The 44,869-nt window shown below is 70.5% G+C and carries 12 protein-coding genes and 4 pseudogenes (1 of these 16 running past the window's edge); 10 read left to right on the top strand and 6 right to left on the bottom strand.

The window, feature by feature from the left end; genetic code table 11:
• The first annotated feature begins 496 nt into the window (after positions 1-496).
• The 7 genes from DR046_RS15815 to DR046_RS15785 all read left to right on the top strand — a co-directional run bounded on the left by DR046_RS15815 (position 497) and on the right by DR046_RS15785 (position 39,338).
• Positions 497-1,405, top strand: coding sequence for a hypothetical protein (locus DR046_RS15815; protein ID WP_135227314.1), 909 nt, complete (start codon positions 497-499; stop codon positions 1,403-1,405).
• 319 nt (positions 1,406-1,724) lie between these two features.
• On the top strand, positions 1,725-31,874 hold the full coding sequence (locus tag DR046_RS15810) for an LEPR-XLL domain-containing protein (protein WP_115383359.1): 30,150 nt from the start codon (positions 1,725-1,727) through the stop codon (positions 31,872-31,874).
• Complete coding sequence (locus tag DR046_RS15805) at positions 31,871-33,712, top strand: GAF domain-containing protein (RefSeq protein ID WP_135227313.1); 1,842 nt, start codon at positions 31,871-31,873, stop codon at positions 33,710-33,712. The genes DR046_RS15810 and DR046_RS15805 overlap by 4 nt, the downstream gene beginning before the upstream one ends.
• A complete protein-coding gene (locus DR046_RS15800; RefSeq protein ID WP_115383357.1) occupies positions 33,705-35,855 on the top strand; it encodes a peptidase M50 in 2,151 nt (716 codons plus the stop codon). Before DR046_RS15805 ends, DR046_RS15800 begins: the two co-directional genes overlap by 8 nt.
• Positions 35,852-37,789 carry a preprotein translocase subunit SecA gene (locus DR046_RS15795; protein ID WP_115383356.1) on the top strand — a complete coding sequence of 646 codons (1,938 nt, stop codon included), beginning with the start codon at positions 35,852-35,854 and terminating at the stop codon, positions 37,787-37,789. The genes DR046_RS15800 and DR046_RS15795 overlap by 4 nt, the downstream gene beginning before the upstream one ends.
• Positions 37,786-38,601, top strand: a complete 816-nt coding sequence (locus DR046_RS15790) for an efflux RND transporter periplasmic adaptor subunit (RefSeq protein WP_115383355.1) — start codon at positions 37,786-37,788, stop codon at positions 38,599-38,601. Before DR046_RS15795 ends, DR046_RS15790 begins: the two co-directional genes overlap by 4 nt.
• The gene (locus DR046_RS15785) at positions 38,598-39,338 is read left to right on the top strand and encodes a SapC family protein (protein WP_115383354.1); all 741 of its coding nucleotides are present in this window, start codon (positions 38,598-38,600) and stop codon (positions 39,336-39,338) included. Before DR046_RS15790 ends, DR046_RS15785 begins: the two co-directional genes overlap by 4 nt.
• A gap of 337 nt (positions 39,339-39,675) precedes the next feature.
• Here DR046_RS15785 and DR046_RS15780 read toward each other — a convergent pair.
• Positions 39,676-39,906 (bottom strand): annotated as a pseudogene (locus DR046_RS15780) (transposase domain-containing protein); the annotation flags it as partial.
• A complete protein-coding gene (locus tag DR046_RS15775) occupies positions 39,900-40,211 on the bottom strand; it encodes a hypothetical protein (RefSeq protein WP_115383353.1) in 312 nt (103 codons plus the stop codon). The gene DR046_RS15775 and the pseudogene DR046_RS15780, both read right to left, overlap by 7 nt.
• On the opposite strand from DR046_RS15775, the gene DR046_RS15770 reads away from it, so the two are divergent.
• Together DR046_RS15770 and DR046_RS15765 are read left to right on the top strand one after the other, a co-directional pair.
• On the top strand, positions 40,210-40,392 hold the full coding sequence (locus DR046_RS15770; RefSeq protein WP_115383352.1) for a hypothetical protein: 183 nt from the start codon (positions 40,210-40,212) through the stop codon (positions 40,390-40,392). The genes DR046_RS15775 and DR046_RS15770 overlap by 2 nt on opposite strands.
• Positions 40,379-42,451 carry a recombinase family protein gene (locus DR046_RS15765; protein ID WP_115383351.1) on the top strand — a complete coding sequence of 691 codons (2,073 nt, stop codon included), beginning with the start codon at positions 40,379-40,381 and terminating at the stop codon, positions 42,449-42,451. The genes DR046_RS15770 and DR046_RS15765 overlap by 14 nt, the downstream gene beginning before the upstream one ends.
• A 30-nt stretch (positions 42,452-42,481) precedes the next feature.
• On the opposite strand, the pseudogene DR046_RS24905 reads toward DR046_RS15765, so the two are convergent.
• From DR046_RS24905 to DR046_RS15750, 3 pseudogenes are all read right to left on the bottom strand, one after another.
• A pseudogene (locus DR046_RS24905) lies at positions 42,482-42,808 on the bottom strand (IS66 family transposase); the annotation flags it as partial.
• A 136-nt stretch (positions 42,809-42,944) separates the two neighbouring features.
• Positions 42,945-43,652, bottom strand: a pseudogene (locus tag DR046_RS15755) (IS3 family transposase); the annotation flags it as partial.
• A 17-nt stretch (positions 43,653-43,669) separates the two neighbouring features.
• A pseudogene (locus DR046_RS15750) lies at positions 43,670-43,879 on the bottom strand (transposase); the annotation flags it as partial.
• Here DR046_RS15750 and DR046_RS15745 point away from each other — a divergent pair.
• Positions 43,821-44,555 (top strand): tyrosine-type recombinase/integrase, encoded by a 735-nt coding sequence (locus DR046_RS15745; protein ID WP_115383350.1) that lies wholly within the window; start codon positions 43,821-43,823, stop codon positions 44,553-44,555. The pseudogene DR046_RS15750 and the gene DR046_RS15745 sit on opposite strands and share 59 nt — an antisense overlap.
• A gap of 261 nt (positions 44,556-44,816) precedes the next feature.
• Here DR046_RS15745 and DR046_RS24300 read toward each other — a convergent pair whose 3' ends face one another.
• A protein-coding gene (locus DR046_RS24300; protein ID WP_245190970.1) for a hypothetical protein crosses the window boundary here: on the bottom strand, positions 44,817-44,869 show its 3' portion. Its footprint extends 166 nt past the window's final position; 53 of the gene's 219 nt are visible here — the last part of the coding sequence; the start codon falls outside the window, past its right edge; it ends in the stop codon at positions 44,817-44,819.

Genomic DNA, 44,869 nt, shown 5'->3' with positions numbered 1-44,869 from the left:
TCGGCTTGGGCGGCTCTTCGGGCAGCAACGGCAACACCGCCGACCACATCTCGTCACTCACAAGTTCATGTCTCATGCCTCGTGAATCCGCGAGACGCAGATCGGTTTCGTTAGGCGCTCTAACATTCAAACCGGACCACCCAATGGGGGCCGGTCAGAACTCCCCGGGGGCGCCGCAATGGCCGAACCATTGACGGCCAGCTCGTTCCGCGAAGGAGCGAGGCGACGAAAGGCCCCCCGCGTGGGACTTAACCGAACCGGCCAGACGGAAGTTGGTTCAGTTCAGCCTATACCTCTGGCTTCGAAAGCCGCAGGAACGCGTTGCCGGTCTGCATGCGGATCCTGTCGCCGGGAACGTGTAACCACGCCGCGCCACGGAACTCCAAGGCTCAGCGGACGCGATGGTCCGGTGCAAATCCGAGATGCAGATCGACGCGGACGGTTGCACGCGGCGCGGCGCGGCCCTTAAGCTTCCGTTCATGACCGAGCAAGGAAAATGAGTCAGCCGGGGACCGCCGTCCGGATGGAGGCGGCGGCAGGCGAATGGACCGCGACCCTGTTGTCGGCGGTTCCCGAAGGCGCGGGTCTCTCGGTCGCGGCGCGGCCCGACGGACCGGCGATGCTGCACCTCGTGCATTCGGACGCCTTCGCCGAACTGCCCGAGCCGCCGGACGCGCTCTATAGCGCGCGGGTCACGGGACCGGTGCGCTTCGAGGTGGCCGCCCGCGCGGCGGGGGACCATGCCCTGGTGCTCGACAACCGGTTGGGGCGCGAGGTCCGGAGCATGACCGTCCAGATCACGGCCTCGGCCCTAGGCGGCTTGAGCCCGCAGGCCTACGAGGCGGGCGCCGATGCCATGCTGCGCGCCGTCTCGGAGGGGATGGCGCGAATGCTGCGCTTCGATCCCGGCCTGTCGGCGGGACGTTGCGGCCACGTCGCGCCCTTCGGCGAGGACGGCACGGTCTGCCTGGAGTTTCCGCTGACGGTGATGGCGCGGGTCGCGCCGCGGGCGGCGGCGTCGGGTGTGGTGCTGCTGGCGATCTTCGCCCGGGTCGCGGAAGGCATGGCCGAGACCGCCGGCCGGACGCTCGACCCGGAGGAGCGGGACGGGCTGGCCGTCGCCGCGATGACGGTCCTCGGCTATGGGTCGCCCGCCCGCGCCGCGCTGAAGCACCTGGCGGCGCCGGGCGCGGCGGCGGCGTTGCGGGCGGAATTGGACAGTGGCGCGGATTACCTGCCGGACGCGGATCGTGCGGCGGCCCTGCTTTCGGCTGGCGACGCGCTGGTCGAGGACTGGCACGACCTGCTCCTGCACGCGTTCTCGGACGAGGTGCTGGCTCGGATTGCCGAGGCGCCGCCCGCCTGGACGAACGCGGCGGCGGTCGCGGCCGCACGCGCCCGGTGATTCGTTCGCAACCGGGCGACGATCTCCGGATCGTGTTGCGCGCCATGCGGCTCCGGCAACAATCCGCGAGGCTGAAAGATTGGAGTTGCCCTGCGGCACAGGCACGCTGACGCCACGGGCCGTTTCTTCTTTCCCTAACGGTTTCATTGTGTATCGATACGCACATGCGGTCGATCCCAGCCTAAGATGCGACCACGACATGTCTGGCCGGTGAGGGTCGGAGCTGCGTCGTTCGTGATTTGCACAAGAAACCGGCAGGAGGATTTCTGCGCCGCGTGTTGAGGGCGGAGGTCCGCCGACGCCTCGGGAGGGGACTAAAATGACGCTATTCTTCCGGAATGGGGGCGATGTCCGCACCCACGATGCGACACCGAAGGATAGCGACGCCCCGCTCTTCGCCCTTTCCGATCCCTGGTCCGCAGCGAGCCGCCCCGTCGCACCGGGCCGTGCCGCCGCACCCCGCCATGCGCTGGAGGCGATGGAGCCCCGGATCCTGCTGGCGGCGGACCCGCTGACGCTGGCGGCCGGCAGCCACGTGCTGACCTACGACTCCGGGGCTACGCCGGCCGAGGTCCTCAAGCTCGAATCGACCGCCGCGAACGGCGACGTCTCTTCGGTGTTTTGGTCGCTCGACGATGCGCTGACGCTGATCGGCACCGCCGGGGACGAGACCTTGACCGTCGAGGGCGATTTGCCCGCCGACTTCACGCTGACGGTGCAGGGGGGCGGAGGCACCGACACCCTCGTCGGCCCGGACTCCGACACGCTCTGGGTCCTGACCGGCGAAGGGGCGGGCACGGCCGTCATCGGCGGGTCGGCGACCGATGCCATCGCGGAGGGCGCGGGGAGCGGCGGCACGCGGATCGTGTTCTCCGGCGTGGAGGCGCTGGAGGGCGGGGATGCCGACGACGTCTTCCTGGTGCAGTCCGACACGGCCGCCTTCTCGGGCGGCATCGATGGCGGGGCGGGCGCGAGCGACGCGCTGGTCGTGGGCGCCGAGGTGGGGGCCACGGCCGTGCTCTCGGGCGACGTCCTGTCCTACGGCGCCCCCGCCGTGACGCTGGAGACCGACAACCTGGAGTCGCTGCCGAGCTTCGCTGCCTTCGCTGGCGGCGCGCTGACCCTGGACGCGGCGGATGCGGGATCGGACGTGTCCCAGATCGTCGCGGAGGCCGGGAACGCCGGATCGGAGCTGACCGTCGACTTCGGCACGGCCTTCTCGCTGACGGGCGGCGTGCTCTATCTCGGTGGCACCGGGACCGACGGGCTGACGGTCTCGGGCGCGGTCACCGGGCTGGACGTCGGCTATCTCTCCGGCGCCGATGTCGACGCGGCGATCGGCCTCACGTCGGGGGCGGAGACCCTCGTCGTGCTGCAGGACGCGGCCGACGCCGTGACCGTCTCCGAGGCGCCGTCGGGCGACGTGTCGCTGGCGCTGCCGCCCGTGTACTCGCCCGGCAGCGCGAGCTTCACGGCGACGAACGCATCGACCCTGACGCTGACGGGCGCGGCCTTCGCCGACCTGACGCTCGGCGTGCCCGCGGGGGCCGTGACGCTCGCTTCGGGCGTGGCGGGCGAGGGCATCTCGGTCGATCTGTCGGCGGCGACGCTGGCGGGGCAGGTGACGCTGGAAGGGCTTTCCGGAACCGATTGGGACGTGACCCTGGGCGGGGCGGATTACGCCCTGACGGCGCCAGCCGGTGCCCAGGCCCTGACGGTCACCGGCGACGGCAGCGCCGATACCATGTTCCTGAGCCCCTCGAGCGTCTCTCAGGGCGGGCGGACGATCGCCTTCGACGGCGGAGAGCTCGCGAGCCTGACGCTGGAGCCCGGATCGGGCACCCTTGCGCTGGAGATCGACGCGGGGGACTACGACCTGTTGCTCGAGTCGGACGGGGCGAGCTTCGTCGACCCGACCACGGGGACCACGCTGTTCAAGGCGAGCTTCACTCCGGGGGACTTCGCCTCGGTTGAGACGACCGGCACGCCCGACCTCGTCAACCCGCTGACCCAGACCGAATTGGAGAAGCTGTTCGCCGGGCTCGTGGAGCTGGGACGGCGGATCGAGGCCGTAGGCGAGCTGTCCCAGATCTTGCCCGGCCTGTCGGACAAGTACCGTGCCGACGAGACCATTCCGCTTGGCGGGGACGTGACACTAGGCCGCGCCGCCGGAATCGCGGACGCGTTCCGCGACCTGGGCGTCTACGTCCTGAACCGACTGAGCGGCGACACGGTCACGCTGAAGGATTTTGCGACGTTCCTTTCCTCCGCGCCGGGAGGCGGCGCCCCGCTGGCCGAGTCGGGCGCGCCCAACTGGGCCGAGGACGTGCGGGTGGGTGACCTGCAGCTCTCGGTGCTCGAGAACGTGGCTATCGCTCTCAGCCAGAGTGCGACCTACGGCCCCGGCGGCCAGCCGCGGCTCAGCCTCTCGCTCGACATGGAGGGCGAGCGCCGCAATCGGTTCGACCTGGATTTCGGGCCCGACGGCGAAGCCAAGGGCCTGACCTTCGACGCCGAAGAGGCGGGCGACACGGTGGAGCTGGTGACCGGTCTGGAGATGGACCTGTCGCTCACGCTCGACCGGGACGGCGACGTGCTCACGCTCGCGCTGGACCGGGTCCGCGCCGAGGCCGCCGCGGCCGAGCGCGACATCGACATGAAGCTCGCCTTCGGCTTCCTCGGAGGCGAGATCGCGCCCGTCGGAAACTCGGACCCGGCGCAGTTCGCGCTCGACGTCGAGGCCGGGCTCGACTTCGGCACGGGCGGGTCGGAGCAGACCTTCTCGGGCGGCGCCTTCGCGCCGGACGCTCCGGCAGACGCGCTTTCGGCGGCCACCGTCACGGCTCTGGGCACGTTCGACGCGGACTTCTTGCTGACCTACGATCCAGGCATTTCCGGCCTCGGCGCGGACGCGGCCGATCGCAGCTTCGGCCTTTCGATCGCCGACCGGACCGCGCCCTTCGGCGCGGCGACCGCGGTGACGGCCAGCGACACGCTGCTGGACTTCACCGCCGTGCTGTCGGCGGACGTCATGTCGATGCTGGGCGAGCTGTCCGGCGTGCTCGACGACCTGGCGTCGTCGGAGCGCTTCGCGGTCGAGCTGCCCTTGGTCGGCCAGGCGGAGCCCGCGCGCTTCGACCCGTCGGCGGACGTCTCGGCGGGCGTCTTCACGCTGGGCCTGCACGGTCTCAAGACCGGACAGGCAGTGCGTTATTTCTCGGGCGGGTCGCCGCTGACGGACCTGGAGGAGGGCGCGACCTATTACGTCGTCGCCCTGGACGCGACCTCGGTCGGTCTCGCTGCCTCGCTGTCCGACGCGCTGTCGGGCACGACGATCTCCGTCGCGGCGGCGGGCACGGCCGGCACGCTGCACTCCTTCAACCCCGACGCGGCGCCGGTGGCGGTGCTGGGCGACTTGTTCGACTTCGGCGGCGCGTTCCGCACCGACGTGCTGCGCGGGCTGCAATCCGCCGTGGCCGACCTGGGGACGGACTCCGACACGGCGCAGGATTTCGGCGTCCTGCTGCAGGCGCTGACCGGGGCAGGCGCTTCGGTGGTGCCGGCCTACGACGCGATGGCGCGGACGCTGACCTTCGAAATCGCCTGGACCCACGCGCTCGACATCGGCGGCCTGCCGATGGATTTCGCCTACGATCTGAGCGGGCTCACGGACGTCGTCAGCGATGCGGGCCTGGAGACGGTCACGGACGAGAACGGCACCAGCGCGCTGGTCTTCAACCTCGCCTTCGGCATCGACCTTGCGGCGCGCGCGCCCGTCACGCTGGCGCCGCCGCAGCAGGGCTCCGGCTCGGGCGGGCTGGTCGTCGGCTGGGACGACACGACCGGCAAGACGACGCAGGACCTGCGCTTCGACATCTTCCTCGGCAATGACTACGACGACCCGCGCCCCGTCGACCTGCCGGCGGAAAGCACGATCGACGACATCCAGAACGCCATCGACCTCGCCGTGGCCTCCGGCGCGGCGGAGCGGCTGGGCCTGAACTACACGGCCCTCGATGCCAGCGGCACTGTCGTCGCGCCCTCGGACCTGCGCGATCCGGAGCTGGGCTTCGCCGACGCGGTCCAGTTCCGCCTCGACGTCGCCTCGCAGGAGGATCGCGCCCCGCGGGCCTTCGGCGTGACGATCCCGGCCGGATCGGCCACGGCGACGCTCGCCGAGCTCAAGCAGACCGTGAAGGATGCGATCGATGCCGCGCTCGGCGCCGAAGACGTGGTGTTCGAAGCCTCGGCCTTCGATCCGGCGACCGGGCTGCTGACGGTGGCGAACCACGGGCTCCAGACCGGGGACGCGCTGTTCTACGAGCCCATCGATACAGCCTATTCCGCGCCCGCCGTCGATGCCCAAGTCTACGCGATCCGGGTCGACGCGGACACGTTCCGTCTGGCGCGCAGCGAGGACCAGGCCTTTGCCGGCGCGGCCCTGCCGATCGGCCAGGGCGCCGCCGCGGGCCTGCAGGCGCTGCGGCGGGCGGACAGCCTGGTAGGCTCGGTCGTGGTCCAGTCCGACGGCGCGCTGGAGATGGTCGGCCGCACCCCCGTCAACGCCGGGGGTCGGACTGTCACGGCGCTGAGCCTCGCCTTCACACCGCCTACCGGCGTGCCGTCCTACAGCGACGGCGACGTGCTGGCCTCGGTCGCGGGCACGGGCGACGACGCGCAGCTGGTCCTCTCCGCGGGATCGGACCGCGTGTCCGGCCTCGCCGCCGCGTCCGAGCGCCCGCGCGCCTCGGGCGTGCCCGTGACGGGCGTGCTGCCGGGCGACCTCGCCTTCACACTGACGCTCACGGACGCGTCCGGCACGGCCACGGCGCACGACATCACCGTCGCGGTGGACGCGACCAATGCCTCGGCCCTGCCGACCCTGGACGGGGCCGCGCCGGAAAGCCCCGCGCCCGACGCGGACGTGTTCTTCCAGCTCGATCTGCAATCGGGTCGCGGCGATGTCGATCTGTCTGCGGCCACCATCTCGGGCGACACGATCACGGCGACGGATCATGGGCTCGTGGACGGCGACCGGGTGATCTACCGTACCAGCGGCGACGGCGACCTGGGCAATGTCGAGGCCGACCGCATCTACTTCGTCCACCGCCTGAGCGACGATGCGTTCCAGCTTGCGGTCAGCGTCGGAGATCTGGCGGACACGGTCGTCCCGCTCGGAGCGGGCAGCGCGGGCGCGGATGACGTCCTGGTCTCCCTGGGCCATGTCGAGACGGCCAACGTGCTCGTTTCCACCCTAGGCCTCGCGGACCTGGGCGCGGCGGCGGGCTCGGCCGCGGGCGGGGTGCTGACGGCGGCGAACGATCTGATCCTGACTGACGGCCAGCTCTCCGGCGACCTTACCTTCGGGCTGGAGCTGTCCGACGGCACCGACACGCGGGTCGTGCAGGTGATGCTGACGGTGGCGCAGACGGCGGAGAGCGCCTCGCTCGACGACTTCCTCGTCGACCTGAACCTGGCGATTGCCCTCGCCCTGTCCTCCGGTGACGGCACCGTGCCCGGCAGCGCCGAATCCGTGGTGGCCTCCCTCGTGAACGGCAAGCTGCGGCTGACGGCGCAGGATGGAACGGGCGCTGCGGCATCCGACGTGACGATCGGCGTGCTGGGCAGCGGCCGGATGACGGGCAACGCGACGCTTGACGATCTGGCGGCGGACGTGACCGACGCGCTGGAGCTCGGGCTCCGCACCGCGGGGATCGATCCGTCTGGCCTGCTGACAGTGAGCGCGCAGAACGGCGCGCTGCGGATCGCGGCCGATGCCGGGTCCGAGTTGGTCGGGCTGCGGCTGGCGCAGGGCCAGAACCTCGGGGCGCTCGGGCTGAAGGCCGGGCAGTCGGCCTCGCGCATCGACGCCCTGGCCGCCGACATCCAAACGGCGCTGGCCGCCGCGGGCGTGACCGGAGTCGACGTGACGGTGCTGGGCGACGCGACCGGGCCGACCGCGCAGATCGCCTTCGTCGCGCAAGAGGACGCGATGCTGGCCGGGCTGCGCCTGCAGGCTGCTCTGGACGATCCGACCGTGACCACGCTCGGATTCCGCGCGCTGCCCGCCAGCGGAGAGGTCGACCCGCTGGAAGCGCTGCGCGGCTCGGTGGACCTGATCAAATGGGGCCGCTCCGACAGCTGGTTCCTCGACAAGGCCGACGGCACCAAGAAGCTGATCTCGGCCGAATTGAACCTCGGCGACACCGGCGGTGGCGCCTTCGCCGCCGAAGGACGGCGGGGCTTCTTGGCGGTCGACATCGAGGGCGAGGCGACCGTCTCGGCCGAGTCGACGGTCGACTTGGACGGCCCGGTCTCCTCGACCGAGCTGCTCGAGGACGCGGAGACGGCCCTGACGCTCTCGGACGTGGCCTCGGCCGCGGACATGACGCTGACGCTGACCCCGCGCATGCTGACGGAACTGGGGCAGGGCACCATCACGCTCTCGGCCGACGACTGGGCCGCCTTCCCGCCGGCGAACGCCGCGCCCGCCAATCCCGACGGCAGCGCTGCCGTACCGCGCTACCAGACCGCATCGACCGCCTCGCTGGGCCTGCTGGAGAACGTCTCGAAGGCGAGCTTCGACGACGTCGCCTCCGCGATGGAGGATTTCGCGGCCGCGCTTGCCGATCTGGACGAGCCGCTGCTGACGACGGCCTTCCCGGTCATCAACGGCTCAATCTCCGACTTCCTCGACTACCAGGCGCTCTTCAACGAACGGCTGGAGGTGCTGCTCGCGTCGGCGCCTGCGACGGTCGACCTGCTTCCGGCCGCGATCGTCTCAGCCTTCGGCCTCGATGCGACAGAGGCGGCCAATGTCGAGGTCACGTATGACGACGACCCGGTCGACGGGACGGCGCTGCGGATCGCGTTCCCGTTCCTCGCCACCATCAGCCGGACCACGGGGCTGGAGATCGACTTCGAGGCCTTGGGCGGTCTGCCCGGCGGCGCCGCCGTCGACGAGGACGGCAACCCGCTCACCTCGGTCGACTCACTCTTCGGCATCGGCGACGGCGCCGATATCGGCATCGACGTGGCGGCGCGGTTCGATTTGGCCTTCGGCATCGATCTGCAGACGCCGATCGGCACGACACTGAGCGAGTTCGCCCTGGCCTTCGACGCCACCACCGGGGGCGCCTCGCTCAACGACCTGCTGGCCCGCGCCCAGGCGAGCCTCGACGCCACTGTGGCGGGCACGCCGGGCTATTCGACGGGGGACGTGATCGTGTCCTTCGCGGAGGCCGACACGTCGAACCCGCCGCGTCTGGTGCTGACGCGCTCGGCCGACGGGGGCACGGTGACGCTGGCCGGGGGCGCGCCGGCCGAGATCGCGCTCGACCCGACCGAGGTGCATCTCTTCACCGACCCCGCCGCCGCGGGTGGCTATCGAGCGGCCCATGTCGTCGCGGGGCTCGGCCTCGCCGACGGGCAGGAGGGGGCGACCGTCATCGGCGTCGTCCCGGTGGCCGATTTCGCGACCGTTCCGGCGGAGGTGAGCGTCCTGGTCGAGGTTCTGGACGACACCTCGGCGGTCGCCGCCACGCTCGACCTGCGGGTCCCGGGCGGGGACGCGGCGACCTTGGCCGCCGCGCTGGACGCCGCCCTGTCGGCCGAGCTGGCCGCGGTGGGCCTGGACCCGGCGCGGATCGGCGCCTCCGATCAGGGCGGGGCGATCGAGCTCGCCGCGACCGAGGGCGCGCTGCGCGTCGTCTCGAAGGGCGTCGACGTGGTCGAGGGCGAGGACAACGGCGCGGCCTGGACCGTGAGCCTGCCGGGCGCGGTGGGGGGCAGCTACAGGCTGGAGACGCTGCTGCTCGACGCCTCGGGCCAACTGCTCAGCGTCGAGACGCGCGACGCGACGGGCGGCGTGACCGAGGTGACGGATCCCGACGGCAACGTGCTGGCCGGATCGAAGCGGCAGGTGATCCGCGCGATCTCCCCCGCCGGGACCTTCACCCTGTCCTTCGACGGCGAGACGACGGAGCCGCTGGCCGTGGACGCCTCGGCGGCAGAGGTGCGGGCGGCCCTTGGGGCGCTCTCGACGCTCGATCTGTCGGACCTGGAGGTCACACGCACACCCGGCGTCACGGTGGAGGTGGTCCAGGACGGCGCGCCCGCGGACGACACGCAGGGCGAGCTGTCCGAGCAGCTGCGCATCGGCGTCGCCAACCTGTCGAGCGACCAGGACGTCGGCTTCCAGCTGGCGCTGACCGGGGTCGATACGGCATCGCAGGTGCTAGGCCTCGCGGACGGGGCGCAGGGGACGGGCGTGCTGACGGCCCGCGGCGTGGCGCAGGACGCCGCGGACTGGGGAATCGCCTTCGACCTGACGCTGACCAGTGACACCGACACCGTCACTCCGAAGCGCGTCGCGGTCACGGCCGAGGACTACAGCGCGGACCGCACGGCGGCGCTGAACGCCGCGTTGCTGGCCGCCTTCGGCGACGACGGCAACGGCACGGCGCTGGTCACCGCAGACTTCGACGCTGCGGGCGCGCTGTCGCTGACGGCGGCGGCGACGACGACCGAGATCGCCTTCGCCGACGCGGGCAACGTCACCGCCGAGATCGCGTTCGACACCACGCCCGGGCCGGGCAAGATCGCGCTGGACGCGGACGCGCTGGCGCAGGCCCTGGCAGAGCTTCCGGCCCTGTCGGGGATCGCACCGGAGGTCGCCTTCGCCGGGCTGGTCGACGGGGTGCAGCTGTTCGACGTGGACTTCACCGACATCTCCCAGATCGGTCGGGACATCCCCGCCCTGGCCTTGCTGGGCGGCATCTCGGAATACGAGATCGTGGGCCATGACCACATCTTCGCCACCGAGTCCCTAGGCTTCGCGGGCGGTCTGGTCACGACCGTCACCGACGAGATCGCCTCGGATGGGGGCGGGCAGGCGCTGGCGGACGCGCTCAACGCGGCGCAGACCCTCTATCGCGGCGGCGACACCTGGATCCTGACGCAGCAAGAGACGGGCGGCCCCTACGAGCTGAAGCTGTCGATCACCGAGCCGCGTACCGGCGACAACGCGGGCGCGCGCATGCTCTGGGTCGCCGAGGACGGCATCGCGCAGGGCGTGCGCGCCGATCTCGCGCTGACCGGCGCGACCGGCCCGGCGCTGACGCCCTTCATCTATGCCGATCCGCAGGACGGCGGCACGACGATGACCTTCACGCTGGCGGCGGGGACGCAGGCGGCGGGCTTCTCCGGCTATGCGGGTCCGAGTCCGATCTATGCCGACGGGCACAGCGTCGACATCGCGGTGCAGGTCGCCACCGCGCTCGAGGCCGATGGCGGGCGGATCACCGGCGCGGAGCTGCTGGCCGACGTGGCGCAGCCCGCCGAGGACCGGGAGGCGCTGTCCTCCGTGCTGCGGGGGCCCGCGAACGGCGACGCGCCCTTCGACGTGACGGTGCCGCTTCTCGACGAGGAAGGCGGGACCTCGCTGGGCCGCGACCTGGTGCTGCGTTTCGCCAACGCGTCGGACCTGGAGGCCTACCTGCTGTCGCTGCGCGACGTGGCCGACGGCGTGCTGCCGGAGGCCCCCGAGGTCGGGATCTTCGCCACTTTCGACACGCCGGACCTCGCGCTCTATGCCGCCGAGTTCGAGGGCGTGGTCGACTCGATCATGAAGAACCCCGAGATCTTCATCGAGGGGCTCGGATCGCTCTTCGGCTCGGTCGAGGAGCAACTCCTGGAGCAGGTCGCGCTGACCGACCTGCCGCTGGTCGGGCAGGGGCTGAGCGACATCTTCAAGCAGGGCTTCCTGTTCTTCGACGTCGAGGCGGTGCTGACCTTCCTCGACTTCGCGCTGCGCCGGGGCGACCCGGCCAGCACGCCCTGGCAGCTGATCCAGCAGGCGCTGTTCGACCTGTTCGGTCCGGGCGAGGACGATGTCCGCCGGTCGAACACGATCCAGACCATCGAGGTCCAGCGGACGCCCTATTTCTCGATCGCGGGCGAGAAGGTCTCGGTCGCGCAGGGGACGGCGGCGCCGGACGGCAAGACGCGTCAGGTCGTCACCGTCCAGGAGGACGCCAATCAGTACCGGCTGCAGCTGGGCGGCCAGGCGAGCGCGGCGATCGTCGTCGACAAGGACAAGTGGACCGAGGCGGAGCGCATCGCCAGCCTGACCGAGGCGTTGAACGGGCTCGTCGTCGTCGAGGAGGCGGGCGGGGTCGCGTCGGTCGAGGTCACGACCTCGGGGACGGACACGGTCTACACGGTCACCTTCGCGACCACCGAGGCGCTCGACACGCTGTTCGTGGGCACCGACCAGACCTACCTGCTGCGCCTTGAGGATGCCGGCACGGACATGCACACCGTGCAGCGCGCCAAGGGCATCTTCGTGGAGGTCGTGGAGGCGGGCGACGCCGCCACGGCGGCGGTGCAGACCGTCACGCTGGACGAGGCGACGGTGCCCTCGACCTACCGGCTGAGCTTCGAGGGCGAGCTCACCGACCTGATCCGCGTCGAGGACGGCGCGGCGGGGGTGGCCACGGCGCTGAACGCGCTGACTTCCGTCACCGATGCGGGCGGCGTCACCGCGACCGAGCTCGACACGCGCGAGATCCAGGTGACCTTCGTCGAGGACGGCGAGCGGGAAGCCCTCGGCAGCGACGCGCGCAACGAGATCCAGACGGTCACCCTGACGGCGATGGAGGGGCCCGGCGACGAGGGCGCGTTCCGCCTGGCGCTCGGCGGGCAGGAGACCTTCCCGATCCCCTACGTGAGCCCGATCGGCAGCCCGGCCCCTGGCGGCCCGCTCTTCGGCTACACCCGCGCCGATGGCGGCGACGCCCTGCGCGCGGCCATCTCGGCCTCGGCGCAGCGCTCGCTCGAGGACATCCTCGGCACCGGCAACGTCCGGGCGACCTATACCGAGACGCCCAACGGCTCCGGCAAGGAGCATGCGGAATACGACAAGGTCCTGACCATCGAGTTCATCGGAGAGCTGGCGGGCAAGGACGTGCAGCAGCTCGTCGGGGTGGCCGACGACCTGCCCGCGCCGCGCTTCGAGGTCGAGGTGGAGTCCGATTTCTCGACCGACGAGATGCGCGACGCGATCGGCAGCCTCGGCAACATCGGCGGCACCGACAACGTCAAGGTCTCGGCCTTCGGCAACAAGTACGTCGTGGAATTCGTCGGGCTTCTGTCCAATGTCGACGTGGCGCAGCTCACGGCCTTCTCGCCCACCGGCGGCACGGTCACGATCGACAAGACCTCGGTCGGCGGGATCGGCGACATCGCCGTGCCGTTCGAGGACGCCAACGGCAACAAGGTCGGCGCCTGGAACATCCTCAAGAAGCTCGACCCGACCGACGCCACGCCGGTGAACCGCAACGACATCGGCATCGGCTTCGTCACCTCCTTCTTCGACGACTTCCGCAGCGTCGACGGCACGACCTCCGACGATGCCGGGAACCGCGCCAAGAGCCCGTTCTCGCTCAAGAACATCGAGGCGTTCGAGTTCGCCATGAATCTCGGGCAGGCCGACCTGCTGGAGGCGCTGATCGAGAATGGCGGGCCGCAGTTCGACTTCAGCTTCGACATCGGCGGCGATGCGTTCGATCTAGACGTGGACGCGGTCCTCGATCTGGACATCGCCTGGGACTGGCGGCTGAACTTCGGGATCGGGCGGGACGGGGTCTACACCAAGACCGATGTCGAGTTCGACGGGCTCGGCAACGTGCCGGAGATCCAGGTCCGCATCCAGGGCGACCTCAAATCGCCCTCGAACGAAGTGCAGGTCATCGACATCTTCGGCGATGCGGGCGTCCTTGCCATCACCACCGAGGGCGGTGACCCGTCCGAGCTTGCGACGCTGCGGATCGACGGGCACGGCTATCGTGACGGCGACGTCGTCACCTTCTCGCGCACGGCCGGCAGCGAAGACCCGACCGGGCTTTCGGATGGCGACACCTACCGTGTCGTCACCGCCGGGGCGGACCGGCTCCGCCTGTCCGACGCGCTGCTGCCCTCGGATCTGCTGGGCATCGTCGACGGGCAGATCGGCAACCGGCTGGAGGGCGCGGCTGTCGACCTCGCCGCGCTCAAGGCCGCGGGGCCGCTCGCCTTCGCGCTCTGGATCGACGGTCAGCGCTCGACGGTGCGGGTCGACTTCACCGACGCCGCGGACGTGGAGGCGGGGCTGGACCTGCTCACCGCCGCGCTGCAGGTGGGCACGGGCGACGACATGGTCCGGGCGGAGGTCGTCTCGGGCGCGCTGCGCATCAGCCATACCGGCACGTCGGAGCTGCGCTTCTACGACGAGGCGGACGGGCTGAACCTCGGCCGGCTGCTGGACGGGATCCTGTCGCTCGGCGCGGCAGCGAGCGGGGCGGCCTTCGAGCTGATCGACGCGGCGAACGCGGCGCAGGCCGTGGCCGGCGTCAGCGCAGGGACGCTGGTGCGCGCCGGGGCCACGACGGCGCAGGGCATCCGCGACGCGCTGGTGGGCCAGACGCTGACCGGGACCAGCGACCTGGGTCAGACGACGACGATCACCCTGACGGCGGACAACGTCTCGCAGCACGTTTCGGTGGAGGAGGACTCCCCGGGCTCGAACGTCTGGAAGCTCGTCTTCACCGGCGATCTCGCGACGCTCGACGTCGGACAGTTGCAGGTCGACGGGCAGCATGTCGGCGATGTCGACGCCTTCGGGGCGGCGACGATCAAGAACGCCAAGGCGGAACAGCCCAAGAGCTCCCTCACCGGGCTCCCGAACCCGGCAGAGGCCGAGGGCACGCTGTTCTACGCGCTGGCGCTGGAGGCCAAGGACAAGGTCGCCGCCCCGGGCGAGACCGACCTGCGCAAGCTGGGCTCGGCGCTCTCGGCCACGTTCAGCGTGGACATCAAGGACCCCGACCGCGGCCTGCTGCCGATCCCGGTGCCGAAGGACGGCGTCCTGAAGAGCGACGTCAAAGTGAAGGTCAAGGTGCCGATCATCGACACCGCGGGCAACGCCAGTGAAAAGGAGCTGAAGTTCACGGTCGCCGCCAACGCCAAGGGCGCCATCGCGCGGCCGCTGGAGGAGCTGACCAAGCACGTCCAGAAGGCGCTGGACGCCGCCGTCGCCGCCCTGCCCAAGACGGAGGGCATCGCGGTCGGCGACCTCACGGTCGTGTTCGACCCCTTTAAGGGCGGCTTCGACATCGAGGTCGAGGGGCAGGGGGCCAAGGTCCGCGTGCTCTCGGATGCGGGCATGGCGCCCGTCGAGGTCAAGACCATCGCCGACGGGTCGGGCCTCGGCGACCAGAACGAGGAGCAGATCCTCATCTTCAGCCCGCTGGCCACCGCCTCGGCGGCGGAGCCGTTCCTCATCGACTGGAAGCAGGGCGGCAAGACCATGCCTTCGGGCAAGGGCCGCATCACCGCGCTCACGGCCGATGGCATCCTGCGGGCGCTCGAGGATCATCCGCTGCTCGACCGCACCAACGTCACGGTCGAGGAAGTCGATGCGGTCGCGGCGAACCAGACCACCGTCAAGGACCGCTTTGGCGAGTTCCTGCAAGGCAAGGCCAAGTTCAAGAGCGGCACCAAGTTCTTCAAGGTGACCTTCAAGGAGAGCAGCGCGGGGCTCGACCCGAAGCTGGACCTCGCGCGCAAGAACGTGGCCGAGCTAAAGGTGTCGATGGAGGGGCGCGACGTCACATCCAAGCCCAAATACGCAGAGCAGCTCCTGACCTTCTCTGACGACGCCTTCGACGCTAGCGGGACGAAATACGTGATCGGCTACGACGGCGCGACGACCAGCGTCTTCTTCGACAAGATGCCGACCAAGGCGGACGAGGTGCAGGAGAAGATCGTGCGCGTCCTCGAGACGGCGCTCGGCGAGGACGGCTCGCCCTTCCTGCTTCCGAAGGACACGATCGACGTCAAGAAGCGGAACGCGACGACCTTCGAGATCGCCTTCCGCAGCCCCGAGTTCGAGGGCAAGGACGTCTCCACCCTGGTCATCCAGAAATACACGGCGGAGAACACGAAGAACGGCAAGACCGTGCTGCGCAAGGGGATCGACGCGTCGCGCGCCGTGACCTTCGACGATGACGGCGACAAGCTGACCTTCGCGGAGCTGCGCTCCTCCAAGTACAAGATCAGCGACAAGATCGAGGCGAAGGCCAGCGTCGACGCGCGGGTGAACCTTGGCCTCAAGATGTTCATCAAGGACGGCGAGGACAAGCGGATCAAGACGCTGCCGCAGATCGGCGCCAACTTCCACTACGCCAAGAACCTGTTCCAGGCGACGACCGGCCCGGGCGCGGGCAGCAATTTCAGCCTACGGGGCAACAAGCCCTTCCCGGCCACCGCCGACGGCGTGCTCGACAAGGACGTGAAATTCGACCTGGTCCTGAAGGGCACCAAGGAGGAGACGGTCAGCGTCACCATCCGGGCGCTCGACACCGAGCGGTTCGACTCGCTCGACGACCTGATCGCGCATGTCCAGGGCAAGGTGGAGACGGCGCTGCGCCCGACCTCCTTCGCCTCCTCGGTCAAGGTGGAGTGGAACAACGACCTGCGGCGGGTCGACTTCGTCAAGGACGACGACGCGCGCGGCGGGCTGACGACCGTGACCTTCATCCTCAACGACAGCGCCACGGTCGGCTTCACCGACGTCAAGCTGTTCGCCGGCTCGTTCATCGGCGACTTCGCGGGCCCGTTCCTCGACTCGATCCTCGGCATCACAGAGCCGATGGACTTCCTGATCGGGCCCGACGGCCTGCTGACGGCGCGGATCCCGGTCATCTCGGACCTCGCCAACCAGGACATCTCGCTGCTGACCCTGGCCGAGACCTTCGGCACGGCCAACGTCTCGGGCTTCATCACCCAGATGCAGGAGGTGAACCGCCTCGCCCAGCAGGTGCGCGCCGCGACCGAGGACGCCAACACCCCTGGCGAGGAGCTGACCCTGGCCTTCGGCGACATCGAGTTCGGCGAGGTCGAGCGCAAGAAGGCGCTGGAGAAGCAGACCAAGAGCGCCGGCGACGACGATGACGGCAAGTCGAGCGCGGACACCTCCAAGGCGAAATCCGCCACCGACGACCTCTCACAGAAGCGCAGCCGCCCCTCGACCGACTTCCTGCGCAGCCTCAACGGCGCCAACGGCTCGGGTTCGATCGACTTCCCGATCCTGACCGACGTCAACGCGATCGCGAACCTACTGGAGGGCAATTTCGACCGGGCGACCTTCGTCACCTACAAGCTGCCGCCCTTCTCGTTCGGCTTCGAGTACGAGCAGAAGTTCATGATCTACGGCCCGCTCTTCGCGAAGCTGGGCGGTAAGATCAGCGCGGCGATCGACCTGGGCTTCGGCTACGACGGCGCGGGCATCGCGCAGTTCACGAACTCCAACAATTTTGGCCACCTGTTCAACGGCTTCTACGTTTCCGACCGGACCAATGCCGACGGCACGGGGCGCGACACGCCCGAGCTGACGCTGGCCGGCGAGATCAGCGCCGGCGCCGAGATCAACGCGGGCGTGGCCTCCTTCGGGGTGGAGGGCGGGCTGGCCCTGACGACATACTTCGATCTCGACGACCCCAACGACGACGGCCGGGTCCGCTTCGAGGAGCTGGCGACGAACGTGCGGATCAACGGCGGCAATCCGTTCGCCATCTTCGACATCACGGGCAAGCTCGAATATTTCGTCCGGGCCTATATCGAGGCGCTATGGGGACTCTACTACAAGGAGTTCAACATCGCCCGCGGGACGATCACGACCTTCGAGTCCAACTTCCAGCGCCAGCCGCAGCTGGCCACCGACCAGGGCAATGGCGACCTGCTGCTGAACATCGGCCCCAACGCCGCCTCGCGCCTGAAGGGCGACGTGAAGGACGGCGACGAGACCATGAAGGTCAAGCAGATCGGCGCGAACAAGGTCGAGGTCATCTTCAACGGCCAGACGGCCCTCGCGCAGACCTTCGAGGGCGTGTCGCGCATCGTCGCCTATGGCGGCAAAGGCGACGACAAGCTGGAGCTCGTCGGATCGGGCCGCAATTTCGACTTGCCCGTCGCCTTCTACGGCGACGCGGGCAATGACACGGTGACGACCTCGGCCGTGACCGGTGACATGACGCTCTGGGGCGGAGAGGGTGACGACAGCCTTGCCGGCGGCGACGGCGACGACCTGATCGTGGGCGAGCTGGGCAACGACGTCCTCGACGGCAAGGGCGGGCGCGACCTGCTGCGCGGCGAGGAGGATGCCGACGTGCTGATCGGCGGGTCGGGCGACGACTTCCTGGTCGGCGGCTCGGGCGACGACCTGATGGCGGGCGGCACGGGCGGCGACCGCTACGCCTTCCTCGACGAGTTCGGCATCGACGAGATCCGCGAGGTCTCGGGCGACGCGGCGCAGCTGCCGGTGATCGCCGCGGGCGGCACCGGCGCGGGCGCGACGGAAAACGTGCCCGACGATGAGGGCGATCTCGTCGAGGAGGTGCGCTACGAGGCGACCGGAAATAGTGACGTCCGACCCGACGTGCTCGACTTCAGCGCGGTCTGGAGCTCGCTCACCCACATGCTCGACGCGACGGGCCTGATCTCCAGCATCGACGGCTCCGACGGCGGCGTCGTGACGGTGAAGACCGACGACGGCAGCGCCGGCAGCCTCGACATCGAGACCATCTTGGGCGGACGCGGGCTCGACCGCTACGAGGTCCGCGCGACGCAGGCGCGCGGCGTCGAGCTGGGCGGCGGGCGCGGCAGCGACCGCTACGTGGTGGAACGGACCAACGACATCGCGGGCGCGATCTACGTCCAGGATTCCGGACCGGGCTACAATGTCGACCGCCTGGAGGTGCTGGGCTTCGACGGCCGGGCGGACACCGCGACGGTGACCGCGCGCGACGTGACGCTGCATGCGGACGGCACCGACGCGGAGGTGCGGGTTGCCTTCGTCTCGACCGACGCGGAGGGCAACGAGATCGAGGCAGGTCTGGAGGTGCTGGAGGTCCAGGGCCTCGCGGGCGACGACCTGATCGGGCTGGAGGCGACGCCCGCGGGCATCCGCACCTCGGTCAAGGCGGGCGAGGGCGATGACGAGGTCCGCGTCGGCGCGCGGGGCGACGACGCGGTGCCGTCGGGCACGTTGAATGACATCGACGGCAACACCGAGTTCGGCAACCCGCTGCGCCTCGACGGCGGCGAAGGCGACGATGCGCTCACCTTCTTCGATGACGAGGATGCCGACGCGAATTCCGGCAGCCTGTACGACCTCGGCGTCAGCGCCAAGCGGGTCGCGGGCTTCGGCATGGCGGTCGAGGCGGACTATCGCAACATGGAGGCGCTGACCCTGCTGCTCGGCACCGGCGCCGACGACGTCACGATAGACCACGACACCGGGTTCGACGCGACGCGGCTGGTGCTGCGCACCGGCGGCGGGGCGGACACCGTCGACCTGCGCGCGCTGCGCGACGGGCGGCAGGACGTGAACGCCCCGGTGGTGCGCTCGGCGCTGATCGACTTCGGCGCGGGCGACGACGCAATCCGGCTGGGCGACCTCGACGGCCTTCTCGACGACATCGAGCTGACGCTGGCGATCGAGGGCGGCACGGGCGACGACACCGCCCATGTGGACGCGACCGGCATGACCGATGGTGGCGACCGCCTGGGCATCCTCACAGGGCGGAGCATGACCGGCATGACCGACAAGGCGGTGTTCTACGACGCCTTCGAGGACCTGCACGTGGAGCTGGCCGAATGGGCCGGCGTCGGCGACGCGCGGGTGGCGAACGACGACGGCGTTCCGCTTCTGTTCGACGGCGCGGGCTATGACGCGGCCTATGACGCGGTCTTCGACGACCGCTTCGTGGTGCGCAACACCCATGCGGGCGTCACCCGCATCGACACCCATCATGGCGACGACCGCGTCGAGATCCGCGCCACGACGGGCGCGCTGGAGGTCGACGGGGGCTCGGGCGACGACCGCACCGACACCGGCAGCTGGTCCGATCCGCTGGTCCGCATCTTCGACCTCGTCTTCGACGGAGACCTGACATCCGAGGACGTGGCCCTGGCCGGGCTGACCGGCGGGGCCGCGCTGCGGGTGCAGCGCCGCTCCGACGGGGCGGGCGTGGGCGAGATCCAGCGCCTGACGCTGGACCGGCAGGTCGACGAGAAGGCCAACTTCTCGAACTCTCGCGGGACGCTGTCGCATGTCGTCGATCCGAAGGGGACGCTCGACGTGCTGGTCGACGGCCAGCGCCGGGACGACGGGCGCTACACCGTGGACGGCGCCACGCTGATCCTGCTGGACGAGACCGGCGCCGAGGAGGTCGTGACCGGCTCGGTCAAGGTGATCTACGACGCGGCCACGCCGCAGGCCGCGCTGACCGTCGGCGATCAGACCATCGACCTGCGCAGCGCGACGACGGCGCAGGAGCTTCAGGCCCTGCTGCAGGACGGCGCGGTCTACGGCGCGGGCAACCTCATGGTCCGCGACGTCACCGCGCTGGCGACGCTGGCCGGCGACGTGGATGTCGACGGCGGCACCGGCTCGGTCGTGCTGCGCACGGCGAGCGAGGGCGGCGACCCGGCGCCCGAGTCCGAGATCCAGAGCTTCGCGCTGACCGACCTGCCGCTGAACGCGACGGGCACCACCGAGGTGTCGCTGACGCTGGGCGGGAACACGCGGACGGCCGAGGTCAACCTGCTCGACACCACCGCCACCGAGGCCGCGCTGGAAGCCGCGCTGCTGGGCCTGACGGCGCAGATCACCATCGACACCGTGGTCACCGACGTGACCGTCACGGACGTCGCCGTCGAAGCCTCCGACACCGATCCGGCCCTGTTCGAGGTGACTTTCCGCGAAGTGCAGGAGTCGTCCCCCGCCGATCCGGCCAACCCGGTCAGCTATGGCGGCGTGGACATCCCGCCGCTGACGCTGTCCGTCGTCGAGCCCGAGGCCGGGCTCGCCACCGCAGAGGAGGTCGCAAAGGGCTTCGACCTCGTGCCCACGCAGGAGATCCAGGTCTTCTCCATCGATGGCTCGCTGGGCAGCTTCCGGATCGGGCTCGTCAAGGACGGGACGACCGAATGGTCGGAGGCGATCTCCATCGACGCGCCCGCCACGCAAGCCGACATCGCCGCGGAGCTGCAGGCGGAATTGCGCGCGCTCGCGCCCGTGCTCTATCCCGGGCTCGACGCCGCGGACATCCTGGTCGAGCCGAACACGACCTCCGGCAAGGCCTTCACCGTGCAGTTCGGCGGCACGTGGTTCGGCACCGACGTCGAGCCGCTGGCCTTCGACACGGCCCTGCTCGAGACGATCGACGTGCTCAACCTCTCCGACGCGGCCAGCGCGGCGGGCGGGACAATGACGCTGACCGGCGCGAGCTTCGTGACCGACGTGGCAGCGGGGCAGGTCGCCTACGCCAACCTGACGGAGCTGCATCTGGCGGGCTCCGAAGGGGCCGACGACCTGACGGTGGACGGGACGCACAAGGACCTGACCACGATCGCGCTGCATGGCGGCGACGACCTGCTGCAGGTCGATGCCACCCTCGGCGCGCTGGAAGCCGTGCTGGGCCACGGCGCGGACGAGGCGACGGTGGGCGACGGCCGCCTCGAAGGCATCAACGGACCGATCCTGATCGCGGGGGGCGACCTGGCGCTGTCGGTGGCGCATGTCTCGGCGGGCTCCAACGGCCTGTCGCTGGCGGACCTGACTTCCGGCAAGACGGTCACGCCCTCGGGCGCGGCGGACGCGGTGCAGCGCGTCACCGTCCTCGGCGAGCTGGAGAACGGAACCCTGCCGTCCGGCACCGGCTTCGTGGTGGAGTTCGAGGGAACGTCCACCGCCGCGGTCGAATACGGCGCGACGGCGGACGAGCTGCTGACGGCGCTGGAGGACGTGCTGGTCGGCAAGCTGATCCGCGGTGGCAAGATCGCCGCGGGCGACCTGGCCGTCTCGCGGGCCGAGGTTCGCTCGGAGGCGGGCGAGCTGCAGGGCTATGCCTATGACGTGACCTTCACCGGGGGGCTCGGCGCGCGGGCCGCGCCGCTGCTGGGGCTGCGCGCGGCTGCGACGATCATCGACCGGCTGACGGTCGACGACTCCGCCGAGACGGCGGACAGCGCCGCGACTCTGACCCCGGCGCGGGTCGAGGGGATGGGGCTGCCGGCGACCGGCATCGACTATGCCGGCATCGACCGGCTGACGGTCGAGATGGGGTCGGGTGACGACACCATGGTCGTCGACGGCACCCATGGCGCGACCACCACGCTCGACTTGGGCGCGGGCGCGGACACCGCCGAGATCGAGATCGTCTCGGGCGTGACCGAGGTGAAGGGCGGCGCCGGGACTGACGATATGACCGTCAACCCGCGCCTGGCGGAGCCGAGCCCTGCCAACCAGATCCTCGGCGCGCTGACCTTGTCCGGCGGGACCGAGGACGACGCCTATACCGTCAACCTGGCGGGCGAGGGCTCCTCGCGGATCGACGTGCGCGACAACCTGACCGAGCTCAACACGCTGACGGTCAACGGCACGCCCGGCGACGACACCTTCCTCATGCGCAAGGGGGCCGGCGCGCTCGGGCGCGGGATGGTCGCGCTGCTGGGCGAGAACGGCGACGATTTCGAGCGGGTCGACTACGACGCCTCCATCGGCGGCGGCCTGTCCGTCTCGGCGGGCTGGGGCGACGACGCCTTCGCCGTCGACGACAACGCGGCACGGACGACGCTGTCCGGCGGGGCGGGCAACGACCGCTTCCAGTTCGGCCAGATGTTCGAGAGCGAGCGGGTTGCGGGCGACGGCTTCACCGGGCTCGACCCGCTGGACACGCTGGAGACCACGCTGACCACGCGCGGCTACCTGTCCAACGGCATCAGTGAGGTGCTGACCGCCTATGGCGGCGCGGGGGAGGACGACTTCACCGTCTTCCGCAACCTCGCGGTCCTCTCGCTCAACGGCGGCGACGGCGACGACAGCTTCACGGTGCGCGCCTTTGCGCTGGAGGGCTCGCAGGACGACCTGCGCGAGCGGACTGACATCTCGGGCGACGGTGGCGCCGACCTTGTGCAATACGCGGTCAACGCGCCGGTGGCGATCAACGGGGGCGACGGGCTCGACACGGTCATCGTGATCGGCACCGAGTTCGGGGACGACTTCGTCATCACCGACGAGGGCGTGTTCGGCGGCGGCCTCAACGTCAGCTTCGTCGGCGTCGAGACGCTGGAGGTTGATGGCGGCGAAGGCGATGACCGCTTCTACGTCCAGTCCACCGATCCGGAGCTGTGGACCCGGATCTTGGGCGGTCTGGGCTCGGATTCCGTCTTCGTGTCGGGTGACACGCCGCCGGTCGTGTCCAACGACCTGCTGGGCCATTCCGGCCTGATCTCCCATGGGATCGAGACCGTGGACACGAACTACGCGCAGGCGATCCCCCCTGTGGGGATCTCTGCCAACGTGGCCGACGACGACGAGGCGGCGGTGCGGATCACCCAGACCGACGGGACCACTCAGGTCGACGAATCCCTCGCCGGGCTCGTTGCGGGGCTCGAAAGCTATGCCGTCGTTCTGACCCGGCGGCCGACACGCGACGTGACCATCGCGGTGACCGCCGATCTCGGCACGCCCGAGGACGCGGCGCGCGACCGCGCGACGATCCTCGTCGACGCCGATCCGACGGCGCTGCTGACCGGAACGGCGGGGGCGGGCACGACCCTGACCTTCACGCCGGACGACTGGGAGCGGGCGCAGACCGTCTGGCTGACAGCCGCCGGGGACGGCGGGGCCGAGGGGCTGCACGCCGCGAACGTCACCCATGCGGTGACCGCGGCCGAGACCTATGAGGAGGCCGTCTCGGCCTCCGCCACCGCGGGCGGCACGTCGCTGACCCTGACGCCCTCGGCCGAGCTGACGGCGGCGCTCGACGCGGGCGAGGAGCTGCGCGGCACGGTCGTGACCTTCACTGAGGGCGACGCGGCGGGCGTGAGCCGGCTGATCACCTCGGTCACGCGGGCGGCCGGGACGTTGACGCTGGGCCTCCCCGACGTCTGGGCCGACGGCCTGGCCCCGGGCGCCGGCGACACCGCGGTACTGACCGTGACGGACGCCGTGCGCGGCGTGGTGTCGAGTTCGGTCGACGACACGGTGCGCGACGTGAACGCGAATTTTGCGGTGCAGGGCGACACCGAGGTCGGCGACCAGCTCGTCGGCAAATGGCTGCGCGTCAGCGACGGCACGAGCACTGAGACCCGCGAGATCGTCTCGACCACCGGCGATACGCTGACGGTCGCGGGCGAATGGACCGCCGCGCCCGGGGCGGGCTGGACCTACGGGATCTACGACGCCGAGACGGGCGGCGCACTCTACACGCTGCGGGACGATGACGGGCTGCCCACACGGCTCGACGCCGACGGCAAGCTCGACCCGAACGGCAGCCTCGTAACCTTCGAGGGCACGCTGACCGGGACGGCGACACGCTCATTCGCGGCCGACACGGCGGTGCCCGGGCTGGTGCGCGGCGCCGAGATCACGATCCTCGCCGGGTCGGAGCTGGGCCAGACCCGCATCGTCGACTCGGTCGAGAACGGCAAGATCACCGTCACCCGTCCCTGGGGCGGGGCGCTGGACGCGGGCACGATCTTCGCGATGAAGGGCTTCCACGGGCTGGAACTGCCGGTCGTGGGGGTCGAGATCCTGGACGACGACGTTGCCGGTCTCGCCGTGGTCGAGACCCCGGACGCGGGCAGCGCGCCGGGCACTACGGTGGCCGAGGCGACGCAGGTCGGCGCGACCGACAGTTACGCGGTCAAGCTGACCCGCCAGCCGGACGCGCCGGTGGTCGTCACGTTGAAGACAGATGGACAGACCTCGGTGGCGGCGGGCGCGGCGCAGGGCCAGACGGTCGGGACGGATGCGGCGGGCGACCTGACGCTGACCTTCGATGCCTCCAACTGGAACAAGGCGGTCACGGTCGAGGTCACGGCCGCGACCGACGGCGCGGTCGAAGGAACACAGTTCCAGCTCGTCACGCATGCGCTGAGCTCCTCCGACACAGGCTCGACGCCGGAGGTGACGGACGACTTCGCCATCGCGGAGGCCGACGCCACCGCGACGCTGATGCTGTCGTCGAAGCCGGTCGTCGGCAGCCCGGTCTCGATCCTGGGCGACGGTGCGGGCGACCTGTCGCAGACGGTGCGCCTGGGCGCGGGCGTGGTCGGCGGGACATTCCGCCTTTCGATCGGCGGCGAACGGACGGAGGCGCTGGCCTTTGACGCCTCCGCCGACGCCATCGCCGAGGCGCTCGGCGCCCTCTCGACGGTGGGGCGCCTGCCAGCCCAGGGCGGCATCGCCGGAGCGCCGAAGGTCGCCGTGATGCGCGCAGAAAACGTCATCTCGCTGACCTTCGAGGAGGCGGTCGGCCTGGTCGACGCCGATGGCGCGGCCTTGATCGAGGGCGTCTCGGTCACGGTCGACGGCGTTGCCCTCGATCCGTCGGAGTTCGAGGTCGAGGGCAGCGAGCTGCTGTTCCGCGACGCCTCCGGCGATCCCGCCTACCTGCATGGGGCCATCTCGGTCACCTATGACGAAGCGGTCGCGGGCTTCGACGGCGCGGTCACGCCGCGGGTCGACGTCACTGTCCTCGACGAGGACGCGCCAACGGTCGTCGTCACCGAGACCGGCGGCTCCACCGACGTGATCGAGAGCGCGGTGCCCTATGCCGCGACCGGCTCGATCCAGTCGGTCTCGTCGAATGGCCTGACGGTCACGCTCGACTCGGCGGCCGGGATCGCCGTCGGCATGAGCCTTGCCGTCACGAGCGGCGCGGGCGAGGGGCAGTCGGCCGTGATCACGGACGTGACCGGCAACGTGGTCACGCTCGGCACCGCCATCGGCGGCGCGGCGACGGAGCGTTTCGCGCTGAGCTACGCCGAGGACGTGTTCGAATTGCGCGCCGCGCCGGTGGCGGGCTCCGTGAGCGTGTCCATCGCCGAGGGCGACGGAACGGCCCCGGCCTGGTCGATGGACGGCCAGCTGCTGGTCTTCGAGGCGCCGGTCATCGGGGAGGTCACCGTAACCTACGTCGCGACGCCCGAGGCGGGCAGCGCCTTCGCCGCGCTCGACTTCGCGGGCGCGCCGGTGACCGACGGCTACACGGTCGTTCTCAGCCAGCGCCCGACCGAGGAGGTCGTGGTCACGCTCGACGCGCGCCACAGCCGGACGACCCGGGGCGAGGTCTCGGCCTTCGCCGATCAGGTCCACCTGTCGCAGACGCGGCTGGTCTTCACGCCGGACAACTGGAACGTGGCGCAGACGGTGCGGATCGCGGCCATTGACGACGGGGTCATCGACGGCGGCGACACCAAGCTCTTCCCGGAGCGCCCGCATGTCCTGACCGGCATCCGCGGGCCGCTGCTGGTCGACGGCGCGGGCGGGCAGGGGACGCTGGGTGACCTTCCGGCGCCCGTCATGCTTCCGCAGGAGCGGAACGACCGCGAGGCCGACGGCGCCATCGCCGTGGTGGACGAGACGGCGGAGACGCGCATCACCGTCAGGACCGAGGATCTGCCCGAGCTCGTCGAGCTCGAGGGGCGGACCCTGGAGATCGTCGACCGCGACCAGGCCGGCGGCGCCGAACTGAAGGGCCAGTTCCGCCTGATCCTGGCGGCCGAGCAGGTCGGCGACTTCACCGTGATCACGGTCAACGCCGCCTTCGACGGCATGCCCTCGGAGATCGCGGCCCGCGCCTTCGCCATCACCTCCAAGAGCGTGAACTTTTTCGACGTGGAGCAGGACCAGGTCGACGCAGTCTTCGTGGCCAATGGCGACTCCGTCCGTGACGACGAGGGCGTCCTGACCGCGACGCGGCTCACAGGGCTCGGCATGGGCGGAGACACCGTGATCGGCGGCAAGATGCAGGCCGGGGGGCTGACCTATCTCGGCTTCGAGGAGATGGAGATCCAGCTCGGCCGCGGCGCCGACGCCTTGGACGTCGACTCGACGCATCGCGGCGCTACGGTCATCCGCGGCGGCGCGGGCGGCGACGTGTTCGACGTGCAGTCGGTCGCCGGGACGACGACGATCCTGGGCGAGACGGGCGACGACCGCTTCTGGGTCGGCTCCAACGTGCCGTTGCTGGATGCCACCACCGCGGGCGGGCGCCTCGACGGAATCGGCGCGCTGCTCACGGTCGATGGCGGTGCGGGCGAAGATGCGCTCGACCTCGACGACCGGGGCGAGACGGCCGACGAGGTGGCGCGGATCACGCGCGAGACCGTGACCGGCCTCGGCATGGGCGGCATCAACGAGGAGCAGGTCCTCGTGGTCCGCGCCTCGGGCGGGACGTTCGGGCTGGAGTTCGCGGGGCAGGTATCCGCGATCGAGGCCTTCTCCGGGCCGGACGCGATGGGCTTCGACCTGGGTGCGGTGCCGGCGGGGGGGGTGACGGTGCAGGCCGACGGCGTCACGCTGGAGGCCGACGCCTACGACGTCGTGGTCGAGAACGGCGCCGCGCGGCTCGTCTTCGCGGCGACACGCCCGGAATCCGCCTTCACGGTCAGCTACGAGACCGCCGTGACGGAGCGGACGGGCGCGCTCGCCTACGACCTGTCGGCGGCCGATCTCCAGGCCGCGCTGGAGGCGCTGGCTCCGATCGGGACCGGCAACGTCGTGGTCAACGCGATGACGGCGCATGACGCCAACCAGGGCCCGGCCTTCGTGATCCGCTTCCGCGGCGACCTGACCGGAACGGACCTTGCCCAGCTCGCCGTCGTGGACGCGACGCTGGACGCGCCGATCTTCGGCAACGCAACAGTCGCGGACGCGGCCACCGAGGCGAGCGCCACAGTCTATACCCGCCGCGACGGCACGTCCGAGCGCGGCACCGGCGAGATCCAGATCATCGACGTTTCGGACCCCGGTCCCGATCAGGCCCGGCGCGACCTGTTCACCGCGGTGGGCGGGGACGAGACCTTCGTTCCGGTGCGTAGCCCGGCGGACACGGCCATCGAGGCCTATGTCGACGGCGTCCTGACCTCCGCCACCGTGGCGGGGGGCGCGGTCACGCTGACCGGCCTGGCCGCGGGCGCCGAGGTGGAGCTTCGCTATACCGCCAAGGCCGCTTTCACCCTGGCGCTCGACGGCGAGACGACGCCGCTGATCGACCGCGACATCGACGCGGCCGGGCTGGCCGCCGCGATCGGGACGATCGACGGCGGGCGGCTCGCCTCGGTCGAGGACCTGGGCGATGGGCGCTTCGCGGCGGTCTTCGAGGCGGGCGAGGTCGACGCCATGGCGATCGGCGGCGACGCGACGGTGCTGGTCTCGACCTTCCGCGAGGGCGCCGATGCGCCCGCGCTGGACGATGTGCAGGTCGTGCGCGTGAACGGGACCACGGGCAGCTTCATGCTCGCGCTCGACCTGGGCGCGGGGGTCGTGACCACCGAGGCCATCGCGGTCGGCTCGGGCGCCGCGGGGGTCGAGACGGCCCTGAAGGAAGCGCTGCTGGGCAGCCGCTTCGCCGAGGACATCTCCGTCTCGAAATTCGCGGGCCCGGACGGCGACGTCTACGCGGTCGCCTTCAAGGGCATGCTGCGCGGCGGAAACGGCGGCGCGGGCGTGGGCCATCTGGTCGCCACGGCGAGCGACGCGGCGACCTCGGTCGCCGTCGAGATGCGCATGGACGGGGTCGGCTATTTCGGAGTCGAAGTCCTCGATATCGCGATGGGCGCGGGCGACGACGTGGTCAACGTGCAGGGCACGGTGGCGCGGACGAGCGTCGACACGGGGCCCGGCGGCAGCGACGCGACGGCGGAGCATGTCTTCGTCTCCTCCGCGGCCGATCTCGACGCGCGCTTGCGGCCGAACCAGACCGACGCGGTGCGCCACCTGGCGCCCTCGGCCCTCGATCCGGTCTTCGCCTTTGACTACCTCTCCGGCACGCTGGACGGCGTGACCGGCGCGCTGGACCTGCAGGCGGGCGACGGACGGCACGGGCTCTGGATCAGCGACGCCTCGAACGCGGTCGGCAAGACCGCGACCGTCGGAGCCGCCGCGACGGACGGGATGGAGATTGCGATCACTGGACTCGCGGCGGGCGAAATCCGCTTTGGCGCAGGGGCGGACGGCCACTTCGCCGAGGGCGTGCGCCTGACGACCGGCGCGGGCGACGACGTGCTGTCCATGACCGAGACCTTCCGTCGCGCGGCGCAAAACGGCGCGGGGGAGGACCTGCGCATGACGACGATCGTCGACCTCGGCGACGGGGCGGACGCGGTGACGGCGGCGCTGGCGGGCGACGCGGCGGCCGGCTACGCGGCGCCTTCCATGTTGGTGGTGAACGCGGGGGCGGGCGACGATGACGTCTCTGCCGTCGCCTCCGACCTGCCGGTGATCGTCTTCGGCGAAGCTGGCGACGACACGGTCGAGGGCGGTCTCGACACCGATATCCTGTTCGGCGACGGCGGCCGGATGCAGATGCTGAACGCGTCGGGCGTGGCGTCGCGCTTCGGCGCGGGTGGGCCGGGCGACTTCACCGACGGCGTGATCCGGATGCCGGACCGCGTCTTCGACGTGACCCCCGATTCGGCCGACCCGGACAACGACGCGCTCGACCCGGGCATCGGCGGCGACGACGTCATCCGCGGCGGTCTCGGCGACGACATCGTGATCGGCGGCATCGGGTCTGACCGGCTGGACGGGGCGAACCTGGCCCATGCCGCGCTGGTTCAGGGCCGCGAGGACCGTGACCTGATCCTGGGCGACGCGGGCTTCGTCGCGCGCAAGCCGGGCGACCTGAGCGACGCGCGCTTCCGCACCCTGCTGGGCGACCGGCTTTATGGCGAGACGCCGGGCGTCGACGACGGGCTTTCGCTGACGGACATGTCGGCGCAGTTCGCCGATCCCGACGAGACGCCGGAATGGGCGGGTTACGAGGTGCGCCTCGACGACGGGGCCAGCGGTCTGACCGGCGAAGACTACGTCGCGGGGGGTCTCGGCGCCGACATTATCTTCGGCCAGACCGGGGACGACACGGTCCAGGGCGATGGCGCGATCGACCTGCCTGCGGACGTGGACGCCCGGCGCAGCACCGAGGACGCCAGCTTCGCGCGGCTGGAGATCGTGGCTTCGGTCGAGGACCTCTACGGCGCGGGCACGGACGGGCACGACTATGTCGAGGCCAATGCCGGGGCCGACGTGGTGTTCGGCGGCCTGGGCCAGGACGACGTGATCGGCGGCAGCTCGGACCTGTTCGGCCTGACCGACCCGGCGCAGCGCGCCGACGGGCGCGACCTCCTCTTCGGCGGCGCGGGCACCGACATCGCCCGCGGGCAGGAGGGCGACGACGCGGACCGCAACCGCGACAGCGATGTGCTGGTGGGCGACAATGGCCGCATCCTGCGCATCCTCCGCGCCGACGGCACACGCGAGCAGTTCGCCTACGACATCCTGGGCGCGGAGCGGCTGGTGGTGCGCGTGGTCGATCACCTCGACTATACCGAGGGCGGGCTCGACTGGTCGGCCGAGGCCACGAACGACATCGGCGCGGCCGACGAAATCCACGGCGAGGGTGGCGACGACGCGATCTACGGCCAGGTCGGCGGCGACGTCCTCCTGGGCGACGCGGGCGACGACGACATCATCGGCGGCCGCGGGCACGACTTCATCTCGGGCGGCACCGGGCAGGACGGGGTGATCGGCGATGACGGCCGCATCTACACCTCGCGCAACACGGCAGGGAACGGGTTGACGGAGCCGCTCTTCGGCATCTCCGCCGTCTCGGTCGACGAGACCATCGCCGCCAACGGGCCGTTCCACAACTCGGAGGTCCACGCCGAGGGCGCCCTGAAGAAAAGCGTCAACCTCACCCCGTTCCACCTGGGCGACGCACCGCAGAACGGCGACTGGGTGCTGACCACGGGGACCGTCCTGACCGAGGCCGACGATGTGATCTTCGGTGGTCTCGGCGACGACTTCCTGCATGGCGGCTATGGCGACGACGCGATTTCGGGGGCGGAGGCGCTCGCCGTCTACTACCCCGACGCCGAGGGCCTGCCCTTCGACCTGGGCGCGGCGCGGGCGGCGGACGATCTGTTCCTGTTCAACGCGGGCGACCTGCTCGGCTGGGGGCGCGGCACCGGCGCGGGCGACCGCTCCATCGAGTTCGCGGCCTATGACGAGACCGACCCGCGTTCCGAGGTCTACGTGGCGAAGGTCATGGGCGCGGACGGCGTCCCGGTCTGGCAGTTCGTCAAGCAGGGCGACGCCGCCTGGGCCGAGCGCCAGGCCTTCATCCTCAACTTCGACGCCACGGACGGACCGGCCACCGGAGAGACCGCCGTCGAGGGAGCGGCCTCGACCGACGGCGACGACGTCATCTTCGGCGACCTCGGTCACGACTGGATCTATGGCGGCACCGGGCGCGACCATCTCTGGGGCGGCTACGGCGACGACCTCCTGGGCGCGGATGACGACCTCTCGACCAATGGCGGGGCCAACGACGTGCCCGACGGGCCGTTCGGGCAGGGCGTCGCCTCCTACGAGGATGTGGCCTTCGGCGGCGCCGGGCGCGACGTGCTGATCGGCAACACCGGGGGCGACCGGCTGATCGACTGGTCGGGGGAGTTCAACTCCTACGTGGTCCCGTTCTCGCCCTTCGGCCTGGGGACGGTCAGCCGGGGCATCCAGCCGGCGCTCAAGCAGTATCTCTACGACCTGTCGGCGGCCGACGGCGCCGATCCGACCCGGGCGGCCGACCAGGGGCTCGACGGGTCCCGCAACGGGGAACCGGCGGGCGAGATCGGGCTCGTTCAGCAGAGCGATCCGGATTGGGGCGACCAGCGCGGCAAGCCGCAGGATCCGCAGCCGGGCAACACGCCGGGCGGCCGTCGCGACGTGCTGCGGGGGGCCGCTCCGGTCGACGCCCTGCTGGCCGAGAGCCTGGGCGACGGCGCCGCGGCGCTGCAGGTCGACGCGGCTACGCCGGTCCTGGCCGAGGCGGTGTCGGTCTGGAAATCAGCCGGCGTGCTGAGCAAGAAGCAGGAGAACACACTGCGCCGGATCGACCTGTCGGTCGACGACCTGGGCGGCGGCGCCCTGGCGGTGGCGCAGGGCACGCGGATCACGCTCGACCTGGATGCGGCGGGGCATGGCTGGTTCGTCGACCCGACGCCCGACACGGCGGAGGAATTCGTGCGCGCGCCCGATGGCAGGCTCGTCGCCACCGCGGGCGCGGCGGCCGGGCGCATCGACCTGCTCAGCGTGCTGCTGCACGAGATCGGCCATGTCGTGGGCTTCGATCATGCGGACGCCCTGTCGGTGATGGCGCCGAGCCTCGCGGCGGGTACCCGCACCGTCGAGGCGGAGTTGCTGTTCGACCAGGGGACCGGGTCGCTGACCGAGGTGGTCGCAAACGACGCCGACTACCTCGTGATCGAGGAGACGGAGGAAACCACGCCGTCCCCGGGCCTGATCGACTGGGGCGCCAAGCAAGGCAACGGCAAGGCGAAGGGCAAGGCGGCGCGATGACGATGGGACAGGCCCGGCTCACCGAAGTGGCCGAGGCGGAGGCCGAGTTCCTGGAGACCGAAGTCTGGTCGCGTCTGCATGCCGCGCCCTCGGCCGAAGCCTTCGCCACCGCATGGCTCGACCTCCAGTGCCGGTTGCTCGGCGCCGTGCGCTTGGCGGCCGTGCTGATCGCGCCCGAGCCGGGCACCGCGCTCGCCCCCGTTGCCGTGCGCCCGGCCAATGCCGCCGTCTCCCCGGCGCTGATCGCCGCCGGGGACCGCGCCGCGACGGAGCGGCGGGGCGTCGTGCGCAAGGGCGAGGACGGCGCCTCGGCCTTCGCGCTGCCCGTGCTGATCGACGACGACCTGCGCGGGGTGGTCGCGCTGGAGTTCCTGGCCGGCTCGCGCCCCGAGGCGAAGCGCGTCATGCGCCAGCTGCAATGGGGCATCGGCTGGCTCGAGGTACTCATCCGGCGCCGCCATCCCGGCTCGCGCGAGCAACTGGTCTCGATCATCGAACTGGTCACCAGCGCCTCCGCCCGGCTGAGCTATGTCGACGCCACTCTGTCGCTCGTCAACGAGCTCGCGCGGCTGATGGCGTGTGAGCGCGTCACGCTGGGCCGGCTCAAGCGCCGCCATGTCCGCGTCCGCGCGGTCTCCGGCAACGCGAGCTTCAAGCACCGCTCGCGCGAGATCCGCGCCATCGCCGCCGCGATGGACGAGGCGGTGGAGCAGCGGGAGACGATTCGCCTGCCCGTCCCCGCCGGCGGCACGCCGCTGGCCACCCGCGCCCATGCCGACCTGTCGGAACGGGGCGGGGGCCGGTCTGTGCTGACGGCGCCGCTCCACATGGACGGAGAGGCGGTCGGCGCGATCACGCTGGAGCGCGCCACGCCCTTCCGCGACGCCGATGCCGCTCTGCTGGAGCAGCTCTGCGCGCTGGTCACGCCCTCGCTGGAGGCGCGGCGCCAGAACGATCGCTGGTTCGGGGGGCGCATGGCCGATGCGGTCGGCTCGGGCCTGCGCATGGTGCTGGGCCCGCGCCACGTCGCCGCCAAGCTGATCGCGATCGGCTTGGCCGGGCTGGCCGCCTTCCTCTGGACCGCCACCGGCACCTGGCGCGTGTCGTCTGATGCGCGGCTTGAGGCGAGCCTGCGCCGCGTCGTCACCGCGCCGATGCAGGGCTTCGTCGAGACGGCGCTGGTGCGCCCCGGCGACTTGGTGGCGGCGGGCGAGACCCTGGCCGAGCTCGACGACTCTGAACTGCGACTGGAGCTGGTCCGCGTGCTGGCGGAGAAGTCCCGCTTCGAGCAGCTCTACCGCGAGGCCTTCGCCGCCGAGGACCGGGCCGAGGCCCGGGTGATCCGCGCCCAGATCGATGGGGCCGACGCCCGCCTCGCGCTGATCGAGGAGCAGCTGTCCCGCACCACCATTTCCGCACCTTTAGACGGCGTCATCGTCGCGGGCGACCTGAGCCAGGCGCTCGGTTCGCCGGTCAACCGGGGCGACGTGCTGTTCGAGGTGGCCCCGCTCGACAGCTACCGTGTGGTGGCACAGGTCGACGAGCGAGACATCTCGCGCCTCGCGCCGGGACAGCAGGGCGCGATCGTGCTGGCCTCTTTGCCCGACAGCAGCTTTGACTTCACGGTCGAGACCCTGACCCCCGTCTCGGAGGTCGTGGAGGGGTCCAACCGCTTCCGCGTCGAGGGCCGGCTGACCGAGTCGCTGCCCGAGATGCGGCCGGGCATGGAGGGCGTCGCCAAGATTGCCATCGAGGAACGGCGGTTGGCCTGGATCTGGACGCACCGCTTCCTGCACTGGGCGCGGATGACGGCCTGGCGCTGGTGGCCGCATGGCTGAAAGGCTGTTCAGCGACTACTGGTACCGTGTCGAGCATCTCCGCCCCCGGTTGCGCGGTCATGTCCGGCTGCACCGCCACGACTATCGCGGCGACGTTTGGTACGTCCTGTTCGACCCGCTCAGCGCCCGGTCCCACCGCTTCCCGCAGGCGACAAACTTCCTAGTCTCGCGGCTGGACGGCACCCATACCGTCGGGGAGATCTGGGCCGCCGCCTGCGACCGGCTAGGCGACGACGCGCCCACGCAGGACGCCTTTATCCGCCTGCTTTCACAGCTGCACGCCTCCGACCTGCTGGCCTCGGGCGCGGTCGCCGATACCGACGAGATCGGGCGGCGCCGCACCCGCCACCGCCGCGCCGAGCTCAAGCAGAAGATCTGGAGCCCGCTCTCGCTCAAGATCCCGCTGATCGATCCGGACGATTTCGTGACCCGCACGCTGCCGCTGGTCCGGCCGTTCCTGGGCTGGGTCGGCCTGGTCCTCTGGCTCGCCATATGCCTTGCAGGGCTAACGCTCGCCGCGCTTCAGTGGGAGGCGCTGACCTCCAACCTGACGGACCGCGTGCTGACCGCGTCCAACGTCGCCATCGCGCTTCTGGTCTATCCGGTGGTCAAGGCCATCCACGAGCTGGGCCATGCCTACATGATCAAGAAGTGGGGCGGGGACGTGCACGAGATGGGCGTGATGATGATCGTCTTCATGCCCGTGCCTTACGTCGACGCGTCGGCGGCCGTCACGATGCGCCGCAAGCGCCGCCGGATGATGGTCTCGGCGATGGGGGTCTTCGCCGAGCTGTTCCTTGCCGCGCTCGCGATGATCGTCTGGACCTGGGCCGAGCCGGGGCTGACCCGCGCCGTGGCCTACAACGTGATGCTGATCTGCGGCGTCTCGACCCTGCTCTTCAACGGCAACCCGCTCCTGCGCTTCGACGGCTACTACGTCCTGGCCGACTGGATCGAGATCCCGAACCTCGCCACGCGGGCCAACAAGTACATCGGCTACCTGATCCAGCGCCACGCCTTCGGCATGCCCGAGGCCGAGGACCCGGTCACCGCGCCGGGCGAGCGGGGCTGGTTCGCCTTCTACGCCGTCGCCTCCTTCCTCTACCGCATGGTCATCATGTTCGGGATCGTTCTATTCGTGGCGACCAAGTTCTTCTTCATCGGGGTCCTGCTTGCGCTCTGGGCCGCGTTCACGCAATTGGTGGTGCCCATGGCCAAGCTCGCCCGCTTCGTCGCAACCGATCCGAAGATCGGCCGCCAGCGCCGCCGCGCGCTCTGGATCTCCGGGCTGGGGGTCGCGGCGGCGGCGGCGCTGGCGCTATTCCTGCCACTTCCCTACGCGACGATCGCTGACGGGGTGATCCGCGCCCCCGACGAGGCCATTCTGCGCGCCGAGACCGCCGGTGAGGCGGCGGAGCTGCTGGCCGCGTCCCGCGACAGGGTCACGGTCGGCCAGCCGATCCTGCGCACCGTCGATCCGCTGCTGGAGGCGCGGGCGGGTGTGCTACGCGCGGAGCTTGCGGAATACGAGGCACGACTCGCCAAGGTCCTAGCCGAGGAACCACGCCGCGCCGACGTGATCCGCGAGCAGATTGCCGCCACGCAGGCCGATCTCGACGACGCCGAGGCGAAGTTGGCCGCCCTGACGCTGCTCGCGCCCGCGGATGGCCTGCTGGTGCTGGCACGGGGCGAGGGCGTGATTGGCGAGGTGCTGACGCAGGGGCAGGTCGCGGGCTACGTGCTCGACGCCGACTGGCTCTCGGCGCGGGTGGCCGTGCCCGAGGCGCGGATCGGCCTGGTGCGCGACCGCCGCGCCGGGGTCGAGGTCTGGCCTGCGGGGCCCGCCGACACCGCTCCCGTCCCCGCCGCCTTCGAGCGCGAGGTGCCCGGCGGCACGCGGCAGCTGTCGAGCCCGGCACTCGGCACGCGGGGCGGCGGCGCGATCCCAGTCGATCCGAGCGACCCGGACGGGCAGCGCGCGCTGGCGCAGGTCTTCGAGATCGACGTGGCCTTCGCCAATCCCGACCCGGAGGTGCTGGTCGGCCGCCGCGTCCATGTCCGCTTTGACCACGGCACCGAACCGCTGGCGGGTCAGGTCTGGCACGCGCTGCGCCAGCTCTTCCTCGACCGGTTCGAGCTATGACCGCCGCCGCCTTCGAGGCCCGCCCGGGCCCGGTCACCGGCCGCTACCCCGAGCGCCGGTGGGAGCCGATGCCCGTCCTCGACCTCATCGCGCAGGACGCGGCGGGCGTCCTCCGCCAGCATGTCAGCGCGCGCGCTGCCTCCTATCGCCGCCGCGCACGTCGGATCCTCGCCTTGGCCCCTGTGATGGAACGGCTGTCGGACGAGGCGCTGCAGGCCAGTGCCGCCGAGCTCTCCGCCGCGCTGCATCGCCATGGCTTCCGCCCGGACTTGGTCGGGCGGGCCTTCGCGCTGCTGCGCGAGGTCTCGGCCCGCATGCTGGGCAAGCGGCATTTCCCGGTGCAGCTGATGGGCGGTCTGGCGATGCTCGACGGCCGCATCGCCGAGATGGCCACCGGCGAGGGCAAGTCGCTGACCGCGACACTCGCCGCCGGGACCGCGGCGCTGGCCGGCGTGCCGGTCCACGTCATCACCGTCAACGACTACCTCGTCGCCCGGGATGCCGCCGAGATGGCCCCGCTCTTCGCCTTCCTCGGCCTAACCACGGCCTATGTCGCGCCCGAGATGGATGAGGCGGAGAAACGCGCGGGCTACGCCGCGGATGTCTGCTACGTCTCCAACAAGCAGGTCGTGTTCGACTACCTGCGCGACCGCCTCGCGCGCGAAGGCGGGGCCGGGGAGTCGCGGATGATGCTGCGCGGCTTGTGCTTCGGCATCGTCGACGAGGCCGACAGCGTCCTGATCGACGAGGCCCGCACGCCTCTGGTCATCGCCGAGAAGGCCGGCGGCAACGAGGCGCAGGCCACCGCCTTCCGCGAGGCGCTCGGCTTCGCCCGCGCGCTGGAGGGCGGCCGCGACTACATCCTTCGAGAGGAGGAGCGCTCGGTCGAGTTCACCGACACGGGCCGGCGCAGGATGGAGGGGTTCGGCCATGCGGCGGGCGGCATCTGGCGCGGGCGGCTGCGGCGGGAGGAGCTGGTCGGCAAGGCGCTGACGGCGCTGCTCGTCTTCCATCGTGACTACCATTACATCGTTCGCGACGACAAGGTGCACATCGTCGACGAGTTCACCGGCCGCCTGATGTCCGACCGGTCTTGGGAACAGGGGCTGCACCAGCTCATCGAGACGAAGGAGGGCGTGACCCTTACCGACGGGCAGGTGACGCGGGCGAAGATCAGCTATCAGGCGTTCTTCCGCCGTTACATGCATCTGGGCGGCATGACGGGCACGGCCCGCGACGTGCGCGGAGAGCTCTGGGCCGTCTACCGGCTGGGCGTCGTGCCGATCCCGACCAACCGCCGCTCCCGCCGCCGGACGTCGCGGGACCGGGTCCATCGGACCGAGGCGCTGAAATGGCGCGCCGTGGTGCGCCGCGCCCGAGCCGCCGTGGAGGCGGGGCGCGCGGTGCTGATCGGGACGCGGTCGGTCGCCGCCTCCGACGCGGTCTCCGCGGCGCTGACCGAGGCGGGGCTCGCGCATCACGTGCTCTCGGCCCGGCAGGACGTGGAAGAGGCCACCGTCGTCGCGCAGGCCGGACAGGCGGGGCGCATCACCGTCGCCACGAACATGGCCGGGCGCGGCACGGACATTCATCTCGACGACGCCGTGCGCGCCGCCGGCGGCTTGCACGTCATCATGACCGAACGGCACGAGAGCCGCCGCATCGACCGCCAGCTCGCCGGCCGCGCGGGCCGGCAGGGGGATCCGGGGCGCGTCGAGGTCCATCTCTCGCTGGAGGACGACCTGCTGCGCCGCTACCTCCCCGACGCCGCCGCCGGCCTGCGCGGCCCGCTGGCGCGGCGCCTCATCGGACCCGGCCTGATCCGCACGGCACAGAAGCGGGCGGAGCGGGTCGACGCCCGCGCCCGCCGCGCTGTGTTGCGCAGCGACGAGAAGCTGGCCGACTTCCTGGCCTTTGCGGGACGGGCACCGTGAGGACCCTCGCCGCCCTGATCCTCGCCGCCACGCCTGCCGCCGCGCAGGACTGGCACGAATGCCTGATCGCGCCCTTCGCCACCGTCGACGTCGCCGCGGCCGTCTCGGGCGTGGTCGACGAGGTGCTGGTCTCGCCCGGCGACGTGGTCGAGAAGGGTCAGGTCCTTGCCCGGCTGCGATCCGACGTCGAGCGCGCCAACGCGGACATCGCCGCTGAGCGTGCAGACTACAGCACGGGGATCGAACTGGGGCAGGTGCGGCTCGGGCTTGCCCAGAGCGCGCTGGACCGCCTCGACGAGCTGTCGCGCTCCAACATCGCCTCGCAGGCGGCGCTGGAGGAGGCGCGCGCCGACGCCCGTTCCGCCGAACTGGAACTGGACCGTGCCGACTACGAGCGTCGCCTCGCGCATCTGGAGCAGGCCCGCGCGGAGGCGATCCTGGAACAACGCGTCGTGCGCGCGCCGATCTCGGGCGTCGTGACCGCGCGGCTGCTTTGGCCCGGCGAGGTGGCCGGGGACCAGGCGCAGGTTGTCACGCTGGCACAGCTCGACCCGCTGGAGATCCGCACCTTCGTGCCGAGCGACCTCTGGGGCGCCATCGCGCCCGGCCAGACGGCCACCGTCCGGCCGGATCCTCCAGTCCGCGGCGAGGTCGCGGCGACCGTTGCCTCGGTCGATCAGGTCTTCGACGCCGCCTCGGGCACGATGGGCGTGCGCCTCACCCTCCCCAACCCCGATCGCGGGCTGCCCGCCGGGCTGGCCTGCCGCGTCGCGTTCGACGCCGCGACCACAGACGAAGGAAAGACCGAATGAAGCAAGGCCTCCTCTACGAGCGTCCCCGCCCCGTCGCCAAGTCCTGGCACGCGGACTGGTCGGTCCGCAACGCGGGCGATTTCGGCTTCGCGCGGGAGCTGTCGGCCGCACCGCTGGCCGCCGTCGAGTTCGCAATCGCCGGGCGCGACCATCCCATCGTCTTCGTCGAGGGCGACACCGGCGTCTCGCCCCTGGCGCTGCTCGGCCTGGCCGAGAAGGAGAACCTCGCGGTCGACGCGAACGGGCGCTGGACCGGCGGCTACATCCCCGCCTTCGTGCGCCGCTATCCCTTCGTCCTCGCGAAGGATTCCGAGAAGGACAGCTATACGCTCTGCATCGACGAGGCCTCTCCGGCCTGCAACACCGACGGCGAGGGCCAGCCGCTCTTCGGGTCGGACGGGCAGCCGTCCGACTACCTCAACCGCCAGCTGTCGCTCGCCCGCGAGTGGGAACGGGTGCGCGCCGCGACCCAGGCCTTCTGCGAGCGGCTGGTGGATCTTGACCTGCTGACCAAGCAGCGCGTCTCCGTTACCGACGGAAAGGGGCGCACCTCGTTGGCGGGCGGCTTCTCCGCCGTCGATCGAGAGCGCCTCATGGGCCTGTCTGACGAGGCCCTGGGCGAGCTGACGCGCGCCGGCCAGCTCGAGGCGATCTTCGCGCATCTGGCATCGCTCCACGGACTCGAGGCGCTCGGCCGCAAGCTTGATCGCGCCCGCGATGAAGCGGGGGCGGCGTGATCTTCCCCCGGTTCGATGGCTCTTCCTCGCTTTCAATGGATGTTGGGTGAATCTCGGCCGCCGACTTCTGGGTTTGAAGACCATGACCCAGCTTGCTTTTCTTCCCGGCTGCGAGGTTGAGGCTGTCGCCCGTGCCGGCGATGGCGTCGCTGTCGTCGCCTCCCGTCGTCCCTGTGAGAGCCGTTGTCCTTCCTGTGGCGTTTGGAGTTCGTCGGTTTACAGCCGATATGTCCGCCACCCCTCCGATCTGTAAGCGGTGCTCCGGCCCCATTCCTTTACCTGGTGATCTGGGGTTGACCGGAGGCGGCAGGGGATCGTTCGCAGCCTAGACTGCGGTCTAGGCTGCGCTCTTGGTCGACGTTGCGGCGAAGGCCCAGGGCATGAGGGCGTCAATGTCGGCGGCGGGATGGCCGCGGGCGATGGCTTCGAGGGTGGTGGTCAGGTAGGCGAAGGGCTCGACGTCGTTCAGCCGGCAGGTGCCGATGAGGGAGGCGAGGCGGGCCCAGGTGTGGCCGCCCTCGTCGTGGCCTGCGAACAGGGCGTTCTTGCGGCTAAGGGCCATCACCCGTCCATTCTGCCCATGTCGGGCAGTATGCCGTCGTTCATTACCGTTGGCACGCCTTGTTCGGCCGCCGAGTGCGCCTGGAGCGCGTCGATCGGCGTCAGGACGGTCGCTTCGTCAGCGTCGAGGTCGCGCCCGGCGTCGTGATGGTGATCGCGGAATGGATGCTCGACGCGGCTGCCTGCGCCGGCATGGCGCTCGGCGAGCCGAGGGCATCGCTCGGCGCCCTTCGCGATCTCGACGAACTGTTGAGGCGGAGCGGTCAGCGCCGATCCTGTTCCGGCAATCCAGCCGGAGAGGACCAGCCCCATGCCCCAGCAGAACCCGAAGCCGACCCCGCCCCTGCAACTTCTCATGCCGCTCGACTCGCAGCGGCTGCACGGCATGAGCCCGACGGAGCGAGGGCAGGTCGTGACCTGCCTTGTGGCCCTGCTGCTCGAAGCGAGCGAGGACATCGGGACAGCGGAGGAGCGGGCCGATGACCGTCTCTGATCCGCTGCCGCCTGCCGTCACGGACCGCAAGGCGGTCGTCTACGTCCGCCAGTCGACCCAGGCACAGGTCGAGGCCAACACGGAAGGCCGGCGCCGCCAGTACGAACTGGTGGAACTGGCCCGGCGCCGCGGCTTCCGCGCCGTCGAGGTGATCGACGACGATCTGGGCCTCTCGGCCAGCGGCATGGTCGCGCGCCCAGGGTTCGAGCGGCTGGTGGCGGCGCTGTGCGCGGGCGAGGTCGGCGCGGTGCTGTGCTTCGACGCCTCCCGGCTCGCGCGCAACGGGCGCGACTGGCATCACCTGCTGGAACTGTGCGGCCTCGTCGAGGCGCGCGTGATCGACCTCGACGGCGTCTACGACCCGTGCCTGCCCAACGACCGGCTGCTTCTGGGCATGAAGGGCTCGATCAGCGAGTTCGAGCTGGGCGTGATCCGGGCGCGCATGCTCGACGCCGCCCGCGCCAAGGCCCGCCGGGGCGAGCTGCGCATCAGCGTGCCCGTGGGCTACGTCTGGCATCGCGAGACGGGGCTCGGCCTCGATCCGGATCTTCGCTTGCAGGAGGTAATCCGTCTGGTCTTCGAGCGCTTCCGCCAACTGGGCAGCGCGCGGCAGGCGCATCTGTCGCTGGTCGCCGAGGAGGTGGTGTTCCCGCGGCCCTCCGACGGCGTGCGCACCACAGCCTTCGACTGGACGCCGATCCGATACCGCAACGTGATCGGGCTGCTGAAGAACCCCTTTTACGCGGGCACCTACGTCTACGGCAAAAGCGAGAAGCGTATCGTCGTCGAGGATGGCCGGGCGCGGAAGTCCTACGGCCACCACAAGCCGCCCGAGGCCTGGGATGTGGTGATTGACGATCATCACGAGGGCTACATCGACAAGGCCGAGTACGACCGCAACCAAGCTACGCTGGCCGCCAACGCCTACGGCCGATCTGGCGGACAAAAGTCCGGCCGCGGTGGCCAGGCGCTTCTGTCGGGCATGCTGACCTGCGGACGCTGCGGACGCGGGCTGGCCGTGTCCTACACGGGCCGAGCGCCCGGGAGACCGGCCTATCGCTGCGACAGGCCCAACCTGATGCTCGGTCTGCCGCGCTGCATGACCTTCGGCGGTGCACGTGTGGACGCGGCGATCGCGGCGGAGATACTGCGCATGGTCGAGCCCATGGCCATCGAAGCCGCGATGGAGGCCGAGCGGATGCAGGAAGAGGGACGGGCCGAACGTCGTGGTGTGGCAGAACTCGACCTCCAGCAGGCCGAGTACGACGCCTCTCTGGCCGAGAGGCGCTACGCGGCCTGCGACCCCGGCAATCGTCTGATCGCCGCGCAGTTGGAGACGAACTGGGAGGCAGCTCTACGCCGCGTCGAGGAATGCCGCACGCGCCTTACGGCGATGGACTTGCCCGATGCCACCGTCCCCGTGCCGGACTTCGAGGGCCTCGCGGAGGACCTCGCCGCCGCATGGCAGGCCCCCGGCGTCACCACCCGAGCCCGCCAGCAACTGGTCCGGGCTCTGGTGGCCGACATCGTGGCCGACGTCGACGAGGCCACCCGCGAGGTGGTGCTGACGATCCACTGGCGCGGCGGGCAACATTCGCAGCTCCGCGTCCGCAAGCCCCGGACCGGGGAGCACGGTTGCCGCACGCCCGACGAGGCGCTCGCGGTGATGTCGCGCATGGCGACGCGCTTCCTCGACGCCGACATCGCCGCGACGCTCAACCGAATGGGCGTGCGCACAGGACAGGGGAAGACTTGGACGGCGCACCGCGTCGGCTCCATCCGCAAGGTCCATGGCATGCATGCCTACCGCTCGGCCGAGAAGGACGGCGCGTGGCTCACGATGCGCGAGGCCGCCGCGAAGCTCGGCGTCACCAACCACGCCATCCGGCGCCTCATCGGTGACGGTATCCTGCCCGCCGAGCAGGTCGTCCCCGGCGCGCCATGGCAGATCCAGGCCCAGGACCTCGAAAGTGACGCCGTCCGTGGCGCCCTGGCGACCGGCAACCGCCCGCGTCGCGATGAAGGCGATAGACAGATACCAATGTTCCCAGATGCTTGAGAAAGGGGGGTATAATGACTCACCGCTGGCCAGGGGACGGATCGCGTTCTCGACGGGGTCGGTGTCCATCTCGATGCGACCGTCCTCGGCGAAGCGGGTCAGGCCATCCCAGCGGGCGAGGACGTAGGCCAGGCCCCTGCCCATCTCGGACTTCTTCGACAGGCGGGCGTCGTCGAGGTCGAGGGCGGCGCGCAGGGCCTCGAGGATCGGCCTGGATCGTGCTCGGCGCTCGGTCAGGCTGATGTCGGCGGGCGCGCCGCAGATCGTGGACTCGATCTTGTAGAGGTCGGCGATGCGGCCCAGCAGGTCGTCGGCCACGGGCGAGCCGGCCTTCGGCGTGGCGCAGATGATCTCGCGGCGGGCATGGGCTCAGCAGTAGGCGAGCCGCAGCGGGGCGCCGCCTTCGCGCCGGTCGTCGGCCAACCGATTATAGCCGGCGTAGCCGTTGACATGCAGCACTGGCCTGCCCCAATCGGGTGGTCCGGTGTGAATCTTAGTGCATGATGGGTCTGGGCGCTACTGCTGGCGTGGCCGGGGAAGCGGTTCCGGGTGGCGAAGCCGGCCAGGAGACGGCCTCTGGGGCCGGGGGACGATAGCCGAATGATCAGTGCGGGCGCTTTGTGTTGTAATGCTGACGGCAGCTTTCGATGACGATCTTCGCCTCGGCCAAGCTGTAGAAGATCTCACCGTTCAGGAGCTCGTCGCGGAGCTTGGCGTTGAAGCTCTCGCAGGAGCCGTTCTCCCAAGGGCTTCCCGGCTCGATGTAGGCGGTCCTGGCGCCGACGGCGGCGATCCAGTCCCGCACCGCCTTGGCCACGAACTCCGGGCCGTTGTCGGATCTCACATGGTCCGGGACGCCTGGCAGGATGAACAGGTCGGACAGCATGTCGATCATGTTGGTCGACCGGAGCTTCCGGTCGATCCGGATCGCCAGGCACTTCCGGGTGAACTCGTCGATCAAGTTGAGCATGCGGAACTTTCTTCCGTCGTGGGTCCGGCTCTCAACGAAGTCGTAGGACCAGACGTTGTTCGGGCGCTCTGGCCGCAGACGAATGCAGGACCCGTCGTTGAGCCAGAGTCTCGACTTCTTCGGTTGCTTCTGGGGAACCTTCAGCCCCTCCCGCCGCCAGATCCGCTCGACGCGCTTCACGTTCACGGCCCAACCCGCCTCGCGCAGCAGCGCCGTGATCCGCCGGTAGCCCTAGGCGTCGTCTTCATTTACCGCATCCATTCCAAGGCACATGCGATGTGGAGGAAGGCTGTGAAGCTGGAGAGGGTCTTCTCGCAGCGCAGGGCGATGCGCCGGTAGCGCTTGAGGCGGTTGAAGAAGCGCTCGACGAGGTTGCGCTCCTTGTAGAGCGTCCAGTCAGTGCTGGGCTTGTCGGCACGCGACGGGTTGGGCTTGATCTGCGCCTGGGCGCCGAGGCTGTCCTCGCTCTACCGGCATCTCACCGATGCGCAGCTCACCCAGAGCAACCCGGTGGCGGGGGTGAAGCGCCCGAAGACCGGCAACGCGGGCACAGGGGCGGGTAAGTCCCCTACCCTATCCAAGCGCCAAGTGCGGGCCATGCTCGATGTGCCCGACACGGACACGCTTCAGGGGCTTCGCGATCGGGCGCTCTTGCATGTCTACTTCTACGCGGGGGCGCGATGTACCGAGCCGACGCTCTTGAAGGTGCGGGATTTCACCTACGATGCCGAGTTCCCTGTCCTGCATCTCACCATCAAGGGCAACAAGACGAACACCGTCGCGATCAATCTCGAATGCGCGGCGGCAGTTCGGGCGTATCTCGACGTTGCGCCGCATGGCGGTGATCCGGACGCCTACCTGTTCAAGGCGCACAAGAACGCGAAGCCGGGGCAACCCCTCGACCGGCGGACGATGTACTATCACTTCCAGCGCTACGCGGCGAAGGCCGGTGTCGGCGTGGTCGCCTTCCCGCACATGGCCCGGGCCACGATGATCACCCAGGCCTATGAGGCCGGAGCCACCGGCGAGGACATCCAGCGGACGGTTGGGCATTCATCGATCACGACGACCGAAGGCTACAACCATACGGCCCGGAAGCATCGGGATAGCGCGAGCTTGAAAATCGGATACTGACCGGCTGATCTATGGTTCGCCCGAAAATGCTGAATGTTCGTTATGTATTTGTGCCGTTCGACCAGCTCTACGGCCTAGCTGACCGCGGCTTCGGTGAAGCTGACGGATTGCTTACGGACGCTTATCGAGCGGAGATCTGGCCTGACCTGGTGTTCCGTCGTGCCATTGAGGCCGGTTTCGGAACACTAGCGGCGACATCCGATGAGCGCAGCGAAGGCTGCAGTTCCTGGCCGCTCAGTCTGCACAGACAATCCGGGCCTGTCAGCCGCCCTGCCCTTCCAGGCGCCGCGCGAGCCAGTCGGGCAGCGCAACGA

The sequence above is a fragment of the Jannaschia formosa genome (assembly GCF_003340555.1).
Lineage (GTDB): Bacteria > Pseudomonadota > Alphaproteobacteria > Rhodobacterales > Rhodobacteraceae > Jannaschia > Jannaschia formosa.
The sequence above is the reverse complement of the archived record's forward strand: the minus strand, read 5'-3'. Positions and strand labels throughout refer to the sequence as shown.

Bases quoted from the DNA above. Each gene is read 5' to 3' on its own strand.
- DR046_RS15810 (WP_115383359.1), top strand. From the start codon at position 1,725: ATGACGCTATTCTTCCGGAATGGGGGCGATGTCCGCACCCACGATGCG.
- DR046_RS15765 (WP_115383351.1), top strand. From the start codon at position 40,379: ATGACCGTCTCTGATCCGCTGCCGCCTGCCGTCACGGACCGCAAGGCG.
- DR046_RS15815 (WP_135227314.1), top strand. From the start codon at position 497: ATGAGTCAGCCGGGGACCGCCGTCCGGATGGAGGCGGCGGCAGGCGAA.
- DR046_RS15800 (WP_115383357.1), top strand. From the start codon at position 33,705: ATGGCTGAAAGGCTGTTCAGCGACTACTGGTACCGTGTCGAGCATCTC.
- DR046_RS15785 (WP_115383354.1), top strand. From the start codon at position 38,598: ATGAAGCAAGGCCTCCTCTACGAGCGTCCCCGCCCCGTCGCCAAGTCC.
- DR046_RS15805 (WP_135227313.1), top strand. From the start codon at position 31,871: ATGACGATGGGACAGGCCCGGCTCACCGAAGTGGCCGAGGCGGAGGCC.
- DR046_RS15795 (WP_115383356.1), top strand. From the start codon at position 35,852: ATGACCGCCGCCGCCTTCGAGGCCCGCCCGGGCCCGGTCACCGGCCGC.
- DR046_RS15770 (WP_115383352.1), top strand. From the start codon at position 40,210: ATGCCCCAGCAGAACCCGAAGCCGACCCCGCCCCTGCAACTTCTCATG.
- DR046_RS15775 (WP_115383353.1), bottom strand. From the start codon at position 40,211: ATGGGGCTGGTCCTCTCCGGCTGGATTGCCGGAACAGGATCGGCGCTG.